The organism is Xanthobacter flavus (assembly GCF_017875275.1).
GTDB classification, from domain to species: Bacteria; Pseudomonadota; Alphaproteobacteria; order Rhizobiales; family Xanthobacteraceae; genus Xanthobacter; species Xanthobacter flavus_A.
Genome location: NZ_JAGGML010000001.1, coordinates 3,449,584 through 3,504,318, shown reverse-complemented (window position 1 = coordinate 3,504,318; position 54,735 = coordinate 3,449,584). Strand labels below are relative to the sequence as shown.

The following is a 54,735-nucleotide window of genomic DNA, read 5'->3' as shown; positions in this document are numbered from 1 at the left end:
AGAAGATGCATGGCGAGGCGGTCGGCCTCAGCCTCCCCGTGCCCCAGGTCGCGGAACTGCCGGGCCAGCCAGTTGCGGAACAGGGCGAAGAGCCGCGCGGCGTCGGCGCCCGCCGCATGATCGAGCTTCGCCAGCTCGTTGCACAGCGTGCCCACGGGACAGCCGAAGCGCATGATCTTGGCGCGGTTGGCGACGAGGATGCCGATGAAGCTGAGGATGCGCGCCTCGGCATCCTCCCCCTCCCCGTCCCACTGTGCGAGGAGCGTTTCGGTCCGCTCCAGGCGCAGCGCGATCACGGCCGAGAGGATCTCGTCCTTGCTCTTGAAATGATAATAGAAATTGCCGCGCGACAGCTTCACCGCCGCGGCGATGTCGGCGAACGAGGTGGAGGCGAAGCCGTTCTCGTAGAAGAGGCGGTCCGCCGCCTCGACGATGGCGGCGCGGGTGTCGGTCGCGGCCATGAGTAGCCTTAGGTCAAATGTCCTAAATTCAGAGTTAGGACGATTGACCTAGGCGCGTCAAGTGCCAGGGGCCTAGTCCTCGCGGAAGCGGTTGGTGATGGGATAGCGGCGGTCGCGGCCGAAGTTGCGGCCGGTCACCTTCACGCCCGGTGCGGCCTGACGGCGCTTGTACTCGGCGCCGGCCAGCAGGCGCGCGATCCGGGCGACGAGGGCGGCATCGAAGCCGTCGGCGACGATCTCGTCCACCGGGCTTTCGCCCTCCACCAGCCGGGCGAGGACGGTGTCGAGCACGCCGTAGGGCGCCAGCGCCGCCTCGTCCGTCTGGTCCTCGCGCAGTTCGGCGCTTGGGGGCTTCTCGATGACGCGCTCGGGAATGACGACGCCATCGGGGCCCAGCGCGTCCGCTGGTTTCCAGCTGTTGCGCAGGCGGGCGAGGCGCACGACCTCCGTCTTGTAGAGGTCCTTGATCGGGTTGAACCCGCCGTTCATGTCGCCATAAAGCGTGGCGTAGCCGGTGGACATCTCCGATTTGTTGCCCGTGGTCACCACCATGGCGCCGAACTTGTTGGAGACGGACATGAGCAGCGTCCCGCGCACGCGGGCCTGCAGGTTCTCCTCCGTCACGTCGCGCGCGACGCCCTCGAACAAGGGCGCCAGCACCTGTTCCAGCCCCTCCACCGCAGGGCCGATGGGCACGACCTCGTAACCCACGCCCAGGGCCTCGGCCACGGCGGCGGCATCGGCGAGGCTTTCGGGCGAGGTGAAGCGATACGGCAGCATCAGGCAGCGCACCCGCTCCGGCCCGAGGGCGTCCACCGCCATGGCCGCGCACAAGGCAGAATCGATACCGCCGGAGAGGCCCAGCACCACACCCGGAAAACCGTTCTTGTTCACATAGTCCCTGAGGCCGAGCACGCAGGCGGCATAGTCGGCCGCATCGCCCTGGAGGGGCTCGACCAGATTGCCGCCGACGCAACGCCAGCCATCCTCGAAGCGCCGCCATCTGGTGACACGCACGCGCTCGACAAAGCTCGGGAACTGCAGTGCGGGGAAACGGTCGGCGTTGAGGACGAAGGAGGCGCCGTCGAACACCAGCTCGTCCTGCCCGCCGACCTGGTTGACGTAGAGCAGCGGCAGCTTGCTTTCCACCACGCGGGCGACCGCGATGTTCTCGCGCTCGGCATAGACCGAGCGGCGATAGGGCGAACCGTTGGGCACGATGAGGATTTCCGCGCCCGTCTCGGCGAGGCATTCCACCACGTCCGCCCCCCAGATGTCCTCGCAGACGGGCACCCCGAGGCGCACGCCCCTGAACGGGATCGGGCCGGGCATCGGGCCGGCGGCGAACACGCGTTTCTCGTCGAACACGCCGTAATTTGGCAGGTCCACCTTGTGCCGCACGGCGGAGACCCTGCCACCTTCCAACAGCAGCACGGAATTGTAGAGCAGCCCTCCCTCCACCCACGGCGCGCCGATGAGCACGGCGGCGCCGCTGACGGTCTCCGCCGCGAGGGCCTCGACGGCCTCCCGGCAGGCCGCGAGAAAGGCGGGCTTCAGCACCAGATCCTCGGCCGGGTAGCCGGCGATGAACAGCTCGGGAAAGACCACGAGATCCGCCCCAGACGCGCCCGCGCTCTCCCGCGTGCGGCGGGCGATGGCGAGATTTCCGGAGACATCGCCCACGGTGGGGTTGAGCTGGGCGATGGCGATGCGCAAGGTATCGGCGGGTTCGGTCATGTGCGGGATGTAGCCCCGCCTCGCATAAGGCGAAAGGGCAAGAAACCAGCAAGCGCCCGTTCTGCCTCATCAATCAGCACTGCGCCGCGCGCACCGGTATCCGGACCACGCCGGCCAAGCCCAAGCCGGCCGAAAACATCATGCGGCGGGCGAATGTCGGCCCCCGGGCGCGCTACAGCCCCAGCCGGCTCCACATGGCACGTTCCTCCACCGCCGCGGCGGCGCCCAGCGCCGCCTCCCGGGCGAGGGCTCCGGCAAAGCCCGTGGGGCGCTTCAGCAGGAAGCCCGTGGCGCCCTGCACCAGCTTCAGGGTCACGTCCGTGCCGTAGCGCGCCTTCAGGATGCCGCGCACGTCGCCGAGGCCGTCCACGAGGCCGAGCCCGGCGGCCTGCGTCCCCAGCCAGAACTCGCCGGAGAACAGGGTCTCGTCATCGCCCGTCAACGCATCGCCGCGACGCGATTTCACGAGATCGGCGAATACGGTGTGGAGTTCCTTGAGCAACTGGTCGAGCCGCTCCACGTCCTCCGGCTGGGTGGGACGGAAGGGGTCCAGCGTCACCTTCCGCTCGCCGGCGGTGTAGACGCGCCGCTCGATGCCCAGCTTCTCGATGGCCTTGTCGAAGCCGAAGCCCGCCGTCACCACGCCGATGGAGCCGACGATGGAGCAGGGATCGGCGAAGATCTCGTCGGCGGCGCAGGCGATCATGTAGCCGCCCGAGGCCGCCGCATCCTCGATGAAGGCGAAGACGTGTTTTTCCTTCTCCTCCGCCAGCGCGCGGATGCGGCGGAAGATGAGATGCGACTGAACCGGAGAGCCGCCCGGCGAATTGATGAGCAGCGCCACGGCGGGCGCCTCCTTCATGGCGAAGGCCTTCTCCAGCGCCTGCGCCGTGCTGGCGAGCGACATGCTGCGCGAGAAGGGCGAGGCCATGCCGATGGCGCCGGACAGCCGCACCACCGGCACCACGGGCGCATCCGAGCGCCATTTTCTGGGAAGGAAACCGCGGGCGCGGCGCGACAGGGAGGAAAGAAATTCGGCCATGCCCGAGATGTAGGGACTCCGCATGGCGCCCTCAAGGCGCCAGGCAAAAGCAAAGGCCGGCGCCCTCAAGGCGCCACGTTGCGGCAAAGGCCGGCGCCTCAAGGCGCTACGGCCCGTGAATGGATGGCGCCCTGTAGCGCCTCAGCCGAGCGCGGCCCCGTCCCGCAACACCGCCTCGGCCTGCGGCGTCGGTGTTCCGTCCGCCTCCGAAAGGACAAGGCCGGGCAGGATCGACGGGGGCGTGCGCCGCCCCTTCACCGCCCGCACCAGCAGCCGCACCGCCGGCCGGTCCGCGCGCGGGTACACCGGCAAAATCTCCACTGCCCCGAACCCCCGCGACAACACCGCAAGAATGTCCCCCAGCGCCTCGGGGCGATGGATGAGACAGATCATCCCCTTCGCGCCAAGGCAGCGGTCGGCTGCGCGGGTCCAGTCGGCGAGGAGGGCGGCATCGGCCATGTGCGCGCGGGCGCGGGCGGCGTCGGGGGACGTGCGGTGGCGGGCGTCGGCATTGAAGGGGGGATTCGCGAGCACGAGGTCGGCCGCGCCCAATTCGGGCACCGGCGGGCCGGAAGGCCGGGCAAGGGACGCGACATCCCCCGTCACCACCCGCGCCCGGGCGCCGAAGCCGTTCAGAGCAGCATTCTCGCCTGCCAGAGCGGCGAGGGCGGGATCGATCTCCACCAGCGTCGCGCGCGCGTCCGGAACGCGGGCGAGAAAGGCGAGGCCGGCGCTCCCCACGCCCGTTCCGAAATCCACCACGACGCGGCGGTCGGCCGGCGCGAAGGCTGCGAGGAGCAGGGCATCGTGGCCAACCCGATGGCCGGAAACCATCTGTCGCAACGTCAGCCTGCCGCCGAGCACGCTGTCTGTGGACAGCAGGTTCGCCTCAGTCGCCATCGCGCAGGGCCGCGCCGAATCCCGCTTCCTGCAAAAGGCGGCGGGCGCGCGGCACATCCTCGTCCACAATCAGCAGGCGGCGGGGGGAAAACGCCGATGGAGCCTTCCAGGACGCTCATGTGGGCATCCGCGACCATGTGACCGATATCGGCCGCCGTCAGCAGCGCCTCGATGGCGCCGAGCAGCACAAGATCGTTGGTCCGCACCATCTCCTGCATCGTACAGACCTCCGATTGCGGCGACCGGCGCACCCGCTGCAACCGATGGCGATCTGCCAAAGCTTGCACGGAACCCGTCCGCATCCCTATGGTGCGCCCCAAAGATTGACAAGCGGGAGCGTTTCTTGGCCGTCGTCCTTCCGTTCGAGCCTAACGAGCCGTCGCTCGAGGCGCTGGTCGCCTTGGTGAAGGCGGACATGGAGCGCGTCAACGCCGTGATCCTGGCGCGGACGGGTTCCGACGTGGCCATGATTCCCGAGGTGGCGAACCACCTCATCTCGTCCGGCGGCAAGCGGCTGCGGCCCATGCTGACGCTCGCCTGCGCCGCGCTCGCCGGCTATCGGGGCGAAGGCCATGTGAAGCTCGCCGCCTCCGTGGAGTTCATGCACACCGCGACCCTCCTCCATGACGACGTGGTGGACGAGAGCGACATGCGGCGCGGCAAGCTCGCCGCCCGCAAGCTCTGGGGCAACGAGGCGAGCGTTCTGGTGGGCGATTTCCTGCTCGGGCAGGCGTTCAAGATGATGGTGGAGGTGGGCTCCATGACCTGCCTCGACATCCTCTCCACCGCTGCCTGCGTCATCGCCGAGGGCGAGGTGATGCAGCTCGCCGCCGCCAAGAACACCGCCACCTCCGAGGACGATTACCTCGCCGTCATCCGCGGCAAGACCGCCGAGCTGTTCGCCGCCGCCTGCGAGGTGGGCGCGGTGCTCGCGCAGCGGCCGAAGGCCGAGCAGGCCGCCTGCCGCTCCTATGGCATGAACCTCGGCATCGCCTTCCAGCTGGTGGACGACGCCCTCGACTACGGGGGCTCCCAGGCCAAGCTCGGCAAGAACGTGGGCGACGATTTCCGGGAGGGGAAGATCACCCTGCCGGTGCTGCTCGCCTTCCGGCGCGGCGACGAGAAGGAACGCGCCTTCTGGCAGCGCTGCCTCGAGAATGGCGAGGCGGGTGATGCGGACCTGGATCAGGCCATCGGCCTCATGACCAAGCATCGCGCTATCGCCGACACGGTGGAGCGCGCGCGCCACTACGGCGCCATCGCCAAGGACGCCCTCGCCCTCTTCCCGGCCGGCCCGGCCAAGGCCGCGCTCATCGAGGCGGTGGACTTCTGCCTGTCCCGCGCCCACTGACGCGGCACATCGCATGACAAAGGCCGGCCCCTTGCGGAGCCGGCCTTTTTGTTGAGCCCTGAAGATCAGGCCTGGATCAGGCGACCGCGGCACGGCGGGTGGGCAGGAGCGCGGCGGGCTTCACCGCGAAGGCGCCCTCACCGGACAGCGCCAGAACGATCTGGCCCACCACGAGGAAAGCCGGATATTCCCAGCCGCCGCCCGGGGCGGAGAACACCCAGCCGTTGGGCAGGTGATAGCTGAGCGCGCCGAGCATCACGGGGATCAGGAGGATGGCGACCTGCCGGGCGTAGACGCCGCCGATGAGCAGGAGACCGCCGACGATCTCGATGGCGATGAAGGGAATGGCGAGGGCGCCGGGCACACCCATCTTGCTGGAGAGGAAGCCGGCGAAGCCGGGGACGGTGAACACGAAGATCTTCATCAGGCCGTGCGACAGCCACATGATGCCGAGGGCGAGGCGGAGGATGAAGAGGCCGTAGGGAGCGGTGCGGGTATCGACCATGGGAGTGAACTCCGGCTTAAGGTGGCACCACATCTAGCTTTCACTCTCATGCACGGCCATACTCATCAAATCCTGATCGAGTTTGCATCTGTGCAAATCACTTTCCCGAGGGTCGCCGCTCCATGATTCCGTGGGACGATTTCCGGCTGGTCCGGGCCATCGCCGAAACCGGCTCCCTGGCCGGCGCCGCTGAGCAATTGGCCGTCAACCATTCCACCGTTTTCCGCCGCCTTGGTACGCTGGAGCAGCAATTGGGCGCCCGGCTGTTCGAACGGGCGCGCGCCGGCTACGTGCCGACCCCCATGGGCGAGGAAATGGTGCGCCTCGCCGAGCACATGGCGGACGAGGTGCTGGCGGTGGAGCGCCGCATTACCGGACAGGACCTGCGGCCGTCCGGTGAACTGCGCGTGACCACCAACGACACGCTGCTGGTCCACATGCTCACGCCCATCTTCGCTTCCTTCCGGCAGGCCTATCCGGAAATCCGGCTGGACGTGGTGATCTCCAACCAGTCGCTCAGCCTGTCCAAGCGCGACGCGGATGTGGCCATCCGTGCCAGCGACCGGCCGGGCGACACGCTGGTGGGGCGGCGCATGGCGTCCATCGCGTGGGGCATCTACGGCAGCGCGGCGCACGACATCGCGGGCCCACTCGAACCGGCGGATTTCAGGCGCCACGACTGGATCGGCTTCTCCGACAATCTTGGTGCCATCAAGCCCGCCAAATGGCTGCGCGAGCGGGTGGGCGACGAGAAGATCATCTATCGGGTGAACACCGTGCTCGGCCTTGCCGAAGCGGCGGCGGCGGGGATGGGGCTGGCGCTGCTGCCCTGCTTCATCGCGGCCGTCACGCCCGGCCTCGTCCAGCTGATGGGGCGGCAGAACGAGCTGGAATCAGGTCTGTGGCTGCTCACCCACCCCGACATCAAGGCCACGGCGCGGGTGCGCACCTTCATGGAGCACGCGGGCCGGGAGATCGGCAAGCTCAGGGGGCGGATCGAGGGGGTCGAGGACCAGCCCGCGGCGGCCGCGGGCTGAGGGAGCAGCGATCAGTCCGCCGCGGCTTCCGTGGTGCGCTTGGACTTGGAGCGGCGCGAGGCCACCTGCTGGCCGTCGCCGCTGGTGCCCACGAACTCGCACCACATGGTCTGGATGCCGGCGAGCGAGCCACGGAAGGAATTCTGACCGGTCTTCACCAGATCGAAGCAGGGCTCGAAGGTCATGCCCTTCACGAAGCCGCAGACGTTCTCGCCACGCACGCGCAGCGTGTTGGGCGGCAGGCGCACGAAGCGCGGCGGCGCCTCGCGCAGAGTGATCATGCCGGCGACGGAGCCGTCCGCATAAACGCGTCCGGCGCCCTTGGAGCCCTCGAAGCAGGTGAACGAGAAGGTGCGGCCGACCACGAAGTCGCGCGCCTGATCGGCGGTGAGCTGCTGGGCGGCGGCGGGCGCCGCCACAAGGGCGGCGGGGAGGAGTGCGGCAAAGCCCAAGGCCGCGATGACAATGCTGCGCATGGCTTGTTCGCGTTTATCCATTTGATCTTCGCTCACGTTGCGCAGACACCACCGGCCGTTGTCAATAGCAGGAACAGCTAGGGAACACCGGCGCCGTGCGCACGATGCCGAATCTTCCGGCACCGTGCTCTGAGAGTCGCGCTCATACGGTTACCGGCCGATGAACAGGACGTTCCCTTATGGGCAGATTGATGGCCGCCGAGGCAAAGGACAGTGCGACAGACAGCCACCAGAGCCAGTCGTAGCTCTTGGTCGCCTCATAGATCTCGCCGCCCAGATAGACCCCCAGGAAGCCGCCCACCTGGTGGGAGAAGAAGGCGAAGCCATAGAGCATGGCCATGTAGCGCGTGCCGAACATGAGCATCACGAGGCCCGAGGTCGGCGGCACGGTGGAGAGCCACAGGAAGCCCATGGCGGCGCCGAACACGTAGCAGCTCGTCGCCGTGATCGGGGACAGGATGAACGCCGCGATGGCGATGCCCCGTCCGGCATAGATGAGCGACAGCAGCACCTTGCGCGACATGCGGTTGGAGAGGTAGCCGGCGGTCAGCGAGCCGAGGATGTTGAACAGTCCGATCAGCGCCAGCGTGTAGGCGCCCACCGACAGGCTCATGCCCTTGTCGACCAGGAAGGCCGGCATGTGGACGGTGACAAAGGCGAGCTGGAAGCCGCAGGTGAAGAAGCCGAGCACCAGCAACACATAGCTCGGATGCCGGAGCGCCTCGCTCAGTGCCGCGCCGATGGTCTGCTGGGGGGGCTGGGCGCTGCCGGCTCCCGTTGGCGGCGCCGCGCGTGTGGCCAGCGCCAGAGAGAAGGGCAGCACGATGAGCAGAGAGGCGCCGAACACGAGCAGCGTCTCGTGCCAGCCGATGGTGTCCATCAGCCCACGGGTGAGCGGCGGGAACAGGAACTGGCCGAAGGAGCCGGCCGCGGTCGCAAGACCGAAGCCGAGCGACTTCCACTCGTTCGGCAGCAGCTTGCCGAACGCCGCGAGCACCAGATTGAACGAGGCAGCCGAAAGGCCGAAGCCGATCAGCACGCCGGCGGACAGATGCAGCAGGCCGGGCGTGGTCGCATAGGCCATCAGCACGAGGCCGGCGGCGTAGATGAGCGCACCGCAGCACAGCACCCGGACCGTTCCGAAGCGATCGGCCAGCGCGCCGGCAAACGGTGAGCCGACGCCCCAAAGCAGGTTCTGGATGGCCACGGCGAAGCCGAACACGTCCCGGCCCCAGCCGAACTCCTGCGACATGGGCAGCAGGAACAGGCCGAAAACCGAGCGCGGGCCGAAGGTGACCAACGCCACCGCCGATCCGGCGATGAGAATGAGGATGGCAGGCACGGCGCCGCTGCGGCCGGAGGCGGCGGGCGGGGAGGACGGGGCGGACATCGGGGTCGTCTCGCTGAGGGGGATGCACAGGGGATGTGCATGTTGCCCCATTCTACGAGCAGCCCCGGTCCTTTGGAAAATCAATAATCGTCAACGGGTCCATGAGCCGCTCTCATGAATCAGCTCAATGATACCGCCACTTTCCTGGAGAGCAGAGCGGCCCCCGCCGCCCCGCCTCCCCCGGGAACCGAATGCCGGTCAGCCGCGGCGCGGGCCGTCGGCGTTGGGGCCGCCGTGCGGGCCGCCATGGGGACCGTGGTGCCAGCCGCCCATTCCGCCACCCATGCCCCGGAACTGCTGGCGCAGCACCATGTTGAGGCGCTGCTTCTGCCCCGCGTCGAGGGTCTTGTAGAGCGGGTCCGCCGCATCCGCGATCTTGCGCAGGTCGGCCGCGCGGGCGTCCATGCGATCCGCGGCGGTGCGCATGCGGGCGATGGGATCGACGGGCGTGCCGGCCTGCCGCGCCTCGCGGGCGGCCTTGCGGTCGGCGCCCATCTGCTCGCGGCGCTGGGCCGCGTCCTTGGCCACGGACTTCAGGGTCTGCTCGACGCCCGGCCACAGCTTCTCCTGGTCCGGCGTCAGCTTCAGCGCGGTCTTGAGCGCGACGATGCGGGCATCGGTGAGGATGGCGCGATCCTCGGCGGTCGGCTGCCAGCGGTGCGGCGCGTCCCCCGCCGGCGCGGTGTTGGCGGCATAGGTTGCCGCGGAACCGGCGATCAGGGCAGCGGCGGTTGCGGCGAAAAGAGCACGTTTCATGTCGTGGGTCCTCCTTCAGGGACGAGCAAAGCATCCCCCCGGACCCCACTCCCAGCAACTTAAACTTCGGTAATAGACATCTTGATACAACTCGTTGCAAATAGATATTTCGCGCTACACCGCCGCAACGACACCCATATCATGCCACGACTTTTAGGCAACGCCTTCCGGCCCCGAAAGTATTTTTGCCTCAAGACTTGAAATATCTGACACATCGCGCGCATAGCCGCGCCGTTCCATTTCGCACCGCCATGCGCCGGGTCCCCCCGAGATGCGATAGAGGCAATAGCCGCCCGCGCCGCGATCATCCTGCGGACCGGCCGAGGCGGAGGGCACGCCCACCACGGGAATACGGCCGACGGCGGACGGGATATAGCCCAGCGATGCGCGGTGGTCGTGGCCGTGCAGCACCAGTTCCGCCCCCGCCTGCGCCAGCACCGCGCGCACCTCTTCCGCATCGCGCAGGTCGCGGTGGAAGGGGCGTTCGCCGACGGGCGGATGGTGGATCATCACCACCCGGAACAGCCCTTCCGCCTTCAGTTTCTGCAGCAGCGCCGAGAGCCGGCCGAGCTGGGCCCGCCCCGCCTTGCCGCTGGCGAGGAACACCGCCGTGGGTATGGCGGTGGAAACGCCCACGATCGCCAATTCGCCCCGCCGCCGGACATAGGGAAACGAATCCACGTCCACCGGCGTGTGGGGATGGCTGTCGTCGCCGGCGAGGAAGGGCGCCCAATGCTCCAGGTGATAGTGCATGGCCGAGCGCACGTAGGCATCGTGATTGCCCGGCACCACGCTCACCCGGTCGGGCGTTCCCAGGGAGGAGAGGAAGGTGGCGCCGGTGTCGAACTCGGCCGGCAGGCTCACGTTCACGAGGTCGCCGGTGACGCAGATGTGGTCCGGCTGCTGGGCCAGGAGATCGGCGGTCAGCGGGGCCAGCGTCGAGGCTCCGAAATTGCGCCGCCGCGCGCCGATCCAGTTCATCATCCCGAAGAAGCGCTTGCCCAGAAGCTCGGAGACGCGGGCCTCCGGAATCGGGCCGAGGTGCGGGTCGGAGAGATGGGCAATCACGGGCATGGAGCGGACCTTGATGCGGCGGGGAAGCAGCAGGGGTGCGGCAGGAACGCGGCGCTTATAGCAGATCGCGCCGCAACCGCGCCGGTTCCCGTTTGCGATGCGGCAAGGCGCGCAGGCCGCGGCCGGTTGATGTTGCCGAAGGCATCCCGCACCCTGCATGCTGCAATGCGTCGATGTCCTCAGGCCAATCGCGAGTTTCGTCCGTGCGTCACGTCTTTGTCCTTCTGCTTGTCGTGCTCGTCCTGTCCCCCGCCCTCGTGCGGCGGGCCCATGCCGCCCAGGTGGCGGTGCGCGGTGCCGATATCCTGGTGGATGGCAAGCCCTTCATGCCCCTCGGCGCCAGCGGCGAGACGCGCTTTTCCGAGCTGAAGGCACTGGGCGCCAACACCATCCGCACCTACGGGCAGGAGCCGGGCGAAATTCTCGATGCCGCGCAGCGGGCGGGGCTGAAGGTGATCGTGGGCTTCTGGCTCGCCCATCCGCGCCTCGGCTTCAATTATGCCGACAGGGCGGCCGTGACGGCCCAGCTGGAGGCGCTGCGCCATATGGTGGAGCGCTATCGCACCCACCCCGCGCTGCTGATGTGGGGCATCGGCAACGAGGTGGAGGTCGAGCTTTCCCCGGAAGAGGCGCAGGCTGTGTGGCCTGCCATCGAGGAGGCGGCCAGGCTGGTGAAGACGCTGGATAGCCAGCACCCGACCATGGCCGCGCTTGCCGAGGTCGGCCAGGACAAGGCGGCGATCCTGAAGCGCCATGCGCCGAGCATCGATGTGCTCGGCATCAACGGCTATGGCGACGGCCTGCTCACCTCGGCCGGCCGGGCACGGGCGCAGGGCTGGACCGGCCCGATCATCCTCACCGAACTGGGCGCGCAGGGCCATTGGGACGCACCGAAGGCGCCGTGGGGCGCGCCCATGGAGCCGACCTCCTCAGAGAAGGCGACCCGCGTGCGCCGCTACCTGATGGCAGCCAAGCAGGCCGGCGTCGGCGCCATGCCCTTCCTGTGGGGCCAGAAACAGGAGGTGACGCCCTCCTATTATTCGTTGCTGCTGCCCAGCGGCGAGTGGACCGAGACGGTGGAAGTGATGTCCGATCTATGGGGCGGGAAGGTGCCCGGCGGTCCCAACCGGGCGCCGCGCATCCTCGGGCTCTCCCTCGTCGGCCCCGCCCGCTTCCCGACCGATGGGCAGACCCTCGTGCGCCTCTCCGCCACCGATCCCGATGGCGACCCGCTGAAGGCCGAATGGCAGATCATGACCGAGACCACCGCCCGCAGCGTCGGCGGCGATCCCGAGCCGGTGCCGCCGAGCTTCCCGCAGGGGCTGCACGATCCCGCGCCCACTGGCGTGCGCATCTTCGGCCTGCCGCCCGGCCGCTACCGCGTGTTCGTCACCCTGCGCGACGGGCGCGGCGCGGCGGCCACCGGAAACATCCCTTTCGAGGTCCAGTAGCGCATTTTTTCATCACGCCTTTTCAGCACGGCATTTTGCGGAGGATTTCATGCCCAGGATCGATCGTCTTCTGGTGGGAGAGGCCCTGGTGGGCGACGGCAACGAGGTGGCCCACATCGACCTCATCATGGGGCCGCGCGGCTCCTCGGCCGAGATCGCCTTCGTCAACGCCCTCACCAACAACAAGGACGGCTTCACCGGCCTGCTCGCCGTCGTCGAGCCCAATCTGATGGTGAAGCCCGCCACCGTTCTGTTCAACAAGGTGACGATCAAGGATGCCCGCCAGGCGGTCCAGATGTTCGGGCCGGCGCAATATGCCGTCGCCAAGGCGGTGGCCGATTGCGTGGCGGACGGCCTCATCCCCATGGAGGAGGCCGACGACATCTTCATCTGCGTGGGAGTCTTCATCCACTGGGATGCCAGCGACGATGCGCGCATCCAGGCCTTCAACCACGAGGCGACCCGCCTCGCCATCACCCGGGCCATCGGCGGCACGCCGAGCCCAGTGGAGGCCGTGACGCGCCGCGACACGGCGCGTCATCCGCTGGCGGTGGACTGAGCGCCACAGGGCAGCGCTCGAAAGGCCGGAGCGCAGCCGGCGGCGCGCTACTGGCCGCCGTCCGTGGTTTCCCGCGAGAGGTCGAAGGCAAGGCCTCGCGCGAACCAGGCGCCCGTGCCGGCGATCGCAGCGCCAGCAAGAAAGGCCAATGCCGGCCAATGGGCCGCGGCGAGGCACAGCCCCACCAGCAGGCCGGAGAACGAACAGCCCATGGCCACGATCATGACCGCGGCGCGCTCCCGGGCGCCGGCATCAGCCGCCGCCATGCCGTGTGTCGCGAATTGCCCGATCGAGCCCCCCCGCAGGGCCGACAGAGGGCGGGCGCGACCGGCCCCTCATTTGAAATCCCACGATATTCCTCCCGCGCCGCCGACTGTCCGGCGGTCATTTGAAACGAGAGTAAAGCAGAAAAGCTTCGTCTCTTCATCAGGCGGAAGCGCTGCTGGCTAATTTTTTCTCGCCTTATCGTCATTGCACTGCAGCGAAGGGGCAAGATGTGACCGGAAAGTGAGCACCAATACGCCGGCAGCGAGCACGATGCCGGCCAGCGCCAGGAAGCCGGCATCGAACCGCCCCGTGGCCTCGCGCACGAACCCCACCAGATAGGGCCCCGCGAAGCCGCCGAGGTTACCCACCGAATTGATCAGCGCGATGCCGGCGGCAGCCGCTGTGCCGCGCAGGAATTGCGGCGGCACCGACCAGAACGGCCCCAGCGCCGCATAGATGCCCATGGAGGCCAGCGAGATGGCGGCGATGGCGGTCATGTGGCTGGGCGCGACGACGCTCGCGGCGAGGCCCGCTGCGCCGACAAGGGCCGGCACCGCGACATGCAGCACCCGTTCCCCACGCCAGTCGCTGTGCCGTCCCACGGCGAGCATGGCGACCGCGCTCAGGGCATAGGGGATGATGAGGATCAGCCCCACCTCATGGGTGGAATAGCCCATGGCGCGGACGATCTGCGGCAGCCAGAGCCCGATGCCATAGAGCCCCACCACCAGCCCGAGATAGACAAGGCAGAGCACGACGACCCGCCCGTCCTTCAGCGCCGGCAGCCACGCCTCGTGGGTGCCGGCGGGATGGGCCGCCAGATGCGCCGCATCGTGGATCGCATGGTCGGCGGCAAGGCGCGCGGCGATAGCGGCCTTCTCCTCCGTCGTCAGCCAGCGGGCGTCGCCCGGTCCATCCGGCAGCAGGGCCAGCACCACGAGGCCGAGCACGACTGCCGGGAGGCCCTCGATGATGAACAGCCACTGCCAGCCGGCAAGGCCGAGCAGGCCGTGCGTATCCAGAATCCAGGCCGAGAGCGGTGCCCCGAGCGCGCTGGAGATGGGGACCGCCGCCATGAACAGGGCGACGTAACGCGCCCGGACCGAGAGCGGGAACCAGTAGCCGAGATAGAGGATCATGCCCGGCAGGAAGCCCGCCTCGGCTGCCCCGAGCAGGAAGCGGGCGATGAAGAAGCCGGTCGCACCCGTCACGAACGCGGTGGCCGCCGAGATCAGGCCCCAGGTGACCATGATGCGGCAGATCCACAGGCGCGCGCCGACCTTCTGCAGCACGAGGTTGCTCGGCACCTCGAACAGGAAATAGCCGAGGAAGAAGATGCCCGCGCCCCAGCCATAGACCTCCGGCGAGAAGCCGAGGTCGGCATTCATGGTCAGGGCCGCGAAACCGACATTCACCCGGTCGAGGAAGCTGACCACATAGAGCACCATCATCAGCGGGATGAGCCGCCGGACCGCCTTGGCGAAGGCGCGCGCCTCCACTGTCTGCTGCTGCGCCACCACCCATCTCCCCCGCCTTTGTGCGGTTTGTGGGGGCGGGCGGCGCGGGCGTCAACCGCGGGGCGGAGGGGGCACGAGCGACAGGGTGCGCCGCGCGATGGGGCCAGTTCGCGCCCGTCTCCCCACCGCAGCCGCAAGCGGCGCTCCAGCGGCCAGGCCGCATCTGAAAGTCCGAAGCATTGCCGACGCGGCGCGAGGCCGCACCGCCTGCGGCGAATGGGAATATTGATCCAGATCAAAGGTCCGGTGAAGGTTCGGCCCGTTCCGCAGTGCGGGACGAGCCTGGATACACGTCACCGGACCCTGCCCCATGCGAACCGCCACGCGCGCCGTGCTTCATGTTCCCCTTTTCGGCTGGCTTCTGCGCGATGCCATTTACGGCCTGCCCGACGCCAAGTATTTCTTCATCGCGAACATGGTGTTCGCCTTCGGCTACCTGACCTATTTCTTCGGCTACGCCTTCATCATCATCTACGCGCTGACGGCGACCGCGCTGGCGATGACCGCGCTCGTCGTCCTCACCGCGTCGGACCTTCTCGCCACCATGGCGAAGCGCAAGGCGGCCCGGCTCGCCCGAGGGCGCTGAGACGCCGCGCGCGGGCAGCAGCCCTCAGTTTCCGCCCCAGCGCCAGCGCATGTAGTCCACCGCGAAGGGCGCCATGGCGGGGGTGAGGTCGGCTTCGCTTTTCACAACAGCCACATCCGCGAGTTCCGGCTGTGCCTCGCGGGCGAGGAAGGCGCGGATGTGCCGGGCCAGTTCCTCGGCCGGGGCGTCGAAGACGAGGCGGCCCATGAGGGCGATGCGCGGCCCGTCGAACAGGCCGGTGAAGCCCTCGTCACGCAGGATATCCGCGGGCGAGAGCCCGGTTTCCTCGGTCAGCTCGCGCAGCATGGAGGCGTGGAGGTCCACGCGACTGTCCGGCGTGATGTCGGACGGGTCGGGCGTGCCGCCGGGAAAATAGATGCGGCCGGCGGACGCCGTGTGCGGCCCCATGACGCCCAGCACGAAGCCGCCGTCCGAGCCTTCGATGGCGGCAAGGGCGAAGGCGTTGACCATGCCCTCGTCCTTCCAGCCCTGATCGCGCCAGAAGGTGAAGGCGGCAAAATCGCTCTGGCGGAAAGCACCCGAGAGCACACCGTCCGAAAATCCATGGCGGGAGAGCAGCAGGATCGGCCCGTTCCACAGATGGGGATTATCGGCCGCCCGGCGGGCGAAATGCGCCTCGATCTCGGCCCGACGCGGCTCCATCTCGCTCCAGCCGCCGGGCTCGAACACCAAATCCAGCCGATGGACCGGCGCGATGCGCCGGCCCTCGGTCCAGTCCTGCCCCCAGCCGCCGCTCACGCGGCCGCGTCTTTCAGTGTCGGGTAGTCGATATAGCCCTTGGCGCCGCCGCCATAGAGCGTGTCACGGTCCACCTCGTTGAGCGACGCGTCGCGGCGCAGGCGCTCCACGAGGTCGGGATTGGCGATGAAGGGCTTGCCGAAGGCGACGAGGTCGGCCTTGCCATCCGCCAGCACGCTGTTGGCGAGGGCGAGGTCGTAGCCGTTGTTCACCATCCAGGCGCCGCTGTAGCGCTTGCGCAGCTCCTCGAAGGAGAAGTCCGGCGCCACGTCGCGCGGGCCGCCGGTGGCGCCCTCCACCACGTGGATATAGACCGGGTGGCGCTTCTCCAGCTCGTCGATCACGTAATTGAAGAGGGCCTGCGGGCTGCTCTCCGAGACGCCGTTGGCCGGCGAGACGGGGGAGAGGCGCAGGCCGGTGCGGGCGGCGCCGATCTCGGCGATGATGGCGTCCATCACCTCCAGCAGGAAGCGGGTGCGGTTCTCGATGGAGCCGCCATAGGCGTCGGTGCGCTGGTTGGCGCCGTCCTTCAGGAACTGGTCGATGAGGTAGCCGTTGGCGCCATGTACCTCCACGCCGTCAAAGCCGGCCTTGATGGCGTTGGCGGCGGCGCGACGGTAATCCTCGATGATGCCGGGGATCTCGGACAGCTCCAGCGCGCGCGGCGCCGAGGTCTCGGCGAAACCGTTGTTCACGAAGGTTTTGGTGGCCGCGGTGAGGGCGGACGGCGCCACGGGTGCGCCGCCGTTGGGCTGCAGCGAGGTGTGGGAGACGCGGCCCACGTGCCACAGCTGGATGAAGATGCGCCCGCCCTTGGCGTGGACCGCATCGGTCACTTTCTTCCAGCCTTCGACCTGGGCGTCGGTATAGATGCCGGGGGTATCCTGATAGCCCTGTCCCTGCTGGGAAATCTGCGAGGCCTCGGTGATGAGGAGGCCGGCGTCAGCCCGCATGGAATAATATTGCGGGGCAAGCTCGCTCGGCACGAAGCCGGCGGCGGCGCGGTTGCGCGTCAGCGGCGCCATGACGATGCGGTTGGGCAGCGTCAGGTCGCCAAGGCGGAAGGTGTCGAACAGGGATGTCGCGCTCATGAAGGAAAGTCCTCTGGCTTGGGGCCGGGGTGCTGCGATGCGGCAGACATAGGCGCGATGAAGCCACAGCCAAGCCCGGGGCGCCGGTCGGCATCGTGAATTGTTTCAATGCCACCTATTGGCGATGCTCAAATATGGCGCCTTACCCATTGGCGTCTTTCAAATATGCAGCACGCCCTCGGCGATCACCACCGCCCCGCCGCCAATGGTGGCGCCGGTGACCTGGCCGCCTTTCACGGTGAAGCCGAGATCGACCCGGCTCGGCCGGCCCATCTCGAAGCCCTGGTCGATGCGCACCTTGTGGTGGCCGTCCACCCGGTTTTCAGCATCGAGCAGCACCCAGGGGAAGGCGGCGGCAGCGGCGCCGGTGGCGGGGTCCTCCTCCGTGCCGAGGCCGGGGGAGAACATGCGGGCGCGGAAGTCGGCGTCGCCCTCCTCGTCCAGCGTGTAGAGGTAGAGCGCCTCGCCAAAGCCGCCGAGGGAAGCGATGAAGGCCGCCTCGTCCGGCCGGGCGCGAGCGAGGGCCGTCAGATCGGCCAGCGGCACGAACAGGAAGGGCACGCCGGCGTTGGCCACGATGGGCCGGTGGGCGTCGAATCCGATGTCCCCCTCGTCGAGGTTCAGCGCCTCGGCGCAGGCGGCCCGGGAGATGTCCACCTCCTCGATCTCGCCCTTGCGCGGCGCGGTGAACACCGCCGAGCCCTTGCGCGCCCCGGCCGCCGTGGCGCCCTGCGCCGCCACCTCGCAGGTGATGGTGCCGATGGTCTCCTCGATCCGCAGGGTGCCCGAGGCGAGCTTGTCCTCCAGCGCGAGCAGCACGGCGGCGCCGACGGTGGGATGGCCGGCGAACGGCATCTCGTGGGCAACGGTGAAGATGCGGATGCGGGCGCGGTTCGCCTTGTTCTTCGGCGGCAGCACAAAGACCGTCTCGGAGACGTTGAACTCCCTCGCGATCTGCTGCATGGCCGCGTCGTCGAGCCCCTGGGCATCGAGCACCACGGCGAGCGGATTGCCGCCGAAGGGGCGGGTGGTGAACACGTCCAGGGTCACGTACCGGCGCGGCATTTCAGCTCTCGAACACTACAAGAGCACCCGCGCCCCCACGCCGGCCTCTTTACTCACTGCCACAATTTAGCCTCAGATCGACGAGGCCGGGAAGAGCCGGGAGGGGGTCACGAACTCCTCCTGCGCCTCCACCAGCAGCAATTCCCGAGACTGTGCTTTTTCGGTCCGGCTCAGCACCCCGTAAATGGAGGATGCGGCAAGGGAAACCGCCTGCGCCGTGGAGCCCGTGCGCAGCACGTGGAAGAAGAACAAGGCGGCGATGGCATCGCCCGCGCCGTTGAGCGACACGGCGAGGCGCGGCGTGCGCACCAGGAACCGCCCGTCCGGGCCGGAGGCGAGCAGGTCGATCGAATCGGGCGGCGTCTCACCAACATGCAGGCTGGTGACGAGGATCACCTTCGGCCCGCGCGCATGCAGCGCGTCGCAGGCGGCGATGGCCTCGGGCAAGGTCGGGCAGGCGCGGCCGGTGAGCAGCTCCAGCTCGAACTGGTTGGGGGTTATGACGTCGGCGGCGGGCACCGCCTGCTCGCGCATGAAGTCCGGAATGCCCGGCCGCACGAAGATGCCGCGGCCCACATCACCGATCACCGGATCGCAGCAGTAAGCAGCATTGCGGTTCGCCGCCCGCACCCGCGCCACCGCATCGAGAATGGCGGCGCCGATGTCCGCCGAGCCCATGTAGCCCGAGAGCACGCCATCGCAGCGCGACAGCACGCCGCGCTCGGCGATGCCCTCGACCAGATCGCCGATGACGGACGCCTCGAACACCTGCCCCCGCCACGCGCCATAGCCGGTGTGGTTGGAGAACTGCACCGTGTTGATGGGCCACACCTCCACGCCCAGCCGCTGGAGCGTGAACACGGCGGAGGCGTTGCCCACATGGCCGTAAGCGACGTGCGACTGAATGGAGAGGATGTTCATGGGGCGGTTCCGGGGGGGCGCTGGACTGGGGGTTAACCCGATGCGGCGACCGCCGACAAATGGAATCTGTTGATGCCGCCCCCCGGCCACGCTGATGTTTCCCCGCGCAACAGCAAGTGACCGGAACCTCGCCGTTGGGCTACTGGAAAAGCGCCGCGCGGCAGACTAAGCCGAAGCGCCGCCGTCAGATGGCGACGCTTTGTGCCGGTGACGCCTTGCCCTCCATCCGACTGCTCCGTGCCCACCTCGCCGCGCTCGCGCTTGCTTCGCTGGCGCTGCCCGCCCAGGCGGCCGGCCCGGCCTGCTATCCGCCCCAGGTGCTGGCGGCGAAGCCGGGAGAGGAGATCGTGCGGCCGCATACGGGCGGGCCGGGGCAGTTGCCCGATATTTCGATAACCGCCGCCGCACCGGTGCCGGCGGCGCTGCGCGGCTCGATCCGCCGGGTGGACCTGCCGCCGGGCGTGAAGATGGTGGCCCTCACCTTCGACCTCTGCGAGGCCTCCAGCGAGACCTCGGGCTATGACGGGGCCATCGTCGATTACCTCAGGGCGGAGGGCGTCGCCGCCACCTTCTTTGCCGGCGGCAAATGGATGGTGAGCCATCCCGAACGCGGCGGGCAGCTCACGGCCGATCCCGGATTCGAGATGGGCAACCACACCTGGTCCCACGCCAATCTCACCGTGAAGACCGGCGAGGCCATGCGTCGGCAGGTGGACGATGCCGATATCGGCCTCGCGTTCGGCCGCCGGCAGGCGGAGGCCAGGGGCTGCATGCTGCCGAAGCCGCAGGCGCTCAGCCTGTTCCGCTTTCCCTACGGCTCCTGCAGCGCGGAATCCCTGAACTACGTCAACGACACCGGCCATCTCGCCATCCAGTGGGACGTGGATTCCGGCGACCCCGCCTTCATCGGCGCAAAGGGCATGGCGGAGGACATGCTGCGCGGCATCCGGCCCGGCTCCATCGTGCTGATGCACGCCAACGGGCGAGGCAAGCACACGGCCGAGGCCCTCAAGATTCTCATCCCCGCGCTCCGGGCGAAGGGCTACCGCTTCGCCACCGTGGGCCAGCTGCTGGCCGCGGGCACGCCGGTGATCGCGCAGACCTGCTATTCCCTGAAGCCCGGCGACACCCGCATCTATGACGAGGCCGCGAGGACGGGAAAGCGCATCCTGCCGGTGCAGTAGGCGGTCTCCGGTAGGCTTACGATTCCCGGCGGGCTTACGGTTCCCGGCGGGCAGACTTGCATGGCTTGAAGTCCTCGGTGGCGTGCGAACGGGCCGGCCTTGGTTCCCGACGCCCATTGAGCCCCCGCGTCCGCCGGGCCAAGATCGCCGCACGCCCCTCCCCGCCGCCGGAGACCTCCGCTTGACTGCCCCCGACCTCGACGCCCGCCGCTCCGCGCCCGCCACGCTCAAGAACCGCGGCCCCATCGGCGATCTGCTGCTGCCTCTGCTGCCCCGCTCCGGCACCGTGCTGGAGATCGCCAGCGGCACCGGCGAGCATGTGGTGCATTTCGCCCGCCGCGCGCCCCACCTCGTGTTCCTGCCGTCCGACCCCTCCCCTTTCGCCCGCGCCTCCATCGCCGCCTGGGCCGCCGCCGAGGGCCTTGCCAACGTGCGCGAACCTCTCCCCCTTGATGCTGCGGGCGAGGACTGGCCGGTCGGCAAGGTGGATGCCGTCGTCTGCATCAACATGATCCACATCAGCCCGTGGGAGGCCACCGTGGGCCTGATGCGCGGCGCCGGCGCGCGCCTGCCGGCGGACGGCATCCTCTTCACCTACGGCGCCTATCTGCGCGATGGCGTGGAGACGGCACCCAGCAACGTCGCCTTCGACGCGGACCTGCGGCGGCAGGATCCGCGCTTCGGCCTGCGGCATCTCGCGGATGTGGCGGCGGAGGCGGCCAGAAACGGCCTCGCTCTGGCTCGGGTGGAGGAGATGCCGGCGAACAATCTTTCGCTGATCTTCCGGAAGGTCGCGACTGTTTCGCCGCGTGGTGTCCCTGTGCCATAGTCGGCTCCGGCGCTTGCCACAGGTCGGGCCTGATTCTCCGGCCGATGTCCCTGTGCGAGGCCTCCCCCGCGGCGGCCTTCAAGGGGGCCTTCAGCGTTCGAGGGACACACTCGCTCGGGGAGAAACATGGCGCGCGTCGTCGATCCGTTCATCAAACTCTCGTCGCCTCGCATCTTTCTGGTGCGGATGCTGGTGTTCCTGGCCCTGTGCGCGGCGCTGGCGGCGGTGCTGCACAAGCAGATCGTGGCGGCGTTCCTCAACAATCCGGGGCTCAACGGCGTCATATTCGGCGTGCTGGCGGTGGGCACCATCCTGTCCATCCGGCAGGTAGCGCGCCTCTTCCCGGAAGTGGACTGGGTGAATTCCTTCCGCCTCGCCGACCCCGGCCTCGCAGTGGCCCGCCCCCCTACCCTGCTCGCGCCCATGGCCGCGCTTCTCGGCGAGCGGCTGGGGCGGATGACGATCTCGCAGGCCACCATGCGCTCCATCCTCGATTCCATCGGCACCCGCCTCGACGAGAGCCGGGACATGGGGCGCTACCTCACCGGCCTTCTCGTCTTCCTGGGCCTGCTCGGGACCTTCTGGGGCCTTCTGGAGACGGTCTCCTCCATCGGCTCGGTCATTGGCGCATTGCAGGTGGGGCCGGACGTGGGCTCCATCTTGGAGGACATGAAGAGCGGCCTCGCCGCCCCGCTCGGCGGCATGGGCACGGCCTTCTCCTCCTCGCTGTTCGGCCTCTCCGGCTCGCTGGTGCTGGGCTTCCTCGACTTGCAGGCGGGCCAGGCGCAGAACCGCTTCTATACGGACCTGGAGGACTGGCTCTCCACCACCGTGCGTGACCTCGACGACGCCCCGCGCGACCGGGCGCTCGCCGCCGACCGCGAGGCCGCGCCCCGCGTGCCCGCCGCCCCGGCAAAGGTTCCGGCCGCCGCGCCGATGGCACTACCTCCGCCCGTGCTGGACCTCGATCCGCTCGTCTCCGCCATGGGTCGGCTGGAGAAGACCATGACAGAGGCCGGCTCCCAGCGCGTCACCTCGGCGCTGGCGCAGCTTGCCGAGAGCCTGCAAGGGCTCGTCACCCACATGCGCTCGGAACAGGCGCTACTGAAGCAGATGATCGAGCAGCAGCAGGCCCAGCAGGAGCAGATGAAGCGCCTGCTCTCCCGGATCGAGGACGACGCCGGTCCGCGGCGCAACTGAGCGGAGGCAGAACCCATGGCCCTCGGCCGGCGCGGGCGCGACCGCCAAATCGACTACTGGCCCGGCTTCGTGGACGCTCTGTCCACGCTGCTCCTCGTCTTCACCTTTCTGCTCTCCACGTTCATCCTCACCCAATTCTTCCTGACCCAAGAGATTGCGGGCAAGGACGACGTGATGCAGCGCCTGCAGGCGCAGATCCGCCAGCTGACCGACCTGCTCTCTCTGGAGCGGGCGAACATCCAGTCCACCGAAAGCGATCTCGCCTCGGTGCGCGCCTCGCTGGAAGCAAGCGAGAGCGAGCGCGAGCGGCTGCGTGGACAGGCCGCCGCCATCCCCGCCCCGTCCGACACCGGCCGCGCGAACGCGCTGTCGCGCGAACTCGACAGCCAGAAGGACCTCGCCGCCCGCGCCGCCGCGCAGATCGAGCTTCTGAACCAGCAGATCGCGGCCCTGCGCCGGCAGATGGCGGCGCTGGAAGAGGCACTCAACATCTCCGAGAAGCGCGACGCCGAGAGCCAGGCCAAGATCACCGATCTCGGCCGCCGCCTTAACGTGGCGCTGGCGCAGCGGGTTCAGGAACTGACGCGCTTCCGCTCCGAATTCTTCGGCCGCCTGCGCGACATCCTCGGCAACCGACCGGACATCCGGGTGGTGGGCGACCGCTTCGTGTTCCAGTCGGAAGTCTTCTTCGACGCCGGCTCGGCGGTGATGAAGCCGGAGGCCATTGCCTCCCTCGACAAGCTGGCGGGCGCCATCCTCGACCTCGAGAAGTCCATCCCGCCGGACATCTCCTGGGCCCTGCGCATCGACGGCCACACGGACAACAGGCCCATCTCGACCGCCCAGTTCCCCTCCAACTGGGAACTCTCGGCGGCGCGCGCCATCGCGGTGGTGCAGTATCTCATCGCCAAAGGCGTGAGCCCCAACCACCTCATCGCCGCCGGCTTCGGCGAATTCCAGCCCCTCGACGCCGGCACTTCCGACGAGGCCCGCGCCCGCAATCGCCGCATCGAGTTGAAGCTGACGGAAAGGTAGAGGAGCGCCGGACAAGGTTGGCGGCGCGGGAACTCTGTTCCCGTATCGCGCAACCCGGCGCGCGCCGCGCCGAAAGCGCGGTTGGCGCTTGTTCGGAGAGTGGCTTAACCGGCCTCCGATTTTGCTCTCAGGTGGAACAGTTTCGAGTAGGCTGGTGTCGTTGGACAACGCGGTCAGCCCTGCGCAGCCTAAGAGTTGTCTTCCGCACCTCGGGCCTCTAGCCACGCCGCAACGCTCGTCACGGGGATATCGTGCAGAGCATTGAAGGTTTGCTCCAAGGGCCAGGCCACCCCGTCGCTGCGCGCGAAGGCGAGGCGGTATTTGCGGATCGGATCGTCCGGATGAGCCTTAAGATCTGCTCGCAGATCCGAGACCGTCCACAGGACACGCTCGACAGAGCGAGAAAGGACGCGGTCCACTGTATCGGCGAGCTCCCGGTAGGAGATTGTGTCGCCACCGACATAGACCACTTGATCTATTGGAGACGGGACGGCGGTCAGGATAGCGGCGACCAACCGGCCGATGTCGTGCGGCGTTGTGACCGTGAGCCGATAGTCCCAGTTCCCCAGCGCATGGACGCGGTTTCGGTCCAGATCGACGAGGCCGAACGAAGGCTCGAACAAGAAGCTAATGAACATGCCGGTCGAGATGATGATCCAATGTGTGCGCGATTGCGCCCGCAACATGTCGCGGACGTCGAGTTGCTCATCCCATACATCCTGGCCGCTGCCGCGCCCAACGACATCATAATCCACGCCGAACTGCCAGGGGACGTAGAGCTTGACGCCGGCTTGCAAGACTGCGGAGGTGATCTTCAGCTGCGTGCCGCTTCCGCCGACGAAACCAGTACAGCAGATGACGGTGGAAAACCGCGAGAACACATGAGCAAGCTCGTCCTGGCTGGCGGTCGCGATGTCTATCCGGACGATATCCACATTTAATGCGGTGAGAGTTTCGGAGATTTTCCCAGGGCGGTCATCCATTCCGTTGGCAGGAACGGGACGAAGCAATGCCGACAGGTGAAGGTTGCGGCCCTGGTAAATTACGCCCGTCAGGCCATTCAGCACCTCAAGCCCAAGCTCTCCTGCGCCAAGGACCAGGATATGATCGCCAAGAATCGGGGGAACAGTCATGGACATCTCCTGTTGAGGCGCCAAATACATGGAGAATGTCCTGACGCGATGGAAGCAGGCACACGAATGATACGGTCTGGGGATTCCGAATTTCTTGCGACGATCGAGCGTTCGCGGGCCGCCTGCCAGGCTCTCAGCGACGCGGACGACGGACTCAAGCGAGAGATCCTGACCCACGCGGGCAATCGCTGGTCGCTGGGCGTCGTCTACGCGCTGGGCGCCGAGGGAACGCTCCGCCACGCCCAGATCTCCAGGAGGTTGAAGGGCATCACGCAACGCATGCTCACCCGCACGCTTCGCCAACTGGAGCGCGACGGACTTGTCACGCGGCACGATCATGGCACCGTGCCGCCGCATGTGGACTACGCGCTGACCGAACTCGGGCGCGGATTGCTGGAGGGAATGATCCCACTCTGGGGCTGGGTGATCGACAACGCCGAAAAGTTCAGGGCCGCCCGTGCGCGTTTCGACGTCGAGTCACACGATTAAGCCGCAATTGTCCCGGCTCTCGTCGAAGGTTAGGCGCCCGAGCGCGCCCTTTCGCGCAGGTCATCGCGAAAGGCGGGATCGGCGATGGCAATCAAGGCTTCGGCCCGTTCCGCGAGCGTGAGCGGGCGCAGATCTGCGATGCCGTGTTCCGTCACGATGATGGCGGCATCGGCCCGACCGATGGTCGCGGGGCCGGAGAGACGCGCAGTGATGCGGCTCCGGCGCTCGCCCTTTGCCTCGACCGTCGAAGGCAAGGCGATGATGGGCAGCCCACCGGCGGACGCCCGCGCGCCCCGCAGGAAGTCCAGCGCACCGCCGATCGTGCCCACATAGCGCCCGCCCACGGTCTCGGTGTTCGCCTGTCCCGAAAGGTCCACTTCCAGCGCCGAATTGATGGCGGTGAAGGCCGGCATTTGCGCGATCAACGCGTGCGAATGGGTGACGCTGACCGGCTCCAAAGCGATCGCCCGATTGAGATGGGCGAAATCAAGCAGCGCGCGGCTGCCGAGCAGCGTGCCCGCCACCGTCACGCCGCGGTGGATGGGCTTAAGCGCGTTGGTCACGGCACCCGCCTCGATCAGCCCCACGGCGCCGTCGCTCAGGATGCCGGTGTGCAAACCGAGATCGCGGTGATGCTTGAGCAGTCCGGCGACGCAGTCGGGGACGGCACCGAGGCCGAACTGCAACGTCGCCCCATCCCGAATGAGCGAGGCCACATGGGCCCCGATGGCCTGCTCGGCCGCGGTCGGAACCGCCCGCGCCTGTTCGGGTAGCGCCCGGTCGGTGGCGACCAGCACGTCGATGTCGGCGGCCGCGATCTCCGCCGAGGTGAACGGCGCCTGCCGGTTCACTTCGCAAATCACCACCCGCGCCGCCCGCACCAGGGGCGCAATGTAGTCGCAGGCGCAGGACAGGCTGAAGCGTCCGCCGTCAGGGTGCTCCGCCACCTGCAGCAGAAGGACGTCCACCCGGCTGGCGAGCAGGGCCGGAAGATCCGAATAGTGGACCGGCAGGATGTCGAGCGCGCCGGCTGCCGCGAGTCGACGGTTCGTCCCGGTGCCGCAGAACGAGGAGAAGCGGACGCGGTCCGTATAGGCGGGGTCCGGCGTGTCGCCGAGGCCGATGCCGATGAAGGCGGAAAAGCCGCCGAGCCGGCCGCGTTGCGCCATCAGGCGGGCGGTCAGCGGCAAAGGCTCCGCCGCCGCCTGCCCCCAGCACACGAGATCACCCGGGAGGATGACGTCGGCGAACTCCAGCGCCTCGAGTTCGATCGCTCGCGTCATGGCCCTCACGCGCGCTCAATGATCGCGGCGGCGCCCTGGCCACCGCCGATGCACATGGTCTCCAGCCCGTAGCGGGCACCGCGCCTCTTCATCTCGTGGACAAGGGTGGTGAGGATGCGCACGCCGGTGGCGCCGATGGGATGGCCGAGAGAGATGCCCGAGCCGTTTACGTTCACCCGCTCCGGATCCACGCCCGGCCATTGCTTGAGCACGGACAGCACCTGGCAGGCGAAGGCCTCGTTGATCTCGATGAGGTCCATGTCGTCCAGCGAGAGGCCCACACGCCCCATGAGCCGCGCGGTGGCGGGTACGGGGCCGATGCCCATCTCCGCCGGCTCGCACCCTGCCGCCGCCCAGCCGACAAGGAAGGCATCGGGCACGAGGCCAAGGGACGCGAGCTTGTCCTCGGCCACGATGAGACATGCGGCGGCCGCGTCGTTCTGCTGGGCGGCGTTGCCGGCCGTCACCGTGCCGCCCTTCTGGATGGCGCGCAGCTTGCCAAGGGAATCGGCCGTGGTGTCGCCGCGGACGCCCTCGTCGCGATCGATGACGACCGCCTCCCCCTTCTTCTGCGGCACGCCGACGTGCACCACCTCGGCCGCCATGCGCCCGTCGCCCCAGGCCGCGGCGGCGCGCTGCTGGCTGCGCGCGGCATAGGCATCGGCCGCCTCGCGGGAGATCTGATACTTGCGGGCAAGGTTCTCGGCCGTCTCGATCATGCCGGAAATGGGTCCGAAGCGATGCTCGGGCTGGGAACGCTCGCGGCCGCGATCAAGCCTGTCGTACAGGACGGGCGAGCCGGAGCGCGTACCCCAGCGCACACCGGTGGTGTAGTGTTCGATGGCACTCATGCTTTCGACGCCGCCGGCGATCACCACGTCGCAGGCGCCCGTCTGCACCATCATCGCGGCCGTGGCGATGGATTGGAGCCCGCCGCCGCAACGGCGGTCGAGCTGCATCCCCGGCACCTCCACCGGAAGCCCCGCCTCCAGCGCGATCCAGCGGCCGACGCAGGGCGTCTCGGAATTGGCGTAGGACTGGGCGAAGACCACATCGTCAACGCGCATTGGATCTAGACCCGTGCGGTCGAGAATGGCATTGACGACAATGGCGCCCAGCCGCTCGACGGGCACATCCTTCAGGGCTCCTCCGAAGCGGCCGACCGGCGTGCGAAGGGGGGAAACGATGGCAGCGCGACGCATCGCGGAAACTCCTTGCTCTGCGGGCTCAGACCGGGTCCCAGGTGAACACCTCGGCGGAGACATCGAGGCGATGGAAGCTGGCGGCCAGCGCGGGCATGGCGTGGTCGGCGATCTCCTCCGGCGTCCATCCGCCGTCGCGCTGCACCGAGCGCACCGGCCGGGGCTGGCTGAAGAGGAAGATCTCGTTGTTGCGCACGCAGAATATCTGCCCGCTGACCTGCCCGGCCTTGTCGCTGAGGAGATAGACGGCGAGGGGTGCGACCTTCGCTGGCGTCATCTGCTGCAGTCGTGCGACGCGGGCCTCCTGCTCGGGCGTATCCACCTTGATGGACGAGATCATCCGGCTCCAGGCGAATGGGGCGATGCAGTTGGAGCGCACCCCGAAGCGCTCCATGTCCAGCGCGATGGACTTTGACAGGCCCACCACGCCGAGCTTGGCGGCCGAATAGTTGGCCTGCGCCCGGTTGCCGATGAGGCCGGATGTGGAGGTCATGTGCACGAGGCTGCCCGCCTGCTGTTCCTTGAACAGCGGCGCCGCGGCCCGGCTGATGTTGAAGCTGCCGTAGAGATGGACCTTCAGCACCTTGTCCCATTCGTCTTCCGACATCTTGTGGAAGAAGGCGTCGCGCAGGATGCCCGCGTTGTTCACGACGCCGTCGAGCCGGCCGAACGCATCGACCGCCTGGGCCACGATGCGCTCCGCGCCAGCGGTTTCGGTGACGCTCTCCAGGCTCGCCACCGCCTCGCCGCCGGCGGCGCGGATCTCGGCGACGACGCGCGCGGCGGGACCATCGTCCCGCCCCTGCCCGTCGAGGCTCGTGCCGATATCGTTGACCACCACCTTCGCGCCGTGGGCCCCGGCCATCAGCGCGATATCGCGGCCGATGCCGCCCCCCGCGCCGGTGACGACGACGACCTTGCCGTCCAGCATCCGTGTATCGGCCATGGTCATGCTCCCTTCAGCAACTGGCGGGCGATCAGCAATTGCTGGATCTGGCTGGTGCCCTCGTAGATCCGCATCAGGCGGACATCGCGATAGAAGCGCTCCACCGCATATTCGCTCATGTAGCCGGCGCCGCCGTGTACCTGGACCGCCCGGTCTGCGACGCGGCCGACCGCCTCGGTGGCGAAATACTTGGCCGCCGACGCCTCGGTGCGCGCGGCGCCGTCCCGGTCGTAGAGCGTCGCCGTCTGCTCCACGAGGGCCTTGGAGGCGAGGTAGTCCGTGTGGCTGTCGGCGATCATCGCCTGGATCAGCTGGTACTCGGCAATCGGCTTGCCGAACTGCCTGCGCTCGCGCGCGAAGGCGATCATCTCCGCGATCAGCCGCTTGCAGGCGCCGGTGGCGAGGGCGGCGATGTGGATGCGCCCGCGATCGAGGACCCGCATGGCGAGGCGGAAACCGCGCCCCGGCGTCTGGCCGATGATGGCACTCGCCGGTACCCGCACATTGTCGAACATCACGTCCGATGTGGTGGTGCCGCGCTGACCCATCTTGCGGTCCTTCTTGCCGATGGTGAGGCCCGGCGTATCGCGAGGCACAAGGAAGGCGGTGATGGCGTCGGCACCGGGCTTGTCGAACTCGGTCCGGGCCATCACCGTGAACAGCCCGGCGCGCTGGGCATTGGTGATGTAGCGCTTCGTGCCGTTGATCACGTAGTCGTCGCCGTCCCGCTCGGCGCGGGTGGTGAGGTTCGCGGGATCGGAGCCGGTGTCCGGCTCGGTGAGGGCGAAGGCGGACATCAGTTCGCCGCTGGCGAGCTTCGGCAGATAGGCCTGCTTTTGCTCTTCGGTCCCCTCGAAGATCAGGCCGCGCGCACCGATGCCGATATTGGTTGCCAGCAGCGAGCGGAAGGCTAGCGCCGTGCCGCCAAAGATCTGGGCGAGCTGTGTTTCCTGGCGGGCATTGAGCCCGATGCCGCCGTATTCCGGCGGAATGGTGAGGCCGAACAGCCCGAGTTCGCGCATCTCGTCAACAATTTCCTCGGGAATCTCGTCCTCGATCTCGACGCGCATCTCATTGGGGACGAGGCGCTCCGCGACGAAGCGTTCGACCGCATCCTTCAGCTGGCCGAAGGTTTCGTCATCGACGGCGGGCATTGTCATATCTTGCTTGCTCCCGTGTTCCGGATCTCTGGCGCGGCGCCGATGGTGCAGGTGCCTGCGACGGCCCGTTCGCCGGAGGCAGTTTCAACGAAAATCTCGTAGGAGCCCGTCGCTTCGTCGGTCAGGTGGCCCCCGGCGCGGATCGTCGCGCCAACAGGCACCGGGGCGATGAAACGCACTTCAAGACGCGCATCCTCGGGGACCGCACCGAAGGTGCGCTCCAGTGCCTCGATCACGAGGTTGAGGCCCAGCGTCCCGTGGGCGATGGGCCGTCCGAAACTGGTTCCGGCCGCGAATTCCGCGTTGAGGTGGATGGGGTTGAAGTCCCGTGTCAGCTCCGCGTAACGGGCGACTGCATCCTGGTCGGCGACGAGGCTCACGCAGGCGAGCTCGCGCGGCAGCGCGGCGTCTTGTGGCATTTCCATCGGCTGTTTCCTTCGTCGGCGCTCTCGCGGCGCCCGTACACCTTTCGGGGCCGCCTGTTTACTTGGCCCAGATCGTCCGGATCTCGCCCGCGAGGACCTCGCGATCCCCCTTTTTGAGGACCACCCCGAAACCGACCCAGCGGCGGGCCTTGCGCAGTTCCTTCCACAGGCAGGAGACCTCGGCCTCAAGCTGGTCTCCCGGCTGCACGGGGTCTCCGAAGGCCAACGTCTGCGAGGCGTGGACATTGCCGGGAGGCCGGGGGGAGAAGGCCTTGAGGTAGGCTTCCATCATTGCCGCCACGAGAATGCCGGAGGGCAAGCGACCGGCCGCGACGGCGCCATAGATCGCCTCCCAATCCGCGAGACGGGCGTCGTCCAGCGCGATGGCATGGTGGCCGAGAAGCTCGCCAGGCCGGAAACTGTCGAAAACCCAGACCGGGCTCCCTTCGCTCATCAGGCCTTTCCTCCCCGCGCACGGCGGCCCGGCCCGGCCGCTAGCCGGCGCTCGCTCTGGCGCAGCCCGCTCGAAACCCCGAACAGGGACTCGCTGATGAAATCCGCGGAATCCCTGAGCGCGGCCCCCAGCTGCTCGATTTCCGGCCGGGTCAGTTGGCCGGCGATGGAAATTCCGCTGATGCCGAGCCGCGGCTTGCCGGACGGGTCGGTCACGACCGCTGCGGCAATCTCGAGGCCGCGGAACAACTGGCCGAGATCGAAGGCATAGCCGTCGCGGCGGGCCTGCTCCACGTCCTTCACGTATTCTTCGAAGCTCGGCGGCGACTGCCATTGCAGCGCGTCGAACCGGGCCTTCAGTTCGTCACGGGGCAGGTCGCGCAGCGCCGCATAACAGCGCCCGATCGCGCCCACGAAGGTCGGCAGGCGCGAGCCGTCCGACATGTCCACGCGCACCGTCTTTGCCGTGGAAACGCGATCGATCAACACGATGCGCTCGCCGTCGGTGATCTGCCACAGGCACATCAGGCACTTGTGCTCCGCCGAAAGCCGGGCGAGCTCGGGCCGGATGAGATTGGCCTGGTTTGCGCCCAGCAGCGGCAGGGACAGCTCCAGAACACCCATGCCGATGGCATAGGTCTTCGCCTCGGGATCGAAATCCACCAGGCGCTCGCTCGAGAGCGTGCGCAGGATATTGAAGCAGGTGCTGACGCTGACGCCGGCATCACGCGCTATCACATTTACGCCGGCCGGGCCGCTCGATTGCGCCAGGCTTCTCAGGATCGAAACGGCGTTGGCCACGGCTCCGACGATTTTTGGCGAAGGGTCTTGATCGGCTGGGTCGCTCATGTATGAATGGCTTTCAGAATTTTGTGAATGTCATTCAAGATGGAGAATGACTAACACAACGAAGCCGGCGATGGGAAGCCCCTTCCGCAGAAATCAAAGGCGAGGAAACGTGAAAAAAGAGAAGCAGACCAACGCGAAGGCGGCTGTGTCGGATGAGGGGGGAGGTGCGCCGCGCGGCCTTCGTGGCGTGCGTGTCCTCGATCTCGGCCGCTACATCGCGGCCCCCTTTTGCACCGCCTTGCTCGCGGAACAGGGCGCGGAGGTCATCCGGATCGAGCCGACATCGGGCGCACCGGATCGCGAAGTCATGCCGGTCGGCGTTGCCGGACGCGGCGCGCTCTATCTTCAGGTCAATCGCAACAAGAAGTCGCTCGCCCTCGACATCGACCAGCCCGCAGGGCGCGCCGCTTTCGAACGGCTCGTGGCCACCTGCGACGCGGTGGTGGTGAACCTGCCGCCGGCAGCCTTGAAGCGCGCCGGGCTGGACTACGACAGCCTTCGCGCCATCCGGCCGGATATCGTCCTCACCACCATCAGCGCCTTCGGCACGCAAGGCGAAAGCCGTGACCGGATCGGCTTCGATGGCACCGGACAGGCCCTCTCCGGCGCCATGTGCCTGACGGGGACCGGCGAGCGACCGCTACGCGCCGCGGTGTCCTATGTGGATTACGCCACCGGAATCGCGGCCGCCTTCGCAACCCTCGCCGCCCTCCACGAGCGCATGGCAACCGGACGTGGGCAGCAAGTGGAGGCCTCCCTCCTCGGCACCGCGCTCGCCATGACCAATCCGATGCTCATCGAGGAAGCGCTGGGCGCGCGCAGCCGCGCCGCCATGGGCAATCGCAGCCCCATCGCCGGCCCGTCCGATCTGTTCCGCACCCGCGACGGCTGGGTGATGGTGCAGGTCATCGGTGACGGCATGTTCCGCCGCTGGGCCAGCTTCGTGGGGCAGCCGGAGCTGGCCGCGGATCCGCGCTTTTCCTCGGACATTCTGCGTGGCGAGAACGGCGAGGCCCTGAGCGCGGTGATGGCGCAGTGGTGCGCCGCGCGATCCTCGCAGGAATGTCTCGCCGAACTCGCGGCCGCCAGGATTCCCGCCTGCAAGGCCCTCTCTCCGGCCGAAGCGCTCGCCGCACCCGAAAACAGGGACGGCGGCTTCTTCGAGGAGATGGCCCTGCCCGCCGGCAACGCCCCGGTCGTCACGAATCTGGTGCGCACCGCAGCCGGCCGGCTGGCGCAGGGGCGTCCCGCGCCCGAGCTGGGCGCCCATACAGAAGAACTTCTCGCATCGCTGGGGTACGACGCCGACGAGATCGGGCGCCTCGCGGGCCAGGGGCAGACCAAGGCCGAAAGCTAAGAACGGGCGCTCCTTCAAATGCGCCGCAATAACGGGAGGAAGACATCATGGCGTGCAGGATCAGGTCGATCAGGTCACGTGCCCTTGGTACAGCAGCGGGCACGGCAATGCTTGCCGCCCTGGGCCTCGTTTCCGGAGCCGGCGCGGCCGGAGCCCAGGAAACCATCAAGCTCGGCCTTTCCATTCCGCTGTCCGGCACCGGTGCCATCTGGGGCAAGGGCTCGGAGTTCATGTGCAAGAAGGCTGCGCAGGAGATCGCGCAGGCGGGCGGCGTCAAGGTCGACGGCAAGACCTACAATTTCGAATGCGTCGCCTATGACAACAAGTACAACGCCGCCGAAGGCACCAAGGTGGCTCAAACTCTGCTCAACCGCGAAGGAGTCAAGTTCATCGCCGGCAGCCTCGGAACGGCGCCGGTGCAGGCGCTCCAGTCCCTCAGCGAACGCCAGGGCGTCGTGCTCTTCACCACGGCCTGGGGCCCCAGCATCAAGGGGCCGAAGTTCCCGCTGACGTTCACGCAGATGAACACGCCGTTCGAAATTCTGCCGCCCCTCATCCGCTACATCCATGAGGCCAATCCGCAGGCCAAATCGATCGTCATGCTCAACCCCAACGACGCCACCGGACGCGACACCGAGGGCGTGGCGAAGAAGGTCTGGACGGAAACCGGAGTAAAGGTCCTGTCCAGCGACTTCTATGAGCGCGGCACCACCGAATTCCAGCCGATCGCCGCACGCATCGCCTCCCTCAAGCCCGACATCGTGGACCTTGGCGGAATGCCACCGGCCGACGCCGGCGCCGTGTGGAAGGAGCTGGACGTGCTGGGCTGGAAGGGCGTCAAGGTGGTCGAGGTCGGAACCGGGATCGACGGACTCAAGGCCACCGGCGGAAATGCCATCGAGGGCGTCTACATGGGCGCTGCCGTATCGTTGGACGGAGACACCGCCACCGCCAAGCAGAAGGCCGTGAACGAGGAAGTTCGGGCGGCCACCGGAGAGTCTCTCAACGCCATCCAGATCGGCTTCTATGATGCGGTCTACGCGCTGAAGGCCGGCATGGAGAAGGCGAAGTCGGTGGACGCCAAGACCGTCGGCGCCGCGATGCCGGACGTTACGTTCACCTCTTTCTATGGCACGCCTGTCGATTTCTACGGGCTCGATACCTATGGCTCGCGCCAGCAGATGCGCCTCCCGGTGATCATCACGCAGGTCCAGGACGGCAAACTGGTGGAGAAATCCCGCATCGTGCCCACCACGAAGTGATGCGCAGCCGCGTCCTCCGCCCGGCGTGGTGGACGCGGCATCGGCTCCCGGGACGTTGATCCGTTCCGGGACGAGGCTCTGCCCCGACGAAAGCACGCCCCGCAGATGCAAACCGCAATACAGCTCACCCTGACGAGCCTGCAGATCGGCGCCGTCTATATCCTGTTCTCGCTCGGCCTGACGCTAATCTTCGGCGTCATGCGCATCGTGAACTTCGCCCACGGCCACCTCTTTGCCGTTTCGGCGCTGGTGGTGGCCGCCATCGTTCCCTGGCTGTCTACGGCGGGGTTCCCCGTCCTCGCCGCCTATCTCGTCGGCGCTCTCGCGGGCGTCGTCGCATCGCTTGCGCTCGGCTTCGCCATGTATGTGGGCGGATTCCGCTTCTTTCAGCGCGACCTCGTCGGCTCCTTCATTCTCTCCATCGGCCTCGTGCTGCTGCTGGACGGCATCTTGATGAAGATCTTCGGCGGCGCGGTGCGGCCGGTGCCGGACATCATTCCCGGAACGCTCTCCGTATTCGGCGCCGCCATTACCGGCCAGCGTCTTGCACTGTGCGTGGCGGCCGTCGCGGTCACCGGAGTGCTCTACTGGGCGCTGACCCGGACCAAGCTCGGCAAAGCGCTGAGGGCGGTTTCCATCGATCACGAGGCGGCGATGCTCCAGGGCATTCCGTACAATCGCATGGCGCTCTCCGGCTTCATGATTGCCGCCGGGCTGGCCGCATTGGCCGGGGCGCTGATCGCGCCGGTCACGATCGTCTCGCCGGTGATAGGCGCGGACTATCTCATCAAGGGCTTCATCGCGGTCATCGTGGGCGGGCTTGGCAGCGTCCCGGGCGCCATCCTCGGCGGGCTGTTCGTTGCCGCTATCGAGACCGTCGGCGGATTCTATTTCGATCCCAGCTCCGCGACCATCGCCATCTTCATTCTTGTCATCGCCGTGCTGCTGGTACGGCCGAAGGGACTTCTCGGTCATGGATGATCTGAAGCTGCCCTACTGGGCTGCGGGCGTCGCCCTCGTGCTGGTCGCGACCCTCATGGTGCGCGATGCCTACATCGCCAGCGTGATCAACCTCATCGCCGTCGCCGCCCTCACCGCCGTGAGCCTGCGTTTCGTGATGCTGATGGGAGAACTCAACTTCGCCACCGCCGCTTTCGTCGGCATCGGCGCCTACACGACGGGGGCGGTCGTCACCATCCTCCAATGGCCGTTCCTCGTCGCCATCCTCGCGGGAGGACTGATGGCTGGCGTGGTCGCTGTTGCCTTCGGCTACGTGACGCTGCGCACCAAGGGGCCCTATTTCCTCCTCATCGGCTTTGCCTTCACCGAGGCGGTGCGGATCCTCTATTCGAAAAGCACGGCGCTTGGCGGAACGTCGGGAATGATCGGCATCTTCCCGCCGGTCGCGCTGGATGCCTGGATGCCGACCGTCATCGTCGGCACGTCCTGCGCCCTCATCTTCGCGCTCTACGTTCTCGAGCGATCGGATTTCGGCAAGATTCTGACCGCCATCCGGGACAACGAGAACGTCGCGCGTACGGTCGGCCTGAACATCCTGCTCGTGAAGATCGCCTGCTTCGCGGCGGCCTCGGTCGCGGCCGGCGTCGCCGGGAGCCTGCACGCCTTCGCCAACAACGTGATCAGCCCCGGAGACTTCAGCTTTCTCGTCGCCGCCTTCGCCCTCGCTTATGTGAAGGTCGGCGGCGAGGACAACATCGTCGGGCCTCTGGTGGGTTCGGTCCTGCTGGTCGTTCTGGGCAGCTACGCCCTCGGTCTGGGCGGCGACGAGCACATCTTCTACGGCGCCGCCATCACCCTCGCCGTGCTGCTGCTCCCCAATGGCATCACCGGCCTTCTCTCCGGGCGGCGCAAGCCTTCCGTGGCGAAGGGGCACTGAGATGGACCAGAGCCAGCAGCCGCTTCTCGCAACCCGCGGCCTCACGCGCCGCTTCGGCGGCCTCGTTGCAGTCTCCAACCTGGACCTGGAGATCAGGCCGAAGGAAATCCTCGGCCTCATCGGGCCCAACGGCGCCGGCAAGAGCACGACGTTCAACCTCATCAGCGGCTTCTACAAGCCCTCGGCGGGCGAATTGTTCGTGTTCGGCGAGAACTGCACGGGGCGCTCCGCGCTGGAGATCAGCCGCCGTGGACTGGTGCGCACGTTCCAGCACGGCAGCTTCATGCGCACCATGACCGTTGCCGACAATATCCTGCTCGGCACCATCCACGGGGTGAAGGGCGCCGCCGCGCGCCGCGCCCGGGTGGCGGAGACGGCGGAAATGCTCGGCCTCACGCCCTACCTTCCCGAACAGGCGGGCAACCTGCCGCACGGTTTGCAGCGCCTCGTCTCCATCGCCATTGCCTTCGCCGCCCGCCCGCGTCTCCTGTGCCTGGATGAGCCGCTGACCGGCCTCAACCAGACCGAGGTCGCCAATACCCTCGCCATGCTGGAGCGCATCCGCGACGCGTTCGGCTGCTCGGTGCTGCTGGTCGAGCACAACATGAAGGCGGTGATGCGGGTCTGCGACCGGATTGTGGTGCTGCACCACGGGCAGCATCTCGCCACCGGCACGCCGGCGGAGATCCGCGCCGATCGTCGTGTGATCGACGCCTATTTGGGGCACCGCCATGACCATTGAAAGCCCGGCCATCCTTCCCCTGGAAGTTCGCGGCCTGTCGGCGCGGTACGGCGTTGTTCCGGCGTTGCGGGACGTGGATCTGGTGCTGAGATCGGGCGAGATCGTCACCCTGATCGGCGCCAACGGCGCGGGCAAGTCCACGCTTATCAAGGCTATCTGCGGCCTGGTGCGGCCGAGCGGCGGCAGCGTGCGCCTGTTCGGTGAGGAGGTGACCGGTCTCTCGCCGGACCGGATGGTGCGCAAGGGCCTGAGCGTCGTGCCGGAAGGCCGGCGGCTGTTTCCCGAAATGACCATGCTCGAGAACCTGGAGCTCGGAGCGTTCGCACGGCACGACGCAGCAGCGGTGAAGCGTGACCTCGACCGCGTGATCTCCCTGTTCCCGGAACTCAAGGACCGCCTCGGCACCCATGCCGGCACCTTCAGCGGCGGGCAGCAGCAGATGATCGCCGTCGCCCGCGCCCTGATGAGTGCGCCACGGGTGCTCCTCCTCGACGAGCCGACCATCGGCCTCGCCCCCGCGGTGGTGGACCGCATCGCCGACATCGTCACCCAGATCGCGCATTCCGGGGTAAACATCCTGCTCGTCGAGCAGAATGCCGAGACCGCCCTCGCCATCGCCGACCGCGCCTACATCCTCGAAGGCGGGGCCATCACCGCCGACGACGATGCGCGCACCCTCGCCGCCAGCCCCGACGTGCAGCGCGCCTATCTGGGAATCTGATCATGGCCATCGACACCGACGACATCTGGCAGCCAACCGCCGAGTATATCGAGCGCGCGCAGGTCACGGCCCTATCGTGGCGGCTCGGCGTCGAGGGTATCGAAGCGCTGTACGACCTTTCGCTGGCCGAGCCCGAGCGCTACTGGCGCACCGTGAACGACTTCTGCGGCATCCGCTGGAGCCGGCCCTATGCCCGCTATTGCGACATGTCGCGGGGCGCGCCCTTTCCATCCTGGTTCGTGGGTGGAGAGTTGAACTGGGTGGATACCATCCTCGACAATGCCGAGGCCGCTGACCGTCCCGCAATCATCGCGGAGCGGGAGGACGGAAGCGTGCGCGCGGTGACCTATCGCGAGCTGGCCGGCGAGGTCCGCGGCTTTGCGGCGGGCCTGCTGAGCCTTGGAATCGAGCGCGGCGACCGCATCGGGCTGTTGATGGAGAACGGCATCGAGGCCTCGGTCTCGCTGCTCGCCATCGCCTATATCGGTGCCATCGCGGTGCCGTTGTTCAGCGGCTTCGGCACGGACGCCATCGTCGCCCGGCTCGAACCCTGCGGGGCACGGGCACTCATTGCCACGTCGGGCTTCCTGCGGCGCGGCCGCTTCGTCTCCACGGCCGCGACGCTTGCCGCCGCCCGCAGCGCGTTGCCGGAGCTCGCGTGCCTCATCCTGAAGCGCGCACCGGAGGATGACGCACCCGCAGTCCCCGACGTGCACGACTGGCATGCGCTGGCGACCCGGGCGCACGCAACGCCCCCATCCGCGCGGATGTCCGCCAACGATCCGTTCATGGTGATCTTCACCTCGGGCACCACGGGCAAGCCCAAGGGCGCCGTGCACGTGCACGGCGGCTTCCCCATCAAGATCGCCCACGACGCTGCCGTGCATTTCGACGTGGCCCCCGGCGACGTCTTCTGCTGGCCGGCGGACATGGGGTGGATCGCGGGCTCGCTGATCCTCGGATCGGCTTTGCTCAGAGGCGCGACGCTGGTCTGCTACGACGGTGCACCGGACTATCCGGATTGGTCGCGGATGGGCCGCCTCGTCGAACGGCACCGTGTCACCCACTTTGGCTCAGCGCCGACGCTCATTCGCGGCCTCGCCGCCAATGATGAGGTCAGCACCGCACCCGATCTGTCCTCCCTGCACCTGCTCATCACGGCTGGCGAAAGCATCGCGCCGGAGCATTTCGTCTGGTTCGAGCGCACGTTCGGCCGCGGCGTGTGCCCGCTTATCAATTATACGGGCGGCACCGAGGTCTCCGGCGGCCTGCTCTCCAGCGTCGTCACGCGGCCGATCATCCCGGCCGGCTTCAATACAAGGTCGCCGGGGGTGGCGCTGGACGTGCTGGACACGGCCGGAAATCCCGTCACGGGCACCGTGGGCGAACTCGCCATCCTCGCCCCCTTCGTCGGGATGACGGCGAGCTTCTGGCAGGATGACGAGCGCTATCTCGAAGCCTACTGGAACACGGTCCCGGGCGTGTGGATCCACGGCGACCTCGCCATGCGGACGCCCGATGGCCACTTCTTCCTCCTTGGTCGCTCGGACGACACCATCAAAGTGGCGGGCAAGCGCGTCGGCCCGGCCGAAGTGGAGGAAATCCTCGTCGAGATCGACGGCGTGGTGGAAGCCGCCGTCATCGGTGCGAGCGACCCGGTGAAGGGGCAGGCCATCGTCGCCTTCCTCACCTGCGACGGCGCCGCGGACGACATCCGCGCGGTGGCGTCGGCGCGGATCCAGGAGAGGCTCGGCCGTCCCTTCGCGCCGCGCGCCGTCTTCGTGGTGCCGCAACTGCCCAAGACCCGCAGTTCGAAGATCATGCGGCGGGTGATCCGCTCGGTCTATTCCGGAGCGCCGGTGGGCGACCTCTCCTCGCTGGTCAATCCCGAGGCCATTACGGACATCGAGCAGATCCTGCGCGAGGCCTGAGCCCGGCGCGGACCCAAAGACACGAAAACAAGGCATCCGCCGGTCAGCACCGGCGAGAGCCGAAGGGAGAGAACGGACATGGACCTTCAGCTGCGCGGAAAGACCGTGCTGATCACCGGCGCCTCGCAAGGGATCGGCGAGGGACTGGCCGAGGTGTTCGCCGAGGAGGGCTGCAATCTCCACCTCGTCGCCCGCTCCGGAGAGAAGATGGCGGCGCTGGCCGATCGCCTGCGCGCGGCGCACGGCGTCACCGTCGCCGTCCACGAGCAAGATATTGCCGCCCCCGGCGCGGCGGAAAGGATTGCGGCCGCGGCAGGCGACATCGACGTGCTGGTAAACAACGCCGGCGCCATTCCCGGCGGCGACTTGTGGGACGTGGATGCGGACCGCTGGCGCGCCGGCTGGGAGGTGAAGGTCCTCGGCTATATCGACCTGTGCCGGGCCTTCTACGCTCGGATGAAAGCGGCCGGCGGCGGCATCATCCTCAATAACATCGGCAATGGCGGCGAGAATTTCGACTTCCGCTACATCGCCGGCTCCACCGGGAATGCGGCGCTCATGGCCTTCACGCGGGCGCTGGGCGGCCGCAGCCTCGATGACGGCATCCGCGTGCTCGGCATCAATCCCGGCCCGGTGGCGACCGACCGCATCTTCAACATCATGAAGAAGCGCGCCCACGAGCAGTGGGGTGACGAGAGCCGCTACACCGAGCTTCTCGCCGCCTACCCGCTCGGCCGCGCCGCCCATGTGCGCGAGGTGGCGGACCTTTTCGCCTTCCTCGCCTCGCCAAGATCCGCCTACACCTCGGGAACGATCATGACGATCGACGGCGGGCTCACCTCCCGCCGATCCATCTGACATCCGCGCGCCCGGAGATACCATGACACTCGAAGCCTATTCCGCCTTCCCCTCCCTCCTCGTGGACCGGCCGGCCGCCGGCGTACTGCGGCTGACCCTGAACCAGCCGGAAACGCTGAACGCCCTCGGCGCGGACGCCCACCGCGAACTGGTGGACATCTGGCGCGTGGTGGATCGCGACCGCGACACCCTCGCCGTCCTGCTCTGCGCCAATGGCCGCTCCTTCTCGGCTGGCGGCTCGTTCGAGATGGTGGATGCCCTGACGCGCAGCTTCGAGGAGCGCGCCAACATGTGGCGGGAGGCGCGCGACCTCGTCTACAACATCATCAACTGCTCGAAGCCCATCGTCTCGGCCGTGCAGGGCGCGGCGGTGGGCGCCGGCCTCGCCGCGGCGCTCATCTGCGATATTCCCGTCGTCACCAAGACCGCCAGGCTGGTGGACGGCCATGTGCGCCTCGGCGTCGCTGCCGGCGACCATGCGGCGATCATCTGGCCGCTCCTGTGCGGCATGGCCAAGGCCAAGTACCACCTGCTGCTCAACGAGCCGGTGACCGGCGAGATGGCCGAGCGGATGGGCCTTGTCGCCCTCGCGGTGGAAGAGGACGAGCTTCAGGAGAAGGCCCTCGGCATCGCCATCCGCCTCGCCGAGGGGGCGCCCGCCGCCATCCAGTGGACCAAATATTCGCTCAACAACTGGCTGCGCATGATGGGACCGACCTTCGACGCCTCGCTGGCGCTGGAAATGCTCGGCTTCTCGGGGCCGGACCCGCAGGAAGGGCTCGCCTCGTTCCGCGAGAAGCGGCCCCCGGCCTTCCCGCGCAAGGCGCCATTCTGAAATGGCGCCCGCCCCCTACGAGCGGCTTCTCAGCCCGCTCGCCATCGGCCACGTCACCCTGCGCAACCGCATCGCCATGATGCCGCACGCGGTGATGTTCGGGGGCGGCTACGGCTCGGCCATCGACCGCACCATTGCCTATCACGTGGAGCGGGCGAAGGGCGGGGCGGGCCTCATCGTGATGTCCAACTTCCTGATGCCGGCGTCCTGGCGCCGGCTCGCCACCTGGGGCGGGGCGCTTGAAACCTCGCCTTTGGGCGGCCTCGACCTTGCCAATGACGCGTCGCTGCAGCCCCACTACCGGCGGATGATCGACGCCATCAAGGCGGAAGGGGCCTGCTTCGTCTCCCAGCTCAACATGAGCGGGCGGCAGTTGCGCTCGCCCGGCACGACCCAATACGGCGTGCCGCTGCTGGCGCCCTCCCCCCTGCCCTGCCCGCGCACCGGCGAGATCCCGAAGGAAATGACCGAGGGGGACATCGCCGAGTATGTCGGGACCATGGTGGAGGCGGCGCTGAACCTGAAGGCGGCGGGCGCCGACGGGGTCGAACTGTTCGCCGCGCAGGGCTATCTGCTGCACGAATTCCTCTCCCCCGCCACCAACAGGCGCGAGGACCGCTATGGCGGCCCGCTGGACAACCGCATGCGCTTCCTGCTGGAGGGCCTCGCCGCCATCCGCGCCGCCGTGGGTCCGGATTTCCTCATCGGCGCCCGCATCAACGGCCGCGACGACGTACCCGGCGGCCTGACGCCCGAGGAGGCGACCGCCATCGCTATTCGGCTCGGGAACGAGGGGATCAGCTATCTGAATGTGAGCGGCCTCACCTCCCTGCACTATCCCGGCTGGATCGCCGACATCACCGCCCCGGACGCCCAGTTCGCGCACGAGGCCGGCGCGATCCGGACCGCCGTTTCCGGCCTGCCGGTCTGCGTCAGCTCGCGCATCGCCACGCCCGAGGCGGCGGAGGCCGTTCTGGCGGCCGGACAGGCGGATTTCATCGGCATGGCCCGTGCCCTCATCTCCGATCCCGAGCTGCCGCTGAAGGCAGCCCGAGGTGACGCGAAGGCCATCCGCATCTGCACATACTCCAACCAGTCCTGCATCGTCGGCCTCGATCGCGGGCGGGGCGTCGGCTGCATCCACAATCCGGCGGTGGGGCGAGAGGCACAGATCGGCATCGGACGGATGCGGCCCGCGGATCGGGGAAAAAGGGTGGCCGTGGTCGGCGGCGGCCCGGCAGGCCTCGCCGCGGCCCGCATCGCGGCCGAGCGCGGCCACCGCGTGACCCTGTTCGAGCGGAGCGCCCGCCTCGGCGGCCAGAACCTGATGACCAGCGCTGTCGCTTCGCGCCGCGGCTTCGCCGAGATCCATCGCTGGCAGATCGAGATGCTGGCGCGCCTTCCCGTGGATATCCGCCTCTCCACCGCGGCCGACAGCGCCCTGATCGAGCGCGAGGGCTTCGACGCTTTGGTGGTTGCCACCGGCTCGGTTCCGCGGCGGGACGGCTACACCTCGCTGCGGCCGGGGGCGGACGGCATCGCCGGTGCGGACTTGCCCCATGTCCGCACCGTGTGGGATGCGTTCCAGACGCCGGAGCGCTTGACCGGGCCAGTCGTGGTCGTTGAAGACGATCCCCATCTTTCCGGCACCGCCGCCGCCGAAATGCTGGCCGCGCGGGGGCTGAAGGTCACCATCGTCACGCCGCACATGCACGCCGGCGCCGACCTGCCCGTGCACCATGCCCCGTCCCTCTACCGCAAGCTCGCCGCCCTCGGAGTCGAGGTGGTTCCCGCCACTTTCGTCACCGCCATCCGGCCCGGTCACCTCCTGTACGAAGGCCGGTTCGGCGGGACGAGGCGGCAGATCGCCCATGCCGGCGAGGTCATCCTGGCCATGGGCAACCGGGCCGAAGACGCGCTGGCGCGCGCCTTCGCCGGCAGCGGCGTCGAACTCCATGTGGTCGGCGACGCCCTGGCGCCCCGGCAGGCGGATATGGCGATCCTCGACGGCGAGCGCGCCGGCTGGATGCTCTGAAGGAGACCGGAATGGCAAGGCTTGACGGCAAGGTCGCATTCATCACCGGCGCCGCGGGCGGCATCGGCCGCGAGACCTGCGCGCGCTATATCGCCGAAGGCGCGCGGGTGGCGGCGGTGGATATCGGCGCCGAGGCGCTCGACGACACGCTGCGGGCGGCAGGCTCCGCCGAGCATGGCCTCGGCATCGTCTGTGACATCACCGAGCCGCAGCAGGTCAAGGCCGCGATCGCGCAGACCGTCGGGCGGTTCGGCCGTCTCGACGTGCTGTGCAACATTGCCGGCGGATCGAGCGCGGCCGACGCCCGCGTGACGGAGGCGCCGGACGAGGAATTCTGGCGGGTGATCCGCCTCGACCTCTACGGAACGTTCCTGTGCTGCAAGCATGCCATCCCCGAAATGGCGCGCGCCGGCGGCGGCTCGGTCATCAACCTCTCCTCCATGGTGGCGCTGATGGCCCTGCCCGAGCGCGACTGCTACACCGCCGCCAAGGGCGGGGTGGCGGCCATGACGCGGTCCATGGCTGTCGAATATGCGCCCGACCGCATCCGGGTGAACGCCATCGCCCCCGGCCTCGTGCTCACGCCCCGCGTCGAGGGATTGATGGAAACGCGCGAGGAGCTGCGGCGGCTGGCCGGCCAGCACCTTCTCGGCCCCTGCCGGCCGGGGGATATCGCCGGCATGGCGGTCTATCTCGGCAGCGACGACGCCCGCGTGGTCACCGGACAGGTCCTGTCCGTCGACAGCGGCGTCACCATTTCCTGAGGCTGAACCATGATCAGAACCGTTGCCGTCATCGGGGTCGGCGCCATGGGCGCGCCGATGGCCATGAACATCCACAAGGCGGGGTTCGACCTCACCGTCTGCGACCGCAATCCGGACGCCCTTGCCCCCTTCGCAGCCCTCGGCGTGCGCTGCGTCCAGGAGGCGCGGGCCTGCGCCGGCTGCGATGCCGTGATCGTACTGGTCGCCACGCCGCAGCAGGCCCGTTCCGTGGTGCTGGGCGAGCAGGGGCTGCGCGCGGGGATCGACGGCCGCGAGCCGCTGCTGGTGATGATGGGCACCGTCGCGCCCGACACCGTGCGCGAGCTGGCGCAGGAGCTGGAACCGACCGGCCTGCGCATCGTCGATGCGCCGGTCAGCGGCGGCCCGGTGAAGGCGAAGGCCGGAACCCTCGCCATCATGATGGGCGGGGCCGCCGAGGACGTGGACCGCCTGCGTCCGCTCATGCAGGCCATAGGCACCAACATCTTCCATTGCGGGCCGCTTGGCACCGGGCAGGCCACCAAGATCGTCAACAATCTGGTTGGCATCACCACGCTGATGGTGGCAGCCGAGGCCTATCGCATCGCCGGCGACAATGGCATCCATTTGCCCGACGCCATTCCGGTGTTCGAGGCCGGCTCCGGCCGCAACTTCTTCACCGCCCATCCGAAGGACGCGCCGGAAGCCTACACGGCCTGGACCGCCACGCGCGCCGAATTCGACAACCTCCAGTCCATCCTGCGCAAGGACATCGACCTCGCGCTCACCATCGGCGCTGGTTCCGGCGACCTGCCCTTCACCAGGGCGCTGCGTGCCCTGCTCGACACCGTCGGCGACGACACCTTCGAAACCTGGCGCGCCGTTGCGGCCGCGCCCCGGCAGTCCTGAGGCCCTGATGCAGCAGCAAGACCATTCCGACATCCGCGACGCCGTCGCCAAGCTGTGCGCCGGCTTTCCCGGCGAATACTGGCGCAAGCTCGATCGCGAGATGGCCTATCCGACCGAGTTCGTGACGGCGCTGACCGAGAGCGGCTTCCTCTCGGCGCTGATCCCCGAGGAATACGGCGGCGCCGGCCTGCCGCTGTCGGCAGCCGCGGTCATCATGGAGGAGATCCAGCGGCAGGGCTGCAACGGCGCGGCCTGCCATGCCCAGATGTATGTGATGGGCACGGTGCTGCGGCACGGCTCGCCGGAGCAGAAGGCGCGCTACCTGCCCAAGGTGGCCTCGGGCGAGCTGCGCCTGCAGGCGTTCGGCGTGACCGAGCCCACCAGCGGCACCGACACCACGGCGCTGCGCACCACCGCCCGCCGCGAGGGCGACCATTATGTGGTGAACGGCCAGAAGATCTGGACCAGCCGTGCGGCGCAATCCGACCTGATGCTGCTGCTCGCCCGCACGACGCCGCGCGACCAGGTGGCGAAGCGCACCGAGGGGCTTTCCGTGTTCATCCTCGACATGCAGGAGGCGCTGAAGGCGGGGCTCACCATCCGCCCCATCCGCACCATGATGAACCACGCCACCACCGAGGTGTTCTTCGACAATGTGCGGGTGCCGGCGGAGAATTTGGTGGGCGAGGAGGGCAACGGCTTCCGCTACATCCTCTCCGGCATGAATGCCGAGCGCATCCTCATCGCCTCCGAGTGCGTCGGCGATGCCAAATGGTTCATCGACAAGGCGTCTGCCTATGCGAAGGAGCGGCACGTGTTCGGCCGTCCCATCGGCCAGAACCAGGGCATCCAGTTCCCCATCGCCAAGGCCTACGCCAACATGCGCGCCGCCGAACTGATGGTGCGGGAGGCGATCCGGCTCTATGAGGCCGGGGAGAATCCCGGCGCCGAGGCCAACATGGCCAAGATGCTGGCCGCCGACGCGTCCTTCGAGGCGGCCAACGCCTGCATCCAGACCCATGGCGGGTTCGGCTTTGCGGAGGAGTACGACGTGGAGCGCAAGTTCCGCGAGACGCGGCTCTACCAGGTGGCGCCGATCTCCACGAACCTCATCCTGTCCTATCTGGCCGAGCATGTGCTCGGCATGCCGAGGTCCTACTGATGGCCGCGCCCGACTCCGCTGTGATCGACATGGATCACCTCAGATCCTGGATCGGCCGCGAGGATACCGGCGCCGAAGTCCTCAGCGAGGATCTCGCGCGCAAATACCACGCCATGTTCGACCTGCCCGGCGCACCGCCGACCCATGGCGCGGCGGTCCCGCAGCTCATCCATTTCTGCCTCGCGCAGCCGGCCGTTCCCACCGCGGGCCTTGGTGCGGACGGCCATCCCGCCCGCGGCGGCTTCCTGCCGCCGGTGCCGCTGCCCCGGCGCATGTGGGCCGGCGGCGCGCTGACCTTTCACGGCGACCTGAAGGTGGGCGATGCGGTGCGGCGGGTGTCCCGCATCGCCGACGTGGCGCTGAAGGAGGGGCGCACCGGCCCGCTGTGCTTCGTCACCGTCGCGCACCGGGTGGAGGCGAACGACGCGCTGGTGATCGAGGAGCGGCAGGACATCGTCTATCGCGGTGCCGATGCCGGAGCGGCGGGAAAGGTGCCACCGGCTGCCGAGAGGGGCGCATTCGTGAAGCCCATGACGGCCGGCACGCCGCTGCTGTTCCGCTACTCCGCCTTGACCTTCAACGCCCATCGCATCCACTACGACCGGCCCTACGCCACCGAGGTGGAGGGCTATCCGGCCCTCGTCGTGCAGGGGCCGATGCAGGCGGCGCTCCTGTGCACCTATGCCGCCGAGATCCGGGGCGCGCCGCCCCGCCGCTTCGCTTTCCGCGGTCTCTCGCCGCTGTTCGACACCGACACCTTCTCTCTGCATGCGACGGCCGATGGGGAGGGGCTGAAGCTGTGGACCGCGCGCGAGGGCGGCCCGGTGTGCATGGCTGCGGAGGCTTCCTGGTGATGGGTGCGCCGCTCGCTTTCACCGTTGCCTTGTTCGTGCCCGCCAACCGCCCGGAGCGCTTCGCAAAGGCGGCGGATGCCGGGGCCGATGCGGTGATCCTCGATCTGGAAGACGCGGTGGCGGCGCCCGCCAAGGATGCGGCGCGCGCCGCCCTGCGCGCGGACTTCGCGACGGTGCCCGTGCTGGTGCGCGTCAACGGCCTCGGAACGCCGTGGCACGCCGCCGACATGGCCGCCCTCGCCGGGCGCGCGTTCGCCGCCGTCATGGTGCCCAAAGCCGAGGTCGGGGAGGCCTTTGCAGCCCTGTGCGCCGCCGCGCCCGTCCCGGTGATCGCTCTGATCGAGACGGCGCGCGGGCTCGCCGATGCCCGCCGGATCGCGCAGACGGCGCATGTGGCGCGTCTCGCCTTCGGCAGCATCGATTTCTGCGCCGACCTCGGCTGCGCCCATGGGCGCGACGCCCTGCTGGCGGCGCGCAGCGAGCTCGTGCTCGCCTCGCGGCTCGCCGGACTGGCGCCGCCGATCGACGGCGTCACCACGGCCATCGACGATCGCGAGGCGATTGTGGACGACGCGCGCCATGCCCGTGACCTTGGCTTCGGCGGCAAGCTTGCCATCCATCCCCGACAGGTTGCGCCGATCCGGGACGGCTTTGCCCCGGACGAGGCCGAGATCGCCTGGGCACGCAAGGTGCTCGCCAGCGGCGACGGAGCCGCGGCCGTCGACGGCACCATGGTGGACGAACCGGTCCGCATCCGCGCCCGCGCGCTCCTCGGCCGGCTGGCCGCGCCGCAGGCCGGCGCCACAGTCTCTTGGTCCTCCGAAAGGCGACAGCCATGAAGATCCTGGTGCCCGTTAAGCGGGTGGTGGATTACAACGTGAAGGTCCGGGTGAAGTCGGACGGTTCGGGCGTCGAGCTCGCGAACGTCAAGATGTCCATGAACCCGTTCGACGAGATCGCGGTGGAAGAGGCGCTCCGCCTCAAGGAAGCCGGCAAGGCGACCGAGGTGGTGGCGGTGTCCATCGGCCCGGCCCAGGCGTCCGAGACGCTGCGCACGGCGCTGGCCATGGGTGCCGACCGCGGCATTCTGGTGAAGACCGACGGCGTGGTCGAGCCGCTCGCGGTCGCCAAGATCCTCAAGGGCGTGGTGGGCGAGGAAGCCCCCGGCCTGGTGATCCTCGGCAAGCAGGCCATCGACGACGACTGCAACCAGACCGGCCAGATGCTGGCGGCGCTGCTGGGCTGGCCTCAGGCCACCTTCGCGTCCAAGGTCGTGGTGGAAGACGGCGGCGTGGTCGTCACCCGCGAGATCGACGGCGGCCTGCAGACCATCAAGCTCAACGGCCCGGCCATCGTCACGACGGACCTGCGCCTCAACGAGCCGCGCTACGCCTCGCTGCCCAACATCATGAAGTCGAAGAAGAAGCCCATCGCCGAGAAGACGCCGGCCGATTACGGCGTGGACGTCGCCCCGCGGCTGGAGGTGCTGAAGACCCAGGAGCCGGCCGGCCGCAAGGCGGGCGTGAAGGTGGGCTCGGTCGCCGAGCTGGTGGCGAAGCTCAAGGATGAGGCGGGGGTGATCTGATGGCCGTTCTGCTCATTGCCGAACACGACAATTCGGCCCTCAACGGCGTCACCGCCAAGGCGCTGACCGCCGCCGCCGCGCTCGGCGCGCCGGTGCATGTGCTGGTCGCCGGCCAGAACGCCAAGGGCGTGGCCGAGGCCGCCGCGAAGCTCTCCGGCGTCGAAAAGGTGCTGCTCGCCGACGACGCGCTCTATGCGCACCGCCTCGCCGAGCCGCTGGCGGCGCTGCTCGTCTCGCTGGCGCCCGGCTACGACGCCATCGTCGGCCCCTCCACCGCCAGCGCCAAGAACGTGCTGCCGCGCGTCGCCGCGCTGCTGGACGTGATGCAGGTGTCGGACATCACCAAGGTGGTCTCGCCCGACACGTTCGAGCGGCCCATCTATGCGGGCAACGCCATCCAGACCGTGAAGTCCAATGACGCCAAGAAGGTGGTGACGGTGCGCACCGCCTCCTTCGCCGCCACCGGCGAGGGCGGTTCGGCCGCCATCGAGACCGTTGGCGCGGCGTCCGACCCGGCGCTCTCCACCTTCGTGGACGAGGCCATCGCCGCCTCCGACCGTCCCGAGCTGACCGCCGCGAAGATCATCGTGTCGGGCGGTCGCGCGGTGGGCTCGCGGGAGAAGTTCGCCGAGCTGATCGAGCCCCTCGCCGACGCGCTGGGCGCGGCGGTGGGCGCCTCGCGCGCCGCGGTGGACGCGGGCTATGCCCCGAACGACTGGCAGGTGGGCCAGACCGGCAAGGTCGTCGCCCCCGAGCTGTACATCGCCCTCGGCATCTCCGGCGCCATCCAGCATCTCGCCGGCATGAAGGATTCCAAGGTCATCGTCGCCGTCAACAAGGACGAGGAAGCCCCCATCTTCCAGGTGGCGGACTACGGTCTGGCGGCGGACATCTTCCAGGCCGTCCCCGAGCTCAAGGCCGAAGTTGCCAAGATCAAGGGATGATCTCCCCCAGCCGTCCCCTCAAACCCCGTGAGGCCTCATGCCGAAGACCAGCCGTGGCCCCATTGAGATGGAGCCGTTCGATCTCGAGACCGGATGGACCGAGCTGCCGGGCTTTCCCGAGGGACTGATGGTCAAGACCCTGGCCGATGACCTTGACGAGGAAGCCAAGAGCGGAGCCCGCACGCGCCTCGTCAGGTTCATGCCGGGCGCCTTCACCACGCACCCGCTGGTTCACGACTATTGGGAGGAAGTGGTCCTGCTGAGAGGCACGCTCACGCTGACCGCCGGTGCCCAGCAGGGTGCCGACGCGGCGCTGACCTATTCCTGCCGGCCGCCCGGAACACCGCACGGCCCCTTCATCTCCCAAGAAGGCTGCATCCTGCTCGAGTTCCAGTACTACCTGCGCTGATCCAATCTGGCGCTTATTCGGGGGGCGGAAACTGGGCGCGAAGATCGTGACGCCACATCGCTTCGCGCAGGATGCACGCGATCATCGCCTCCACCTCCAGGCTCGCCTGGGTCACAGATTACCCCTGCTTGCGAACGACATAGGCATTGCGTCGGATGACGGGATCGACGATGGGAACGAGGAGCAGTTCGCCGCGCGCGACCTCCTCGAGCACCGCAGCGTGGGGCAGGATTGTGTAGGCGCTCGCCCGTGAGGTGAAGGTGATGATCTCCCGCAGGGAATCCAGCTCCAGCACGACGTTCAGCTGAATTCTCGCAGCCTTGGCGTAGCGCTCATAGAGTTCGCGCGCGCCGTGGGTACGGCTGGGCAGGACGAGCGGCAGGCCGGCGACGAATTCAAATCCCACCGGTTTCCGCACGATGCTGGCGTCGTCATCCGTATAGTCCCAGTTGTCGGGCGCAGTCGCGAGGAACAACTCCTCGGTCATGAGCAGGCTGCTGTCGAACCCGGAAAGATCGAGCCCCTGATAGACGACGCCAAGGCTCAACGTCTCCTGCATGATCCACGACAGAATATGACCCGATAAGCCTTCCGCGATCCGCAGGCGCATCTTCGGATGGTCGACCTGCGCGGTTTCGGCCAGAGGCACGCTCAACACGTGTGCAAGGGAGGGCGGGAAGCCGACCGACACCTGCCCGCACGCCTTCCCGCCGAGGTAGCGGACTTCCTCAACGTTCCACCCGCGGCGGGATCAGACGCTCCGCAACATGAACGGCTCCGCATCTGCCCCCGCCGCCCAGCACGCCCGACAGGGCAAATCCAACCGCCAGAACGAACTCACAGCTGGATAGAAGTTGGGGGCAACGTCAGTGCCGAGGTGCCTCGACTGGCAATGTCCGCTTTTGGGCCGCGGACGTTAACAGATCAATGGCTGGGATGGGCGCGCAAAGCGGACGTCGCTGAGAGGGCACTCGAGGGGCAGGCATGAGTCATCCCGCGCCTCGCCGCTGTGAAGTACGAGGTGGGACGTTCTTGGATGGTCCTGACGGACCCCTGCATCCAATGCAGGTACGCGGACTGCGTGGAGCCTCTCTCAGCCCTCAACCTGTCACGGGACGCCCGCGCTCTTCCTCTGACCGGGCGACAAAGCCCGCTCGGCCGGCGGTAGATTTCTGTCCGCCGAACAAGCCCACCACGCCCCGGCCCGGGCTCGTTCGGCGACTTCGAGCAGGGCGGCGCCTACGCCAAGGCACGCCAGGATCGCCCTTGACGTGCTTACCGCCTGCTTACCGGAATGCCAAAGCTTTGGCCGGTAAGCTGAAAACGCCCCGAAGGGCGTTTGCCAACCATCTGATTTTAAGACGAAAAACTGGAGCGGGCGAAGGGATTCGAACCCTCGACCCCAACCTTGGCAAGGTTGTGCTCTACCCCTGAGCTACACCCGCATCCATTTGCCGGCGAGACAATGTCTCGGCGGCGGGTGCGGTTCTATAGAAAATGCCGGGGGCGAATGCAACACCCTTTGCGTTCTTTCTCCGCCGGCCTGTGGATGGTTCGGTGGAAGCGCCGCCGCAAAGCCTTGTAGCAGAAGGCCGCCCGTGCCTTCACTCCCGATGGATCGGGTCGATCCACTTCACATGCTCCGGCTTCTCCACCGGCTCGATGTCGAGGTTCACCACCACCGGATCCTGGCCCGAGCGCACCAGCACGCATTCCAGCGTCTCGTCGGCGGAGGCATTGATCTCCTGGTGGGGCACATAGGGCGGCACGAAGATGAAGTCGCCCGGCCCGGCCTCGGCCACGAACTCCAGATTCTCGCCCCAGCGCATGCGGGCGCGGCCCTTGACCACGTAGATGACGCTTTCCAGATCGCCGTGGTGGTGGGCGCCGGTCTTGGCATCCGGATAGATGTGGACGGTGCCGGCCCAGATCTTCTCGGCGCCTGCGCGGGCGCGGTTGATGGCTGTGGCGCGGTTCATGCCCGGGGTCTGGGCGGTGTTAGGATCGAGGCTGTCGCCGGGGATCACCTGCACGCCGTCGGTGCGCCAGTCGGTGTGGTGGTGGTGGTCGGAACCCATCTTTTCCTCCGCATGCGCGTTGGCCGCTGTGGCGTCGCGAACCTTGCCGCGCCTCGCCTGCGAGGCTAGAACGGCGCCAACTTTCCCGCACCCCTTTTCAGGAGACGGCGGCCCATGGCCCCCTATCAGTACGCCTACCACATGCACGGCATGACCAAGACCTATCCGGGCGGCAAGAAGGTGCTCGACAACGTGCACCTCTCTTTCTACCCGGACGCCAAGATCGGCGTGCTCGGCAACAACGGCGCGGGCAAGTCGACCCTGCTGCGCATCATGGCCGGCATCGACAAGGATTTCACCGGCGAGGCCCGCCCCGCCGAGGGCGTGCGCGTGGGCTACCTGCCGCAGGAGCCGGCGCTCGATCCCACCAAGACCGTCCGCCAGAACGTGGAAGACGGCGTGGCCAAGCAGAAGGCCATCATGGAGCGCTACAACGAGCTCGCCATGAACTATTCGGACGAGACCGCGGACGAGATGACCCGGCTTCAGGACGAGATCGAGGCGCAGGGCCTCTGGGATCTCGATTCGAAGGTGGAGCAGGCCATGAACGCGCTCGGCTGCCCGCCGGACGACTGGGAGGTGACGCGCCTCTCGGGCGGTGAGCGCCGCCGCGTGGCGCTGTGCCGCCTGCTGCTGGAGCAGCCGGAACTCCTGCTCCTCGACGAGCCCACCAACCATCTCGACGCCGAAACGGTGAACTGGCTGGAAGGCCACCTGCGTACCTATCCCGGCGCCATCCTGATCGTCACCCACGATCGCTACTTCCTCGACAACGTGACGGGCTGGATCCTGGAGCTGGATCGCGGCCGCGGCATTCCCTACGAGGGCAATTATTCCTCCTGGCTCGGCCAGAAGCAGAAGCGCCTCCAGCAGGAAGGCCGCGAGGACGAAGCCCGCCAGCGCGCGCTCTCCCGCGAGCAGGAGTGGATCGGCGCCTCTCCCAAGGCCCGCCAGGCGAAGAACAAGGCGCGTATCCAGCGCTATGAGGAGCTGCTGCAGCGCGCGTCCGAGCGCCAGCCCTCCGCCACCCAGATCGTCATCCCCGTGGCCGAGCGCCTCGGGCAGAACGTCATCGCCTTCGATCACCTGAACAAGGCGTTCGGCGACAAGATGCTCATCGACGATCTCTCCTTCAAGCTGCCGCCGGGCGGCATCGTCGGCGTCATCGGGCCGAACGGCGCGGGCAAGACCACGCTGTTCCGGATGATCACGGGACAGGAGAAGCCGGACGGCGGCTCCATCGAGATCGGCGATTCGGTCAAGCTCGGCTATGTGGACCAGAGCCGCGACGCGCTCGACGACAAGAAGACCGTGTGGGAGGAAATCTCCGACGGCAACGAGGTGATCTACGTCGGCAAGAAGGAGATTCCCTCGCGCGCCTATTGCGCGGCCTTCAACTTCAAGGGCGGCGACCAGCAGAAGAAGGTGGGCATGCTCTCCGGCGGTGAGCGCAACCGCGTCCACCTCGCCAAGGTGCTCCAGCGCGGCGGCAACGTGCTGCTGCTCGACGAGCCCACCAACGACCTCGACGTGGACACCCTGCGCGCGCTTGAAGAGGCGCTTGAGGACTACGCCGGCTGCGCCGTCATCATCTCGCACGATCGCTTCTTCCTCGACCGCATCGCCACCCACATGCTCGCCTTCGAGGGCGACAGCCACGTGGAATGGTTCGAAGGCAACTTCGCGGACTATGAAGAGGACAAGAAGCGCCGCCTGGGGACGGATTCGGTGATCCCGAAGCGGATTCAGTACAAGAAGTTTTCGAGGTGAGGTGACAACTCGTCTGGCGGGCCCCCTCGCGCCCCGGCCCACCGCAACGGAGCGTAGCGCAGGGAAAGGAGAGCCGGGGCCCAGCGCAACGGCCAGCCGCAGGCGCTTCCGAACCCGGCTCCGCCTACCTCGGCCCCGTCTAAGCCTGCACAATCTCCGGCACGACCTCCGCCGGCGGCGTGTTGCGGCTTCGGCCGCAGCGCACGATGCCGTCGATGATCACCATCCCCACGCCCGGCAGGTCGCCGGCGGCGATGCTGGAGAGGAGGTCTGCGCCGGAGCTGCACTGGGCGCGCGCCAGGAAGACGAGGTCGGCCGCCCGGCCGGCTTCCAGGCGACCGCCGTCGAGGCGCTGGATGCGGGCGGTTCGGCATCGACGCCATCGAGCTGCACGGCGCCCACGGCTATCTGCTGCACCAGTTCCTCTCGCCCCTCGCCAACCGGAGCACATCGTCTCCTCCGGCGAGGCGGACATGGTGGTGCTGGCCCGCGGCCTCCTCTGTGACCCGCGCTGGCCCTGGCATGCCGCGGTCGAACTGGGCGCCAGCGTGGAGGCCGTCCCGCAATACTGGCGCTGCCAGCCCTCCGGAAACCGCCCGTTGTTCGGCGAGACCATCAGCGGCGCGCGCTAGCCCAATGCCGTGAGCGAGCAGGACCGGAACGCCGGGATCCTGCGCCCTCATGCCGCCCGCCAGTTGATCGGTGGGCTCGGAGACCGGCCCCCGTTTGCGCCACCCGCCGCGTCGTCTAAATGCCGAATTCAGTCCGGGAGGCATTTCCCTTCATCAGGATGGGTCCCGTCGGGCGTCCCGTGGGCGACCCGCCGGCGGGCTCGAGCGTGACTTCAAACAACTGGTCCGGAATGGGCGCCGGCAGGCCATCCACCGTCAGCTTCATGCTGCGCATGGCCTCCAGAAGGCCCACCGAGACCGGCCCCCGCGCGCGGTCCCACAAGGTCCACACCTGCAGTGATTTGCCGGCGGGCGCGCTGAGCGCTTCCAGCGGCACGAGTTCGGCGCGCCCGTCGCGGAAGGTGTTCACCAGCGCCAGGGGGCGGCTCTGGTCCGACATCATCACCGCCACCAGTACCGGCGTGCGGGCGATGCTGCGGATCTGCACCGTCAGCGCGACCGCCAGCACGAGGCAGGCCGCCATCGCCGCAAGCCCGGCGGCGCGCCACGCGGGAAGGTCGCTCCACAGCCCGGAAAGCCATTTCGTGGTCGTTGTCGTGCGGGAGCGGGGCGATGTGGCCGCCCCTGCGCCGGTCCCTGCGCCGGCCATCCCGGCTTCGATCCGGTGCCACAGCGTCTCCGGCGGCGGCTCCGGGATCGCGGCCATATCGATCTCGATGAGGTTGCGGCGCCAGGCCTCGACCCGCGCGGCGAAATCCGCATCCTCCGCAGCCAGAGCTTCGCACCGCGCCGTCTGGGCCGTATCGAGCAGGCCCAGCGCGAACTCGGCCGCGAGGGCCTCTTTCTCGGTTTCCGTCATGCCATGCACTGCCTGAGCG

At 68.1% G+C, this 54,735-nt stretch carries 56 protein-coding genes, 1 tRNA gene and 4 pseudogenes (2 of these 61 cut by a window edge); 31 read left to right on the top strand and 30 right to left on the bottom strand.

The features are described 5' to 3' along the window. From J2126_RS16625 to J2126_RS16605, 5 genes are all read right to left on the bottom strand, one after another. Nucleotides 1-461, bottom strand: the 5' portion of a protein-coding gene (locus J2126_RS16625; RefSeq protein ID WP_209487996.1) for a TetR/AcrR family transcriptional regulator. Its footprint begins 124 nt before the window's first position; the window shows 461 of its 585 coding nt (coding positions 1-461); the start codon lies at nucleotides 459-461; its stop codon lies beyond the left edge, outside the window. Nucleotides 462-533: 72 nt separating this feature from the next. Further along, nucleotides 534-2,198, bottom strand: a complete 1,665-nt coding sequence (locus J2126_RS16620) for an NAD+ synthase (protein ID WP_209487995.1) — start codon at nucleotides 2,196-2,198, stop codon at nucleotides 534-536. 172 nt (nucleotides 2,199-2,370) lie between these two features. After that, a complete protein-coding gene (locus tag J2126_RS16615; protein WP_394113765.1) occupies nucleotides 2,371-3,264 on the bottom strand; it encodes a S49 family peptidase in 894 nt (297 codons plus the stop codon). A 117-nt stretch (nucleotides 3,265-3,381) separates the two neighbouring features. Next, a complete protein-coding gene (locus J2126_RS16610) occupies nucleotides 3,382-4,140 on the bottom strand; it encodes a tRNA1(Val) (adenine(37)-N6)-methyltransferase (protein WP_209487994.1) in 759 nt (252 codons plus the stop codon). Further along, entirely contained in the window at nucleotides 4,086-4,349 is a 264-nt protein-coding gene (locus J2126_RS16605; RefSeq protein WP_432445351.1) for a DUF2007 domain-containing protein, read from the bottom strand. The genes J2126_RS16610 and J2126_RS16605 overlap by 55 nt, the downstream gene beginning before the upstream one ends. Nucleotides 4,350-4,483: 134 nt before the next feature. On the opposite strand from J2126_RS16605, the gene J2126_RS16600 reads away from it, so the two are divergent. Beyond that, the gene (locus J2126_RS16600; RefSeq protein WP_209487993.1) at nucleotides 4,484-5,491 is read left to right on the top strand and encodes a polyprenyl synthetase family protein; all 1,008 of its coding nucleotides are present in this window, start codon (nucleotides 4,484-4,486) and stop codon (nucleotides 5,489-5,491) included. Between the two features lie 76 nt (nucleotides 5,492-5,567). Here J2126_RS16600 and J2126_RS16595 read toward each other — a convergent pair whose 3' ends face one another. After that, nucleotides 5,568-5,996 (bottom strand): DoxX family protein, encoded by a 429-nt coding sequence (locus tag J2126_RS16595; protein WP_209487992.1) that lies wholly within the window; start codon nucleotides 5,994-5,996, stop codon nucleotides 5,568-5,570. A gap of 122 nt (nucleotides 5,997-6,118) precedes the next feature. Between J2126_RS16595 and J2126_RS16590 the strand changes: the two genes are divergently transcribed. Further along, entirely contained in the window at nucleotides 6,119-7,033 is a 915-nt protein-coding gene (locus tag J2126_RS16590; protein ID WP_209487991.1) for a LysR family transcriptional regulator, read from the top strand. Nucleotides 7,034-7,044: 11 nt separating this feature from the next. Here the strand turns inward: J2126_RS16590 and J2126_RS16585 are convergent, their stop codons facing one another. The 4 genes from J2126_RS16585 to J2126_RS16570 form a co-directional block, all read right to left on the bottom strand. After that, complete coding sequence (locus tag J2126_RS16585; protein ID WP_209487990.1) at nucleotides 7,045-7,509, bottom strand: hypothetical protein; 465 nt, start codon at nucleotides 7,507-7,509, stop codon at nucleotides 7,045-7,047. A 142-nt stretch (nucleotides 7,510-7,651) separates the two neighbouring features. Next, complete coding sequence (locus J2126_RS16580; protein ID WP_209487989.1) at nucleotides 7,652-8,899, bottom strand: MFS transporter; 1,248 nt, start codon at nucleotides 8,897-8,899, stop codon at nucleotides 7,652-7,654. A 198-nt stretch (nucleotides 8,900-9,097) separates the two neighbouring features. Beyond that, on the bottom strand, nucleotides 9,098-9,655 hold the full coding sequence (locus J2126_RS16575) for a Spy/CpxP family protein refolding chaperone (RefSeq protein ID WP_209487988.1): 558 nt from the start codon (nucleotides 9,653-9,655) through the stop codon (nucleotides 9,098-9,100). Nucleotides 9,656-9,808: 153 nt separating this feature from the next. Next, nucleotides 9,809-10,729, bottom strand: coding sequence for a metallophosphoesterase family protein (locus J2126_RS16570; RefSeq protein ID WP_209487987.1), 921 nt, complete (start codon nucleotides 10,727-10,729; stop codon nucleotides 9,809-9,811). Between the two features lie 203 nt (nucleotides 10,730-10,932). Here J2126_RS16570 and J2126_RS16565 point away from each other — a divergent pair, with 203 nt between their 5' ends. Next, on the top strand, nucleotides 10,933-12,180 hold the full coding sequence (locus tag J2126_RS16565; RefSeq protein ID WP_209487986.1) for a glycoside hydrolase family 2 TIM barrel-domain containing protein: 1,248 nt from the start codon (nucleotides 10,933-10,935) through the stop codon (nucleotides 12,178-12,180). Nucleotides 12,181-12,229: 49 nt separating this feature from the next. Then, nucleotides 12,230-12,739: a formaldehyde-activating enzyme gene (gene fae / locus J2126_RS16560; RefSeq protein WP_209487985.1), complete on the top strand. Its 510-nt coding sequence runs from the start codon at nucleotides 12,230-12,232 to the stop codon at nucleotides 12,737-12,739. A 47-nt stretch (nucleotides 12,740-12,786) separates the two neighbouring features. Here fae and J2126_RS16555 read toward each other — a convergent pair whose 3' ends face one another. Beyond that, a complete protein-coding gene (locus tag J2126_RS16555; protein ID WP_209487984.1) occupies nucleotides 12,787-13,005 on the bottom strand; it encodes a hypothetical protein in 219 nt (72 codons plus the stop codon). Nucleotides 13,006-13,185: 180 nt separating this feature from the next. Continuing rightward, entirely contained in the window at nucleotides 13,186-14,523 is a 1,338-nt protein-coding gene (locus J2126_RS16550) for an MFS transporter (RefSeq protein ID WP_348634323.1), read from the bottom strand. A gap of 310 nt (nucleotides 14,524-14,833) precedes the next feature. Between J2126_RS16550 and J2126_RS16545 the strand changes: the two genes are divergently transcribed. After that, nucleotides 14,834-15,109: a hypothetical protein gene (locus J2126_RS16545; RefSeq protein WP_209487983.1), complete on the top strand. Its 276-nt coding sequence runs from the start codon at nucleotides 14,834-14,836 to the stop codon at nucleotides 15,107-15,109. A 24-nt stretch (nucleotides 15,110-15,133) separates the two neighbouring features. On the opposite strand, the gene J2126_RS16540 is transcribed toward J2126_RS16545, so the two are convergent. The 4 genes from J2126_RS16540 to pdxY all read right to left on the bottom strand — a co-directional run bounded on the left by J2126_RS16540 (nucleotide 15,134) and on the right by pdxY (nucleotide 18,945). Further along, nucleotides 15,134-15,868, bottom strand: a complete 735-nt coding sequence (locus J2126_RS16540) for an NUDIX hydrolase (protein WP_209487982.1) — start codon at nucleotides 15,866-15,868, stop codon at nucleotides 15,134-15,136. Further along, on the bottom strand, nucleotides 15,865-16,959 hold the full coding sequence (locus J2126_RS16535) for an alkene reductase (protein ID WP_209487981.1): 1,095 nt from the start codon (nucleotides 16,957-16,959) through the stop codon (nucleotides 15,865-15,867). Before J2126_RS16535 ends, J2126_RS16540 begins: the two co-directional genes overlap by 4 nt. A 159-nt stretch (nucleotides 16,960-17,118) precedes the next feature. After that, nucleotides 17,119-18,024 (bottom strand): PhzF family phenazine biosynthesis protein, encoded by a 906-nt coding sequence (locus J2126_RS16530; RefSeq protein ID WP_209487980.1) that lies wholly within the window; start codon nucleotides 18,022-18,024, stop codon nucleotides 17,119-17,121. A 72-nt stretch (nucleotides 18,025-18,096) separates the two neighbouring features. After that, a complete protein-coding gene (pdxY, locus tag J2126_RS16525; RefSeq protein WP_209487979.1) occupies nucleotides 18,097-18,945 on the bottom strand; it encodes a pyridoxal kinase PdxY in 849 nt (282 codons plus the stop codon). A gap of 188 nt (nucleotides 18,946-19,133) precedes the next feature. Here pdxY and J2126_RS16520 point away from each other — a divergent pair, with 188 nt between their 5' ends. The 4 genes from J2126_RS16520 to J2126_RS16505 all read left to right on the top strand — a co-directional run bounded on the left by J2126_RS16520 (nucleotide 19,134) and on the right by J2126_RS16505 (nucleotide 23,193). Continuing rightward, nucleotides 19,134-20,129, top strand: a complete 996-nt coding sequence (locus tag J2126_RS16520) for a polysaccharide deacetylase family protein (protein ID WP_209487978.1) — start codon at nucleotides 19,134-19,136, stop codon at nucleotides 20,127-20,129. A 181-nt stretch (nucleotides 20,130-20,310) separates the two neighbouring features. Beyond that, nucleotides 20,311-20,958: a DUF938 domain-containing protein gene (locus J2126_RS16515; protein WP_245327395.1), complete on the top strand. Its 648-nt coding sequence runs from the start codon at nucleotides 20,311-20,313 to the stop codon at nucleotides 20,956-20,958. A gap of 126 nt (nucleotides 20,959-21,084) precedes the next feature. After that, a complete protein-coding gene (locus tag J2126_RS16510; RefSeq protein ID WP_209487976.1) occupies nucleotides 21,085-22,158 on the top strand; it encodes a flagellar motor protein MotA in 1,074 nt (357 codons plus the stop codon). A gap of 15 nt (nucleotides 22,159-22,173) precedes the next feature. After that, nucleotides 22,174-23,193, top strand: coding sequence for a peptidoglycan -binding protein (locus tag J2126_RS16505; protein WP_209487975.1), 1,020 nt, complete (start codon nucleotides 22,174-22,176; stop codon nucleotides 23,191-23,193). A gap of 188 nt (nucleotides 23,194-23,381) precedes the next feature. On the opposite strand, the gene J2126_RS16500 is transcribed toward J2126_RS16505, so the two are convergent. Further along, complete coding sequence (locus J2126_RS16500) at nucleotides 23,382-24,326, bottom strand: aromatic alcohol reductase (RefSeq protein WP_209487974.1); 945 nt, start codon at nucleotides 24,324-24,326, stop codon at nucleotides 23,382-23,384. A 48-nt stretch (nucleotides 24,327-24,374) separates the two neighbouring features. Between J2126_RS16500 and J2126_RS16495 the strand changes: the two genes are divergently transcribed. After that, entirely contained in the window at nucleotides 24,375-24,815 is a 441-nt protein-coding gene (locus J2126_RS16495) for a winged helix-turn-helix transcriptional regulator (RefSeq protein WP_281066344.1), read from the top strand. 29 nt (nucleotides 24,816-24,844) lie between these two features. Here the strand turns inward: J2126_RS16495 and J2126_RS16490 are convergent, their stop codons facing one another. The 7 genes from J2126_RS16490 to J2126_RS16460 all read right to left on the bottom strand — a co-directional run bounded on the left by J2126_RS16490 (nucleotide 24,845) and on the right by J2126_RS16460 (nucleotide 31,133). Next, nucleotides 24,845-26,098 (bottom strand): acetyl-CoA hydrolase/transferase family protein, encoded by a 1,254-nt coding sequence (locus tag J2126_RS16490; protein ID WP_209487973.1) that lies wholly within the window; start codon nucleotides 26,096-26,098, stop codon nucleotides 24,845-24,847. A 5-nt stretch (nucleotides 26,099-26,103) separates the two neighbouring features. Beyond that, nucleotides 26,104-27,300, bottom strand: a complete 1,197-nt coding sequence (locus J2126_RS16485; RefSeq protein ID WP_209487972.1) for an acetyl-CoA C-acetyltransferase — start codon at nucleotides 27,298-27,300, stop codon at nucleotides 26,104-26,106. A 25-nt stretch (nucleotides 27,301-27,325) separates the two neighbouring features. Further along, nucleotides 27,326-28,246: an SDR family NAD(P)-dependent oxidoreductase gene (locus J2126_RS16480; protein ID WP_209487971.1), complete on the bottom strand. Its 921-nt coding sequence runs from the start codon at nucleotides 28,244-28,246 to the stop codon at nucleotides 27,326-27,328. A gap of 2 nt (nucleotides 28,247-28,248) precedes the next feature. Then, a complete protein-coding gene (locus J2126_RS16475) occupies nucleotides 28,249-29,400 on the bottom strand; it encodes an acyl-CoA dehydrogenase family protein (RefSeq protein ID WP_209487970.1) in 1,152 nt (383 codons plus the stop codon). A 2-nt stretch (nucleotides 29,401-29,402) separates the two neighbouring features. Further along, entirely contained in the window at nucleotides 29,403-29,825 is a 423-nt protein-coding gene (locus J2126_RS16470) for a MaoC family dehydratase (protein ID WP_209487969.1), read from the bottom strand. A 64-nt stretch (nucleotides 29,826-29,889) separates the two neighbouring features. Further along, nucleotides 29,890-30,285, bottom strand: a complete 396-nt coding sequence (locus tag J2126_RS16465) for a hypothetical protein (protein WP_209487968.1) — start codon at nucleotides 30,283-30,285, stop codon at nucleotides 29,890-29,892. After that, nucleotides 30,285-31,133, bottom strand: a complete 849-nt coding sequence (locus tag J2126_RS16460; RefSeq protein ID WP_209487967.1) for an IclR family transcriptional regulator — start codon at nucleotides 31,131-31,133, stop codon at nucleotides 30,285-30,287. Before J2126_RS16460 ends, J2126_RS16465 begins: the two co-directional genes overlap by 1 nt. On the opposite strand from J2126_RS16460, the gene J2126_RS16455 reads away from it, so the two are divergent. The 18 genes from J2126_RS16455 to J2126_RS16370 all read left to right on the top strand — a co-directional run bounded on the left by J2126_RS16455 (nucleotide 31,132) and on the right by J2126_RS16370 (nucleotide 49,377). Continuing rightward, complete coding sequence (locus J2126_RS16455) at nucleotides 31,132-32,490, top strand: CaiB/BaiF CoA transferase family protein (protein ID WP_245327394.1); 1,359 nt, start codon at nucleotides 31,132-31,134, stop codon at nucleotides 32,488-32,490. The genes J2126_RS16460 and J2126_RS16455 overlap by 2 nt on opposite strands. A 107-nt stretch (nucleotides 32,491-32,597) precedes the next feature. Continuing rightward, complete coding sequence (locus J2126_RS16450) at nucleotides 32,598-33,752, top strand: ABC transporter substrate-binding protein (RefSeq protein ID WP_209487966.1); 1,155 nt, start codon at nucleotides 32,598-32,600, stop codon at nucleotides 33,750-33,752. A gap of 105 nt (nucleotides 33,753-33,857) precedes the next feature. Continuing rightward, entirely contained in the window at nucleotides 33,858-34,733 is an 876-nt protein-coding gene (locus tag J2126_RS16445; protein ID WP_209487965.1) for a branched-chain amino acid ABC transporter permease, read from the top strand. Next, nucleotides 34,726-35,649 carry a branched-chain amino acid ABC transporter permease gene (locus tag J2126_RS16440; RefSeq protein ID WP_209487964.1) on the top strand — a complete coding sequence of 308 codons (924 nt, stop codon included), beginning with the start codon at nucleotides 34,726-34,728 and terminating at the stop codon, nucleotides 35,647-35,649. Before J2126_RS16445 ends, J2126_RS16440 begins: the two co-directional genes overlap by 8 nt. Before the next feature lies 1 nt (nucleotide 35,650). After that, on the top strand, nucleotides 35,651-36,391 hold the full coding sequence (locus tag J2126_RS16435) for an ABC transporter ATP-binding protein (RefSeq protein WP_209487963.1): 741 nt from the start codon (nucleotides 35,651-35,653) through the stop codon (nucleotides 36,389-36,391). After that, nucleotides 36,381-37,112 (top strand): ABC transporter ATP-binding protein, encoded by a 732-nt coding sequence (locus tag J2126_RS16430; RefSeq protein WP_209487962.1) that lies wholly within the window; start codon nucleotides 36,381-36,383, stop codon nucleotides 37,110-37,112. Before J2126_RS16435 ends, J2126_RS16430 begins: the two co-directional genes overlap by 11 nt. A gap of 2 nt (nucleotides 37,113-37,114) precedes the next feature. Continuing rightward, on the top strand, nucleotides 37,115-39,043 hold the full coding sequence (locus J2126_RS16425) for an AMP-binding protein (protein WP_209487961.1): 1,929 nt from the start codon (nucleotides 37,115-37,117) through the stop codon (nucleotides 39,041-39,043). 78 nt (nucleotides 39,044-39,121) lie between these two features. Then, the gene (locus tag J2126_RS16420) at nucleotides 39,122-39,901 is read left to right on the top strand and encodes an SDR family oxidoreductase (protein WP_209487960.1); all 780 of its coding nucleotides are present in this window, start codon (nucleotides 39,122-39,124) and stop codon (nucleotides 39,899-39,901) included. A gap of 22 nt (nucleotides 39,902-39,923) precedes the next feature. Next, the gene (locus J2126_RS16415) at nucleotides 39,924-40,736 is read left to right on the top strand and encodes an enoyl-CoA hydratase/isomerase family protein (protein WP_209487959.1); all 813 of its coding nucleotides are present in this window, start codon (nucleotides 39,924-39,926) and stop codon (nucleotides 40,734-40,736) included. 1 nt (nucleotide 40,737) lies between these two features. After that, nucleotides 40,738-42,771 (top strand): FAD-dependent oxidoreductase, encoded by a 2,034-nt coding sequence (locus tag J2126_RS16410; protein ID WP_209487958.1) that lies wholly within the window; start codon nucleotides 40,738-40,740, stop codon nucleotides 42,769-42,771. A gap of 11 nt (nucleotides 42,772-42,782) precedes the next feature. After that, nucleotides 42,783-43,535: an SDR family NAD(P)-dependent oxidoreductase gene (locus tag J2126_RS16405; protein ID WP_209487957.1), complete on the top strand. Its 753-nt coding sequence runs from the start codon at nucleotides 42,783-42,785 to the stop codon at nucleotides 43,533-43,535. 9 nt (nucleotides 43,536-43,544) lie between these two features. After that, nucleotides 43,545-44,423 (top strand): NAD(P)-dependent oxidoreductase, encoded by an 879-nt coding sequence (locus J2126_RS16400; RefSeq protein ID WP_209487956.1) that lies wholly within the window; start codon nucleotides 43,545-43,547, stop codon nucleotides 44,421-44,423. Between the two features lie 7 nt (nucleotides 44,424-44,430). Continuing rightward, nucleotides 44,431-45,585 (top strand): acyl-CoA dehydrogenase family protein, encoded by a 1,155-nt coding sequence (locus J2126_RS16395; RefSeq protein ID WP_209487955.1) that lies wholly within the window; start codon nucleotides 44,431-44,433, stop codon nucleotides 45,583-45,585. Further along, nucleotides 45,585-46,439 (top strand): FAS1-like dehydratase domain-containing protein, encoded by an 855-nt coding sequence (locus tag J2126_RS16390; protein ID WP_209487954.1) that lies wholly within the window; start codon nucleotides 45,585-45,587, stop codon nucleotides 46,437-46,439. Before J2126_RS16395 ends, J2126_RS16390 begins: the two co-directional genes overlap by 1 nt. After that, nucleotides 46,439-47,278, top strand: a complete 840-nt coding sequence (locus tag J2126_RS16385; protein ID WP_209487953.1) for an HpcH/HpaI aldolase/citrate lyase family protein — start codon at nucleotides 46,439-46,441, stop codon at nucleotides 47,276-47,278. The genes J2126_RS16390 and J2126_RS16385 overlap by 1 nt, the downstream gene beginning before the upstream one ends. Beyond that, on the top strand, nucleotides 47,275-48,024 hold the full coding sequence (locus J2126_RS16380; protein ID WP_209487952.1) for an electron transfer flavoprotein subunit beta/FixA family protein: 750 nt from the start codon (nucleotides 47,275-47,277) through the stop codon (nucleotides 48,022-48,024). Before J2126_RS16385 ends, J2126_RS16380 begins: the two co-directional genes overlap by 4 nt. Further along, nucleotides 48,024-48,968 (top strand): electron transfer flavoprotein subunit alpha/FixB family protein, encoded by a 945-nt coding sequence (locus J2126_RS16375; protein WP_209487951.1) that lies wholly within the window; start codon nucleotides 48,024-48,026, stop codon nucleotides 48,966-48,968. Before J2126_RS16380 ends, J2126_RS16375 begins: the two co-directional genes overlap by 1 nt. Nucleotides 48,969-49,005: 37 nt before the next feature. After that, nucleotides 49,006-49,377, top strand: coding sequence for a cupin domain-containing protein (locus tag J2126_RS16370; protein WP_245327392.1), 372 nt, complete (start codon nucleotides 49,006-49,008; stop codon nucleotides 49,375-49,377). Nucleotides 49,378-49,495: 118 nt separating this feature from the next. Here the strand turns inward: J2126_RS16370 and J2126_RS16365 are convergent. Further along, nucleotides 49,496-50,071 (bottom strand): annotated as a pseudogene (locus tag J2126_RS16365) (LysR substrate-binding domain-containing protein); the annotation flags it as partial. Between the two features lie 31 nt (nucleotides 50,072-50,102). Here J2126_RS16365 and J2126_RS16360 point away from each other — a divergent pair. Next, nucleotides 50,103-50,228: pseudogene (locus tag J2126_RS16360) on the top strand (IS3 family transposase); the annotation flags it as partial. Between the two features lie 519 nt (nucleotides 50,229-50,747). Here J2126_RS16360 and J2126_RS16355 read toward each other — a convergent pair. Together J2126_RS16355 and J2126_RS16350 are read right to left on the bottom strand one after the other, a co-directional pair. Continuing rightward, nucleotides 50,748-50,822: transfer RNA gene (locus J2126_RS16355), tRNA-Gly, on the bottom strand. Between the two features lie 159 nt (nucleotides 50,823-50,981). Then, complete coding sequence (locus J2126_RS16350) at nucleotides 50,982-51,455, bottom strand: cupin domain-containing protein (RefSeq protein WP_209487949.1); 474 nt, start codon at nucleotides 51,453-51,455, stop codon at nucleotides 50,982-50,984. Nucleotides 51,456-51,569: 114 nt separating this feature from the next. Here J2126_RS16350 and ettA point away from each other — a divergent pair, with 114 nt between their 5' ends. Next, nucleotides 51,570-53,225, top strand: coding sequence for an energy-dependent translational throttle protein EttA (gene ettA / locus J2126_RS16345; protein WP_209487948.1), 1,656 nt, complete (start codon nucleotides 51,570-51,572; stop codon nucleotides 53,223-53,225). A 139-nt stretch (nucleotides 53,226-53,364) separates the two neighbouring features. On the opposite strand, the pseudogene J2126_RS25400 reads toward ettA, so the two are convergent. Beyond that, a pseudogene (locus J2126_RS25400) lies at nucleotides 53,365-53,592 on the bottom strand (amidohydrolase family protein); the annotation flags it as partial. Between J2126_RS25400 and J2126_RS25395 the strand changes: the two are divergent. Next, nucleotides 53,589-53,857 (top strand): annotated as a pseudogene (locus J2126_RS25395) (hypothetical protein); the annotation flags it as partial. The pseudogenes J2126_RS25400 and J2126_RS25395 sit on opposite strands and share 4 nt — an antisense overlap. 115 nt (nucleotides 53,858-53,972) lie before the next feature. On the opposite strand, the gene J2126_RS16335 reads toward J2126_RS25395, so the two are convergent. Together J2126_RS16335 and J2126_RS16330 are read right to left on the bottom strand one after the other, a co-directional pair. Continuing rightward, a complete protein-coding gene (locus tag J2126_RS16335) occupies nucleotides 53,973-54,716 on the bottom strand; it encodes an anti-sigma factor (RefSeq protein WP_209487947.1) in 744 nt (247 codons plus the stop codon). Beyond that, nucleotides 54,713-54,735, bottom strand: the end of a protein-coding gene (locus J2126_RS16330; protein WP_245327390.1) for a sigma-70 family RNA polymerase sigma factor. 538 nt of this gene lie beyond the right edge of the window; the window shows 23 of its 561 coding nt (coding positions 539-561); its start codon lies beyond the right edge, outside the window; its stop codon occupies nucleotides 54,713-54,715. Before J2126_RS16330 ends, J2126_RS16335 begins: the two co-directional genes overlap by 4 nt.

Coding starts and splice junctions, on each gene's coding strand:
- ettA (WP_209487948.1), top strand. CDS start 51,570: ATGGCCCCCTATCAGTACGCCTACCACATGCACGGCATGACCAAGACC.
- J2126_RS16555 (WP_209487984.1), bottom strand. CDS start 13,005: ATGGCGGCGGCTGATGCCGGCGCCCGGGAGCGCGCCGCGGTCATGATC.
- J2126_RS16585 (WP_209487990.1), bottom strand. CDS start 7,509: ATGCGCAGCATTGTCATCGCGGCCTTGGGCTTTGCCGCACTCCTCCCC.
- J2126_RS16590 (WP_209487991.1), top strand. CDS start 6,119: ATGATTCCGTGGGACGATTTCCGGCTGGTCCGGGCCATCGCCGAAACC.
- J2126_RS16480 (WP_209487971.1), bottom strand. CDS start 28,246: ATGGCCGATACACGGATGCTGGACGGCAAGGTCGTCGTCGTCACCGGC.
- J2126_RS16425 (WP_209487961.1), top strand. CDS start 37,115: ATGGCCATCGACACCGACGACATCTGGCAGCCAACCGCCGAGTATATC.
- J2126_RS16450 (WP_209487966.1), top strand. CDS start 32,598: ATGCTTGCCGCCCTGGGCCTCGTTTCCGGAGCCGGCGCGGCCGGAGCC.
- J2126_RS16395 (WP_209487955.1), top strand. CDS start 44,431: ATGCAGCAGCAAGACCATTCCGACATCCGCGACGCCGTCGCCAAGCTG.
- J2126_RS16420 (WP_209487960.1), top strand. CDS start 39,122: ATGGACCTTCAGCTGCGCGGAAAGACCGTGCTGATCACCGGCGCCTCG.
- J2126_RS16405 (WP_209487957.1), top strand. CDS start 42,783: ATGGCAAGGCTTGACGGCAAGGTCGCATTCATCACCGGCGCCGCGGGC.
- J2126_RS16490 (WP_209487973.1), bottom strand. CDS start 26,098: ATGACGCGAGCGATCGAACTCGAGGCGCTGGAGTTCGCCGACGTCATC.
- J2126_RS16375 (WP_209487951.1), top strand. CDS start 48,024: ATGGCCGTTCTGCTCATTGCCGAACACGACAATTCGGCCCTCAACGGC.
- J2126_RS16520 (WP_209487978.1), top strand. CDS start 19,134: ATGGCGACGCTTTGTGCCGGTGACGCCTTGCCCTCCATCCGACTGCTC.
- fae (WP_209487985.1), top strand. CDS start 12,230: ATGCCCAGGATCGATCGTCTTCTGGTGGGAGAGGCCCTGGTGGGCGAC.
- J2126_RS16575 (WP_209487988.1), bottom strand. CDS start 9,655: ATGAAACGTGCTCTTTTCGCCGCAACCGCCGCTGCCCTGATCGCCGGT.
- J2126_RS16505 (WP_209487975.1), top strand. CDS start 22,174: ATGGCCCTCGGCCGGCGCGGGCGCGACCGCCAAATCGACTACTGGCCC.
- J2126_RS16435 (WP_209487963.1), top strand. CDS start 35,651: ATGGACCAGAGCCAGCAGCCGCTTCTCGCAACCCGCGGCCTCACGCGC.
- J2126_RS16500 (WP_209487974.1), bottom strand. CDS start 24,326: ATGACTGTTCCCCCGATTCTTGGCGATCATATCCTGGTCCTTGGCGCA.
- J2126_RS16470 (WP_209487969.1), bottom strand. CDS start 29,825: ATGCCACAAGACGCCGCGCTGCCGCGCGAGCTCGCCTGCGTGAGCCTC.
- J2126_RS16485 (WP_209487972.1), bottom strand. CDS start 27,300: ATGCGTCGCGCTGCCATCGTTTCCCCCCTTCGCACGCCGGTCGGCCGC.
- J2126_RS16530 (WP_209487980.1), bottom strand. CDS start 18,024: ATGCCGCGCCGGTACGTGACCCTGGACGTGTTCACCACCCGCCCCTTC.
- J2126_RS16570 (WP_209487987.1), bottom strand. CDS start 10,729: ATGCCCGTGATTGCCCATCTCTCCGACCCGCACCTCGGCCCGATTCCG.
- J2126_RS16605 (WP_432445351.1), bottom strand. CDS start 4,349: ATGGTGCGGACCAACGATCTTGTGCTGCTCGGCGCCATCGAGGCGCTG.
- J2126_RS16615 (WP_394113765.1), bottom strand. CDS start 3,264: ATGCGGAGTCCCTACATCTCGGGCATGGCCGAATTTCTTTCCTCCCTG.
- J2126_RS16460 (WP_209487967.1), bottom strand. CDS start 31,133: ATGAGCGACCCAGCCGATCAAGACCCTTCGCCAAAAATCGTCGGAGCC.
- J2126_RS16610 (WP_209487994.1), bottom strand. CDS start 4,140: ATGGCGACTGAGGCGAACCTGCTGTCCACAGACAGCGTGCTCGGCGGC.
- pdxY (WP_209487979.1), bottom strand. CDS start 18,945: ATGAACATCCTCTCCATTCAGTCGCACGTCGCTTACGGCCATGTGGGC.
- J2126_RS16545 (WP_209487983.1), top strand. CDS start 14,834: ATGCGAACCGCCACGCGCGCCGTGCTTCATGTTCCCCTTTTCGGCTGG.
- J2126_RS16440 (WP_209487964.1), top strand. CDS start 34,726: ATGGATGATCTGAAGCTGCCCTACTGGGCTGCGGGCGTCGCCCTCGTG.
- J2126_RS16410 (WP_209487958.1), top strand. CDS start 40,738: ATGGCGCCCGCCCCCTACGAGCGGCTTCTCAGCCCGCTCGCCATCGGC.
- J2126_RS16370 (WP_245327392.1), top strand. CDS start 49,006: ATGCCGAAGACCAGCCGTGGCCCCATTGAGATGGAGCCGTTCGATCTC.
- J2126_RS16535 (WP_209487981.1), bottom strand. CDS start 16,959: ATGAGCGCGACATCCCTGTTCGACACCTTCCGCCTTGGCGACCTGACG.
- J2126_RS16510 (WP_209487976.1), top strand. CDS start 21,085: ATGGCGCGCGTCGTCGATCCGTTCATCAAACTCTCGTCGCCTCGCATC.
- J2126_RS16495 (WP_281066344.1), top strand. CDS start 24,375: ATGGAAGCAGGCACACGAATGATACGGTCTGGGGATTCCGAATTTCTT.
- J2126_RS16580 (WP_209487989.1), bottom strand. CDS start 8,899: ATGTCCGCCCCGTCCTCCCCGCCCGCCGCCTCCGGCCGCAGCGGCGCC.
- J2126_RS16335 (WP_209487947.1), bottom strand. CDS start 54,716: ATGACGGAAACCGAGAAAGAGGCCCTCGCGGCCGAGTTCGCGCTGGGC.
- J2126_RS16445 (WP_209487965.1), top strand. CDS start 33,858: ATGCAAACCGCAATACAGCTCACCCTGACGAGCCTGCAGATCGGCGCC.
- J2126_RS16430 (WP_209487962.1), top strand. CDS start 36,381: ATGACCATTGAAAGCCCGGCCATCCTTCCCCTGGAAGTTCGCGGCCTG.
- J2126_RS16455 (WP_245327394.1), top strand. CDS start 31,132: ATGTATGAATGGCTTTCAGAATTTTGTGAATGTCATTCAAGATGGAGA.
- J2126_RS16475 (WP_209487970.1), bottom strand. CDS start 29,400: ATGCCCGCCGTCGATGACGAAACCTTCGGCCAGCTGAAGGATGCGGTC.
- J2126_RS16415 (WP_209487959.1), top strand. CDS start 39,924: ATGACACTCGAAGCCTATTCCGCCTTCCCCTCCCTCCTCGTGGACCGG.
- J2126_RS16350 (WP_209487949.1), bottom strand. CDS start 51,455: ATGGGTTCCGACCACCACCACCACACCGACTGGCGCACCGACGGCGTG.
- J2126_RS16380 (WP_209487952.1), top strand. CDS start 47,275: ATGAAGATCCTGGTGCCCGTTAAGCGGGTGGTGGATTACAACGTGAAG.
- J2126_RS16465 (WP_209487968.1), bottom strand. CDS start 30,285: ATGAGCGAAGGGAGCCCGGTCTGGGTTTTCGACAGTTTCCGGCCTGGC.
- J2126_RS16620 (WP_209487995.1), bottom strand. CDS start 2,198: ATGACCGAACCCGCCGATACCTTGCGCATCGCCATCGCCCAGCTCAAC.
- J2126_RS16390 (WP_209487954.1), top strand. CDS start 45,585: ATGGCCGCGCCCGACTCCGCTGTGATCGACATGGATCACCTCAGATCC.
- J2126_RS16385 (WP_209487953.1), top strand. CDS start 46,439: ATGGGTGCGCCGCTCGCTTTCACCGTTGCCTTGTTCGTGCCCGCCAAC.
- J2126_RS16595 (WP_209487992.1), bottom strand. CDS start 5,996: ATGGTCGATACCCGCACCGCTCCCTACGGCCTCTTCATCCTCCGCCTC.
- J2126_RS16400 (WP_209487956.1), top strand. CDS start 43,545: ATGATCAGAACCGTTGCCGTCATCGGGGTCGGCGCCATGGGCGCGCCG.